55 protein-coding genes and 2 tRNA genes (2 of these 57 only partly in view) are annotated in these 54824 nt (G+C 68.4%); 31 read left to right on the top strand and 26 right to left on the bottom strand.

Going from position 1 to position 54824, the window contains the following annotated elements:
• The 3 genes from E5A74_RS04185 to E5A74_RS04175 all read right to left on the bottom strand — a co-directional run.
• On the bottom strand, positions 1 to 516 hold the 5' portion of the coding sequence (locus E5A74_RS04185) for a LytR/AlgR family response regulator transcription factor (protein ID WP_135982969.1). Its footprint begins 249 nt before the window's first position; 516 of the gene's 765 nt are visible here — the first part of the coding sequence; the start codon lies at positions 514 to 516; its stop codon lies off the left edge, out of view.
• Positions 513 to 1619, bottom strand: a complete 1107-nt coding sequence (locus E5A74_RS04180; RefSeq protein WP_166745591.1) for a sensor histidine kinase — start codon at positions 1617 to 1619, stop codon at positions 513 to 515. Before E5A74_RS04180 ends, E5A74_RS04185 begins: the two co-directional genes overlap by 4 nt.
• Positions 1620 to 1757: 138 nt before the next feature.
• Positions 1758 to 3146, bottom strand: a complete 1389-nt coding sequence (locus tag E5A74_RS04175; protein ID WP_135982967.1) for an alpha/beta fold hydrolase — start codon at positions 3144 to 3146, stop codon at positions 1758 to 1760.
• A gap of 311 nt (positions 3147 to 3457) precedes the next feature.
• Here E5A74_RS04175 and E5A74_RS04170 point away from each other — a divergent pair, with 311 nt between their 5' ends.
• The gene (locus tag E5A74_RS04170) at positions 3458 to 5140 is read left to right on the top strand and encodes a histidine kinase (RefSeq protein WP_135982966.1); all 1683 of its coding nucleotides are present in this window, start codon (positions 3458 to 3460) and stop codon (positions 5138 to 5140) included.
• Complete coding sequence (locus E5A74_RS04165; RefSeq protein ID WP_135982965.1) at positions 5137 to 5847, top strand: LytR/AlgR family response regulator transcription factor; 711 nt, start codon at positions 5137 to 5139, stop codon at positions 5845 to 5847. Before E5A74_RS04170 ends, E5A74_RS04165 begins: the two co-directional genes overlap by 4 nt.
• Positions 5848 to 5904: 57 nt before the next feature.
• Here E5A74_RS04165 and E5A74_RS04160 read toward each other — a convergent pair.
• The 4 genes from E5A74_RS04160 to E5A74_RS04145 form a co-directional block, all read right to left on the bottom strand.
• Positions 5905 to 5980: transfer RNA gene (locus E5A74_RS04160), tRNA-Thr, on the bottom strand.
• A gap of 17 nt (positions 5981 to 5997) precedes the next feature.
• Entirely contained in the window at positions 5998 to 6912 is a 915-nt protein-coding gene (locus tag E5A74_RS04155; RefSeq protein ID WP_240699633.1) for a hypothetical protein, read from the bottom strand.
• The gene (locus tag E5A74_RS04150; RefSeq protein WP_135982964.1) at positions 6855 to 7202 is read right to left on the bottom strand and encodes a hypothetical protein; all 348 of its coding nucleotides are present in this window, start codon (positions 7200 to 7202) and stop codon (positions 6855 to 6857) included. Before E5A74_RS04150 ends, E5A74_RS04155 begins: the two co-directional genes overlap by 58 nt.
• On the bottom strand, positions 7195 to 8514 hold the full coding sequence (locus E5A74_RS04145) for a replication-associated recombination protein A (protein ID WP_135982963.1): 1320 nt from the start codon (positions 8512 to 8514) through the stop codon (positions 7195 to 7197). Before E5A74_RS04145 ends, E5A74_RS04150 begins: the two co-directional genes overlap by 8 nt.
• A 160-nt stretch (positions 8515 to 8674) precedes the next feature.
• Here E5A74_RS04145 and E5A74_RS04140 point away from each other — a divergent pair, with 160 nt between their 5' ends.
• From E5A74_RS04140 to E5A74_RS04125, 4 genes are all read left to right on the top strand, one after another.
• Complete coding sequence (locus tag E5A74_RS04140) at positions 8675 to 9280, top strand: PadR family transcriptional regulator (protein WP_135982962.1); 606 nt, start codon at positions 8675 to 8677, stop codon at positions 9278 to 9280.
• 76 nt (positions 9281 to 9356) lie between these two features.
• The gene (locus tag E5A74_RS04135; RefSeq protein WP_135982961.1) at positions 9357 to 9680 is read left to right on the top strand and encodes a DUF2218 domain-containing protein; all 324 of its coding nucleotides are present in this window, start codon (positions 9357 to 9359) and stop codon (positions 9678 to 9680) included.
• Positions 9681 to 9755: 75 nt separating this feature from the next.
• Complete coding sequence (locus E5A74_RS04130; protein WP_135982960.1) at positions 9756 to 11288, top strand: tryptophan halogenase family protein; 1533 nt, start codon at positions 9756 to 9758, stop codon at positions 11286 to 11288.
• Positions 11278 to 12714 carry a hypothetical protein gene (locus tag E5A74_RS04125; RefSeq protein ID WP_135982959.1) on the top strand — a complete coding sequence of 479 codons (1437 nt, stop codon included), beginning with the start codon at positions 11278 to 11280 and terminating at the stop codon, positions 12712 to 12714. The genes E5A74_RS04130 and E5A74_RS04125 overlap by 11 nt, the downstream gene beginning before the upstream one ends.
• A gap of 48 nt (positions 12715 to 12762) precedes the next feature.
• Here the strand turns inward: E5A74_RS04125 and E5A74_RS04120 are convergent, their stop codons facing one another.
• A complete protein-coding gene (locus E5A74_RS04120) occupies positions 12763 to 14127 on the bottom strand; it encodes a cation:proton antiporter (protein WP_135982958.1) in 1365 nt (454 codons plus the stop codon).
• 204 nt (positions 14128 to 14331) lie between these two features.
• Between E5A74_RS04120 and E5A74_RS04115 the strand changes: the two genes are divergently transcribed.
• The 3 genes from E5A74_RS04115 to E5A74_RS04105 are packed head-to-tail and all read left to right on the top strand — an operon-like array spanning position 14332 to position 15468.
• A complete protein-coding gene (locus tag E5A74_RS04115; RefSeq protein WP_135982957.1) occupies positions 14332 to 14571 on the top strand; it encodes a type II toxin-antitoxin system Phd/YefM family antitoxin in 240 nt (79 codons plus the stop codon).
• Positions 14571 to 15068, top strand: coding sequence for a PIN domain-containing protein (locus tag E5A74_RS04110; RefSeq protein ID WP_135982956.1), 498 nt, complete (start codon positions 14571 to 14573; stop codon positions 15066 to 15068). The genes E5A74_RS04115 and E5A74_RS04110 overlap by 1 nt, the downstream gene beginning before the upstream one ends.
• A gap of 52 nt (positions 15069 to 15120) precedes the next feature.
• Positions 15121 to 15468, top strand: coding sequence for a PilZ domain-containing protein (locus E5A74_RS04105; RefSeq protein ID WP_166745590.1), 348 nt, complete (start codon positions 15121 to 15123; stop codon positions 15466 to 15468).
• Here the strand turns inward: E5A74_RS04105 and E5A74_RS04100 are convergent.
• The 3 genes from E5A74_RS04100 to E5A74_RS04090 all read right to left on the bottom strand — a co-directional run bounded on the left by E5A74_RS04100 (position 15465) and on the right by E5A74_RS04090 (position 18887).
• A complete protein-coding gene (locus tag E5A74_RS04100) occupies positions 15465 to 16319 on the bottom strand; it encodes a hypothetical protein (protein WP_135982954.1) in 855 nt (284 codons plus the stop codon). The two genes, E5A74_RS04105 and E5A74_RS04100, sit on opposite strands and share 4 nt — an antisense overlap.
• Positions 16320 to 16391: 72 nt before the next feature.
• Complete coding sequence (locus tag E5A74_RS04095) at positions 16392 to 17543, bottom strand: glycosyltransferase family 4 protein (RefSeq protein ID WP_135982953.1); 1152 nt, start codon at positions 17541 to 17543, stop codon at positions 16392 to 16394.
• 54 nt (positions 17544 to 17597) lie between these two features.
• Positions 17598 to 18887, bottom strand: a complete 1290-nt coding sequence (locus E5A74_RS04090; RefSeq protein ID WP_240699632.1) for an acetamidase/formamidase family protein — start codon at positions 18885 to 18887, stop codon at positions 17598 to 17600.
• A 111-nt stretch (positions 18888 to 18998) separates the two neighbouring features.
• On the opposite strand from E5A74_RS04090, the gene radA reads away from it, so the two are divergent.
• The 10 genes from radA to E5A74_RS04040 all read left to right on the top strand — a co-directional run bounded on the left by radA (position 18999) and on the right by E5A74_RS04040 (position 26609).
• A complete protein-coding gene (radA, locus tag E5A74_RS04085) occupies positions 18999 to 20366 on the top strand; it encodes a DNA repair protein RadA (RefSeq protein WP_135982951.1) in 1368 nt (455 codons plus the stop codon).
• Between the two features lie 61 nt (positions 20367 to 20427).
• Positions 20428 to 20802: an endonuclease domain-containing protein gene (locus tag E5A74_RS04080; RefSeq protein WP_135982950.1), complete on the top strand. Its 375-nt coding sequence runs from the start codon at positions 20428 to 20430 to the stop codon at positions 20800 to 20802.
• Between the two features lie 145 nt (positions 20803 to 20947).
• Entirely contained in the window at positions 20948 to 21175 is a 228-nt protein-coding gene (locus tag E5A74_RS04075; protein WP_135982949.1) for a hypothetical protein, read from the top strand.
• Between the two features lie 66 nt (positions 21176 to 21241).
• Positions 21242 to 21805, top strand: a complete 564-nt coding sequence (locus E5A74_RS04070) for a lipocalin family protein (RefSeq protein ID WP_135982948.1) — start codon at positions 21242 to 21244, stop codon at positions 21803 to 21805.
• A 469-nt stretch (positions 21806 to 22274) separates the two neighbouring features.
• Positions 22275 to 22829, top strand: coding sequence for a CvpA family protein (locus tag E5A74_RS04065; protein WP_135982947.1), 555 nt, complete (start codon positions 22275 to 22277; stop codon positions 22827 to 22829).
• A gap of 58 nt (positions 22830 to 22887) precedes the next feature.
• Complete coding sequence (locus E5A74_RS04060) at positions 22888 to 23313, top strand: iron-sulfur cluster assembly scaffold protein (RefSeq protein WP_135982946.1); 426 nt, start codon at positions 22888 to 22890, stop codon at positions 23311 to 23313.
• Positions 23313 to 25094, top strand: coding sequence for a cation:proton antiporter domain-containing protein (locus E5A74_RS04055; protein ID WP_135982945.1), 1782 nt, complete (start codon positions 23313 to 23315; stop codon positions 25092 to 25094). Before E5A74_RS04060 ends, E5A74_RS04055 begins: the two co-directional genes overlap by 1 nt.
• The gene (locus E5A74_RS04050) at positions 25091 to 25468 is read left to right on the top strand and encodes a diacylglycerol kinase (protein ID WP_135982944.1); all 378 of its coding nucleotides are present in this window, start codon (positions 25091 to 25093) and stop codon (positions 25466 to 25468) included. The genes E5A74_RS04055 and E5A74_RS04050 overlap by 4 nt, the downstream gene beginning before the upstream one ends.
• Positions 25465 to 25803, top strand: a complete 339-nt coding sequence (locus tag E5A74_RS04045; RefSeq protein WP_135982943.1) for a DUF423 domain-containing protein — start codon at positions 25465 to 25467, stop codon at positions 25801 to 25803. Before E5A74_RS04050 ends, E5A74_RS04045 begins: the two co-directional genes overlap by 4 nt.
• Positions 25800 to 26609 (top strand): polysaccharide lyase, encoded by an 810-nt coding sequence (locus tag E5A74_RS04040; protein WP_135982942.1) that lies wholly within the window; start codon positions 25800 to 25802, stop codon positions 26607 to 26609. Before E5A74_RS04045 ends, E5A74_RS04040 begins: the two co-directional genes overlap by 4 nt.
• A 5-nt stretch (positions 26610 to 26614) precedes the next feature.
• Here the strand turns inward: E5A74_RS04040 and E5A74_RS04035 are convergent, their stop codons facing one another.
• The 4 genes from E5A74_RS04035 to E5A74_RS04020 all read right to left on the bottom strand — a co-directional run bounded on the left by E5A74_RS04035 (position 26615) and on the right by E5A74_RS04020 (position 32121).
• On the bottom strand, positions 26615 to 28210 hold the full coding sequence (locus E5A74_RS04035) for a serine hydrolase (protein ID WP_135982941.1): 1596 nt from the start codon (positions 28208 to 28210) through the stop codon (positions 26615 to 26617).
• 204 nt (positions 28211 to 28414) lie between these two features.
• A complete protein-coding gene (locus E5A74_RS04030) occupies positions 28415 to 30289 on the bottom strand; it encodes a M1 family metallopeptidase (protein ID WP_135982940.1) in 1875 nt (624 codons plus the stop codon).
• A gap of 195 nt (positions 30290 to 30484) precedes the next feature.
• The gene (gene aroB / locus E5A74_RS04025) at positions 30485 to 31585 is read right to left on the bottom strand and encodes a 3-dehydroquinate synthase (protein WP_135982939.1); all 1101 of its coding nucleotides are present in this window, start codon (positions 31583 to 31585) and stop codon (positions 30485 to 30487) included.
• Positions 31582 to 32121, bottom strand: a complete 540-nt coding sequence (locus E5A74_RS04020; RefSeq protein ID WP_135982938.1) for a shikimate kinase — start codon at positions 32119 to 32121, stop codon at positions 31582 to 31584. Before E5A74_RS04020 ends, aroB begins: the two co-directional genes overlap by 4 nt.
• Before the next feature lie 191 nt (positions 32122 to 32312).
• Here E5A74_RS04020 and E5A74_RS04015 point away from each other — a divergent pair, with 191 nt between their 5' ends.
• From E5A74_RS04015 to E5A74_RS04005, 3 genes are all read left to right on the top strand, one after another.
• Positions 32313 to 34103 (top strand): hypothetical protein, encoded by a 1791-nt coding sequence (locus E5A74_RS04015; protein WP_240699631.1) that lies wholly within the window; start codon positions 32313 to 32315, stop codon positions 34101 to 34103.
• Positions 34100 to 35008, top strand: a complete 909-nt coding sequence (locus E5A74_RS04010; RefSeq protein WP_276469513.1) for a tyrosine-type recombinase/integrase — start codon at positions 34100 to 34102, stop codon at positions 35006 to 35008. The genes E5A74_RS04015 and E5A74_RS04010 overlap by 4 nt, the downstream gene beginning before the upstream one ends.
• A 63-nt stretch (positions 35009 to 35071) precedes the next feature.
• Positions 35072 to 36019, top strand: a complete 948-nt coding sequence (locus E5A74_RS04005; protein WP_135982937.1) for an acetyl-CoA carboxylase carboxyltransferase subunit alpha — start codon at positions 35072 to 35074, stop codon at positions 36017 to 36019.
• A 79-nt stretch (positions 36020 to 36098) separates the two neighbouring features.
• Here E5A74_RS04005 and E5A74_RS04000 read toward each other — a convergent pair whose 3' ends face one another.
• The 3 genes from E5A74_RS04000 to E5A74_RS03990 form a co-directional block, all read right to left on the bottom strand.
• Complete coding sequence (locus E5A74_RS04000; protein WP_135982936.1) at positions 36099 to 36260, bottom strand: Flp family type IVb pilin; 162 nt, start codon at positions 36258 to 36260, stop codon at positions 36099 to 36101.
• Between the two features lie 180 nt (positions 36261 to 36440).
• Positions 36441 to 36608 carry a Flp family type IVb pilin gene (locus E5A74_RS03995; protein ID WP_135982935.1) on the bottom strand — a complete coding sequence of 56 codons (168 nt, stop codon included), beginning with the start codon at positions 36606 to 36608 and terminating at the stop codon, positions 36441 to 36443.
• A gap of 132 nt (positions 36609 to 36740) precedes the next feature.
• On the bottom strand, positions 36741 to 36923 hold the full coding sequence (locus E5A74_RS03990) for a Flp family type IVb pilin (protein WP_135982934.1): 183 nt from the start codon (positions 36921 to 36923) through the stop codon (positions 36741 to 36743).
• 47 nt (positions 36924 to 36970) lie between these two features.
• Here E5A74_RS03990 and E5A74_RS03985 point away from each other — a divergent pair, with 47 nt between their 5' ends.
• Positions 36971 to 37411, top strand: coding sequence for a (deoxy)nucleoside triphosphate pyrophosphohydrolase (locus E5A74_RS03985; RefSeq protein ID WP_420822482.1), 441 nt, complete (start codon positions 36971 to 36973; stop codon positions 37409 to 37411).
• Here the strand turns inward: E5A74_RS03985 and E5A74_RS03980 are convergent.
• Positions 37389 to 38285 carry a class I SAM-dependent methyltransferase gene (locus tag E5A74_RS03980; RefSeq protein ID WP_135982933.1) on the bottom strand — a complete coding sequence of 299 codons (897 nt, stop codon included), beginning with the start codon at positions 38283 to 38285 and terminating at the stop codon, positions 37389 to 37391. The two genes, E5A74_RS03985 and E5A74_RS03980, sit on opposite strands and share 23 nt — an antisense overlap.
• On the opposite strand from E5A74_RS03980, the gene E5A74_RS03975 reads away from it, so the two are divergent.
• Genes E5A74_RS03975 through E5A74_RS03960 form a run of 4 tightly spaced genes read left to right on the top strand, consistent with a single transcriptional unit; the run spans position 38284 to position 40580 of the window.
• Positions 38284 to 39015 (top strand): ComF family protein, encoded by a 732-nt coding sequence (locus tag E5A74_RS03975; RefSeq protein WP_135982932.1) that lies wholly within the window; start codon positions 38284 to 38286, stop codon positions 39013 to 39015. The two genes, E5A74_RS03980 and E5A74_RS03975, sit on opposite strands and share 2 nt — an antisense overlap.
• A 34-nt stretch (positions 39016 to 39049) precedes the next feature.
• Positions 39050 to 39307 carry a glutaredoxin 3 gene (gene grxC / locus E5A74_RS03970; protein ID WP_135982931.1) on the top strand — a complete coding sequence of 86 codons (258 nt, stop codon included), beginning with the start codon at positions 39050 to 39052 and terminating at the stop codon, positions 39305 to 39307.
• Positions 39304 to 40125 (top strand): carbon-nitrogen hydrolase family protein, encoded by an 822-nt coding sequence (locus E5A74_RS03965; protein ID WP_135982930.1) that lies wholly within the window; start codon positions 39304 to 39306, stop codon positions 40123 to 40125. Before grxC ends, E5A74_RS03965 begins: the two co-directional genes overlap by 4 nt.
• A complete protein-coding gene (locus E5A74_RS03960) occupies positions 40122 to 40580 on the top strand; it encodes a DUF1178 family protein (protein WP_135982929.1) in 459 nt (152 codons plus the stop codon). The genes E5A74_RS03965 and E5A74_RS03960 overlap by 4 nt, the downstream gene beginning before the upstream one ends.
• A gap of 16 nt (positions 40581 to 40596) precedes the next feature.
• Here E5A74_RS03960 and E5A74_RS03955 read toward each other — a convergent pair whose 3' ends face one another.
• Positions 40597 to 41700 (bottom strand): hypothetical protein, encoded by a 1104-nt coding sequence (locus tag E5A74_RS03955; RefSeq protein WP_135982928.1) that lies wholly within the window; start codon positions 41698 to 41700, stop codon positions 40597 to 40599.
• A 104-nt stretch (positions 41701 to 41804) separates the two neighbouring features.
• Between E5A74_RS03955 and E5A74_RS03950 the strand changes: the two genes are divergently transcribed.
• Positions 41805 to 41881: transfer RNA gene (locus tag E5A74_RS03950), tRNA-Arg, on the top strand.
• Positions 41882 to 41899: 18 nt separating this feature from the next.
• Here E5A74_RS03950 and E5A74_RS03945 read toward each other — a convergent pair.
• Genes E5A74_RS03945 through E5A74_RS03935 form a run of 3 tightly spaced genes read right to left on the bottom strand, consistent with a single transcriptional unit; the run spans position 41900 to position 42808 of the window.
• The gene (locus tag E5A74_RS03945) at positions 41900 to 42160 is read right to left on the bottom strand and encodes a DUF5985 family protein (protein ID WP_135982927.1); all 261 of its coding nucleotides are present in this window, start codon (positions 42158 to 42160) and stop codon (positions 41900 to 41902) included.
• Positions 42157 to 42435: a DUF5985 family protein gene (locus E5A74_RS03940; RefSeq protein WP_135982926.1), complete on the bottom strand. Its 279-nt coding sequence runs from the start codon at positions 42433 to 42435 to the stop codon at positions 42157 to 42159. Before E5A74_RS03940 ends, E5A74_RS03945 begins: the two co-directional genes overlap by 4 nt.
• Position 42436: 1 nt before the next feature.
• Entirely contained in the window at positions 42437 to 42808 is a 372-nt protein-coding gene (locus E5A74_RS03935) for a hypothetical protein (protein WP_135982925.1), read from the bottom strand.
• A gap of 201 nt (positions 42809 to 43009) precedes the next feature.
• On the opposite strand from E5A74_RS03935, the gene E5A74_RS03930 reads away from it, so the two are divergent.
• Together E5A74_RS03930 and E5A74_RS03925 are read left to right on the top strand one after the other, a co-directional pair.
• The gene (locus E5A74_RS03930) at positions 43010 to 48397 is read left to right on the top strand and encodes a HAMP domain-containing protein (RefSeq protein ID WP_135982924.1); all 5388 of its coding nucleotides are present in this window, start codon (positions 43010 to 43012) and stop codon (positions 48395 to 48397) included.
• Between the two features lie 61 nt (positions 48398 to 48458).
• A complete protein-coding gene (locus E5A74_RS03925; protein ID WP_206365755.1) occupies positions 48459 to 50483 on the top strand; it encodes a response regulator in 2025 nt (674 codons plus the stop codon).
• On the opposite strand, the gene nagA is transcribed toward E5A74_RS03925, so the two are convergent.
• From nagA to E5A74_RS03910, 3 genes are read right to left on the bottom strand one after another with little or no spacing between them, the layout of a single operon-like run.
• Positions 50480 to 51622, bottom strand: coding sequence for an N-acetylglucosamine-6-phosphate deacetylase (gene nagA / locus E5A74_RS03920; protein WP_135982923.1), 1143 nt, complete (start codon positions 51620 to 51622; stop codon positions 50480 to 50482). The genes E5A74_RS03925 and nagA overlap by 4 nt on opposite strands.
• The gene (locus tag E5A74_RS03915) at positions 51622 to 52692 is read right to left on the bottom strand and encodes an SIS domain-containing protein (RefSeq protein ID WP_206365754.1); all 1071 of its coding nucleotides are present in this window, start codon (positions 52690 to 52692) and stop codon (positions 51622 to 51624) included. Before E5A74_RS03915 ends, nagA begins: the two co-directional genes overlap by 1 nt.
• Complete coding sequence (locus tag E5A74_RS03910) at positions 52658 to 53401, bottom strand: GntR family transcriptional regulator (protein ID WP_135982921.1); 744 nt, start codon at positions 53399 to 53401, stop codon at positions 52658 to 52660. Before E5A74_RS03910 ends, E5A74_RS03915 begins: the two co-directional genes overlap by 35 nt.
• A gap of 204 nt (positions 53402 to 53605) precedes the next feature.
• Between E5A74_RS03910 and E5A74_RS03905 the strand changes: the two genes are divergently transcribed.
• A protein-coding gene (locus E5A74_RS03905; RefSeq protein WP_135982920.1) for a TonB-dependent receptor crosses the window boundary here: on the top strand, positions 53606 to 54824 show its 5' end (the start). Its footprint extends 1496 nt past the window's final position; only the first 1219 of its 2715 coding nucleotides appear in the window; the start codon lies at positions 53606 to 53608; the stop codon falls past the right edge of the window.

Genomic DNA, 54824 nt, shown 5'->3' with positions numbered 1-54824 from the left:
CATCACATAGTCTTTCGCCGCCTCGATCCATTCGATCTGGTCGACCGGCAGGCGGATCTGCCCGGTCGGAACCTGTATCCAGATCGCTTCCCCGCGCGCCGGAGCATCGCTCTGCGGCATCGCCGCCAGCCTGTCGACGGCGTCGCGCTGCTCGCGGCGGCGCCGCGCGCGCTCGACGGCCTGACGCAGGCGATCGAACCGCACCGGCTTCAACAGATAATCGGCCGCCTCGACTTCGAAAGCGTCCGGGGCATATTGCTCGAAGGCCGTCACGAAAACGATCTCCGGCCTTTCCCCGCTCCCGAGATCCGAGGCGACGCGCAGCCCGCTCTTTTGCGGCATCGAGATGTCGAGCATGACAAGGTCGGGGCAGAGCGCCTCGATGCGCTCCTCGGCCTCGCGACCCGTGGTCGCCGTGCCGACCACCTCGGTGTCGTCGATATCCGCGAACAGCGTCGCCAGCCTGCGCAGCGCCAGCGGCTCGTCGTCGACCAGCAGCACGCGGAGCCGGTTCATGCCGCTTGCTCCGGCCTGTGGGCGGCGCGGCGGGTGAGCGGGAAGCGCAGGATCGAGACGAAGCCCTGTTCACGCTTCGTGGTCTCGATCGTGCCGCGGCTGCCATAGAGCGTGTGCAGCCGCTGACGTATGTTGGGAATGCCGACGCCGGTTCCGGACCTCGCAGGCGCGTCGCCACTCGCGCCGTCGTCTTCGACGAATATCACGAGATCGTCGCCGTCGCGGGTCGCTTCGACTCGTACCGCGACGGGATCGGCCGAGGGCGCGACGGCATATTTGATCGCGTTCTCGACCAGCGGCTGGAGCACGAAGCTCGGCACCAGAGCATCATTGAGGTCGGACGGGCAGACAAAGGCAACTTCGAGCCTCTCGCCGAAACGCGCGCTCTCGATCTCGAGATAATGCTGCAACGTCGCCAGCTCGTCCTCGAGCAGGATGAGGGCATCGGGATTGGCGGCGAGCGTCGCGCGCAGGAATTCCGATAATTTGCCCAGCATCGCATCTGCGGGGCCATAGTCGCGCGTGACGATGAGCGAGGAGATGGCGTTGAGCGTATTGAAGAGGAAATGCGGGTTGAGCTGGTAGCGGAGCGCCGCCAGCCGCGCGGCGCTCGCTGCCGCCTCGGCGCGCGTGGCATTCTCCCGCGCGAGCGCAAGTTCGCGCTCGCGCTCGCGGGCGAGGTTGTTGGCATCGAGAAGCGAGAAGGCGGTGCCGAGGAGAGCGAACTCCCAGATCAGCGCCGCGAACGCATTGGTGGCACGGAAGGCGAAGGGGGCGGGGCGTGCCCCCTCGGGAAAATAGGCGTCGAGAATCTCGGAGATCAGCGCTTCCGACATCGATAGCGCCGCGGCTGCAAGGACTACCGCGACGCTCGTCGCTGCGAACCGCACGTACCGGCTGCGCCGCCGCGCGGCGCGCACCGCCAGATAGACCCCGAAGGAAAGCAGCGAGCCGACGGTTAGTAGATGCAGGAGCGAAATTAGCAGGTTCAGCCCCGCGCCGCCCCGAAACAGATGGAAGGGGATCGTCAGGAAGATCGCCGTCAGGATCCAGGTCGCAGCGATCAGCGTCGCGGCCTGCCGGATGTCGGTATTGGGCTTCATCGCAGGTTCCATATCCTGACCGGGTCTGCGTAGCTATTGCTTCAACGCGCCTGACGGGCGCGCTCCGGCGATTCCACCGGCTTTAGGGGACCACGGCCGCGACCGCTGGTGACCGTGCAGAACATTCGCCCGGCCGATCTAGCGAGAAGCATGCTTGGGCAGATCGAACCGGATGGGCGCCAATTCGGCTTCGGCGGGAAGATCCGCCATCGTGCCGTCGCTCAGGAACTGCATGGCGGAACGCCACAGGTCCGGGCGGTCGAGGAGCAACTGCCGCGTGCCGACATGCTGGCCGCGATGCACGATGATGGTGCGGGCCTTGGGATAATAGGGCAGGATTCCGAACAGATTCTCGATCGGCGTATTGGTGTCCCAGTCTCCCTGGACGAACAGGATCGGCGTGTCGTCCCTTGCAGGCAGCCTGAAATCGTCGCCGAGATCTCTGGTCGGCCAGGTTTCCGCCGAGGCCAGATAGGTCGCGAAATTCCACGGCCCGATGATGTCGAGCGCGGGGTCGGCACGGAGCTGACGCTCGCGCTCTGCGCTGATCCCGGTGGCGGTATCGATCAGCGGCGAGATCAGATCGGTGTCACGCGCCTTGCGGCTCTCGATCACTTCGCGCGCCCAGCGATCGAAGCGTCCCTGGTGGAGATCGATGACGAAGGCGGGCCAGCCCGAAGCGGTGGCGGCATGCCCGACGAGCGATTGCTGAAAATCGCCGAGACCGAGCGTAACGGCAACCGGCGTGCCGCCGTCCTCCCCTCGAACGGTCACGACGATCGGGCCCGCCGCCAGCCGGTCGCGAACCGCGCGGGCGGCCGCCATCAATCCGCCGGCCGGGATGTAAGGCTGCAGCGCCTTGTCGCGTTCGGCCTCGAACGCGATCCGCTGCATGGCGGCGTAGATCTGCGAGGGCATGTCGTAGCCGTTGTTGAGCGGCTCGACCGCCGAGATGAGCGCGCGTGCGACGGTGCCGGGATGACGCTTCATCACCGCGAAGCTCCACTGCGAGCCGAAGCTGGCGCCCAGCAGCGAGATGCGCGGATAGCCGAGTGCCCGCCGTACCGCGTCGACGTCGTCGGCGCACTCGGCGATCGTATAGCCGGCCAGGTCGCGCCCCGGGTTCCCGGCGCTGGCCGCTTTCGCGAGCGCCATGGTCACCGCGATGTCGTCGGCGACGGTGGTCGGACGATCCAGCGGCATCGCCGGATAGCTGAGCCTGAGCATGTCGCCGCGTGGCGTGAACCCGCGCTGCTCGACGATGACGAGGTCCGCCCCCGCGCTATAGTCCAGCCAGTAGCGCAGCCGGCGCCGCGCGGACGCGCTCTTGTCGCCGATCGTGTCGAGCATGGTGAGGCCGGGACCGCCGACCAGCAGGAAGATCGGCGGTGCCTTGGTCGCCACCCGAGCCTTCACGCGGAGCACGCCGACGCCAATCTTGCGGCTGTCGGGTTTCGAGCGGTTTTCCGGAACGCGGATCGTGCCGATCTCGTAAGGGACGGGCGTGCCGTCCGAGGCGGTTTCCATGCCCGGTGTGAGGAGCAATTCGGAGGATCTGTCTGCTGCTGCGGATAGTGGCTGCGCGCTCAACGGGCTTGCCGCGAGAAGCCAGAGAGCAAGGGATCGAGTGAGGTTGCGCATTCGTCGCCCTTCCTGTCGTTGATCCTGGCCCTGGCCGGATCGGAAGTCCCTGGGGACCGTATCGCCCCGCAACAATCGGCGGGGCAGGGCCGAACTCTAGCGATTACGCTCTGCGTATCGGCGTCCGATCGGCGAACGGCGGGATCGGCCCGGCGAGCGGCAAGACCATGGCGGAATTCGCTCTATAAGGCGGGGTCATGATCCGGCTCGCAGCGATCCTTCTCGCCTTCCTCCTCGCGGCGCCCGTTCGGGCAGACGATCTCGACGTGCGCGACGTCATCCTGTGCCCCGGCCCCGCCGGGACTGCGCCGGAATTCACCGGGCCGGCGTGCCGCAGGACGACGTTGGACGCGATCGACAGCCAGGACGGGCCGGTCTGGATCAGGGCAACCTTTCGCCTCCCGCGGACCGATCGACTGCCCGGTCTCAGGATCGCCGCGATGGCCGCGAGCGAGGTCTGGTGGAACGGCACGCGGCTCGGCGCGAACGGCAGGCCGGGCGCCGATGCATCCACCGAGATACCGGGCACGTTCGACGCGGTCTGGCCGCTTGCGCCGCCTGTTCTCCGGCCGGGCGACAATCTCATGGTCGCGCACCTCTCCTCGTGGCACCAGCCCTGGCGCGTCGGACACTCCGTCGTGCAGATCGACATCGAGGAATATACCGGGCCGCAGGCGCCGCTCCTGCGCTATTATCTCCCCGCCCTGGCGACCGCCGGCATCTTCGCCATCGCCGCGATCTTCTTCGGCGGCGCGTGGTTCACCGATCGCCGCAACATGGGCTCGCTCGCGCTTGCTGCCCTGTCGGCCGCAACGCTGGCGCAATTGGCGGTCGAGGTGTCCCGCGGGGTCCTGCCCCTGCCATATCCCTGGCAGGGGCCGCGTCTGCTCGTCATCATGATCTGCGCGAGCGGGGTCGGCATGGCGATGCTCGCCTATGCGGCATGGCATTATCGGCGCGATGGCCTGGCCGCGTGGATGGCGGGCGGGGCGGTGGCCATGGTCAGCGTGTGGCTGTTGCCGATCGCCGAGGACAAGCGATCGATGCTGGTCCTCGCGCTTGGTGCGTCGGGCGCGATCGCCGCCGTCTCCACTGCCGCCCTCCGGCACGGCGAAAAGGGGCCACGCGCCAAGCTTCTGCTGGCCGCGCTGGCGGCGTTCATCACCCTGCTGGCGCTCCAGCCGGACTTCCTCGACGGGGCGCTATATCTCACGCTCGGAGGGCTGGCCGTTATTCTGTTCGCCGACCAGATCCTTGTGCTGAGGAAGGCCCAGCGCGAGGCGGCGATCGCGGCGATGCGCGCGGCGGGCCTGGAGACCGCGCTGCTGCGGCAAAGCATCGCGCCGCATTTCCTGCTCAATACGCTCAACAGCCTGGTCGAATGGGTCGAGAGTGATCCGAAAGCCGGGGTCGAGATGATCGAACTGCTCGGCGACGAGTTCCGCACCCTCGCGCGGATCGCCAGCCAGCCGCTGATCGCGCTCGACGAGGAGATCGAGCTTTGCCGTGCCCATCTGAGATTGATGGCGTTCCGCACCGACGTCCGGCTCGGCCTCGATGTTGATGGAGACACCGCCAACCTCCAGATTCCGCCCGGCGTCCTTCTCACGCTGGTCGAGAACGCGCTGGTGCACGGCCGGTACGCCGACGGCGCGAGCTTCTCGTTGAAGATCGTGCGCGCCCGGACCGTGCTCGGCTCGCTCGAGCTGACGACACCCGCCAGCCTGCGCGGCGGTGACGGATCGCTGAGCACGGGCACGGGGCTCGCCTATATCGGTGCCCAGATCGCTGCGGCGTTCGGCGCCGCGGCCACGGTCGATGCGCGGGCCGTGCGCGGCAATATCTGGCGCACCACCATCGTCACCGGCGCCCTGCCATGAGGCTGCTGCTGGTCGAGGACGAAGCGTCCGCGATGCGCCGGCTGGTCCGGCTGGTCCGCGATCACCTTGGGGACCGCGCTTCATTGTGCTGCGTCGACGATGTCGCGGCCGCGATCGAACAGCTCGAAGCCGCCGCCTTTGACGGCGTCCTGCTCGATCTCAATCTCGGCGGCAGCAACGGGTTCGAGGTGATGCGCGCGGTCGGGCGGACGCCCTGCGTGGTGGTCTCGGCATATGCCGATCGCTCGCTCGAGGCCTTCGACCATGCGGTGCTCGATTTCGTGGCCAAGCCGATCGTCCCCGCGCGGCTCGCCCGGGCACTCGACCGGCTCGCCGCGGCGGGCGCAGGGCCGCGGCGTGCCACGATCGTCGTGCGGAGCATCGGCCGCGCCGAGATCGTCTATTGCGACGATCTGGTCCGTATCGAGGCCGCGGACGATTATGCCGAGCTGGTGACCGTTGATGGCAGGCACTTGCTCCACGACGGCAGCCTCGCCCTGCTCGAACGGCGCCTCCCGTCGAATTTCGTTCGCGTCCACCGCTCGCACATCGTCAACGTCGCGCATGCTTCCGCGATCGTCCGTGAGGATGCGGGCATCGCGGTCAGGATGGCAGGCGGCCAGACGGTACCCGTCAGCCGACGTCGGCTCCGGGCGGTCGGGCACCGTTTGCTGGACGAGCAATCCTTTCCCGGCGACCGGAGGTGAATCCCCGCCGGCACAAGGTCACGAAGACAGGCATGCGCCGAATCACGGGGATTCGCGTGGTGCCGAGTGCAGGGATCGAACCCGCGACCTTCGGTTTACAAAACCGCTGCTCTACCAGCTGAGCTAACCCGGCGCGGTGCTTCCCATGCGTCAGGGAACGCCGAAGGTCCAGCCCTCCGTGCGTGCCAGATCGGGCGTCAGCCGCGCGGGCGACCATAGTTCGGCCTGCGTCGCGGCGACGCGCAGCCACGCGGCCGAGAGGATCGCATCGGTGGCGTGGTCGTCATGGCGCGGCAGCGGGCGGTGCGGCGCCGAGCCGAACGCCGCGAGCAGCGCGTCGAGCGTCTCGCCGTCGCGGATCTTGGACACCCCCTTGCGCATGCCGGCAAGCCGCGCCGCCAGCGCGGTGTAGATCTCGACGAGCACCGGCCCGCTTTCGGGCAGCGGATCGAACGGCCATAGCCCGATCGTGCCGCGCAGCCGGTGGAGCACGCGCATGCCCGTGAGGCTCGATTTGCCGACCTGCGAGGCGCCGACAAGGTTGAAGCAGCTATAGGGGGAGAGGCGCATCGCCTCCTGGCCATGCTCGCACACCCGGAAGCGGCCGCGCCCGGGCGGGAACAGGTCGCCGCAATCGCCGCGCTGGCGGAAGTGGCGCCGCGCGTCGGGGTGGTTGACGAAGCGGGTCGCGGCGAGATGCGGATCGTCGGCGCTGAGCGTGTCGACCAGCTTCCACAGCGCAGGGCCGTCGGGCGGCGAGGCGGCCCAGCCGGGGAAATAGGCGCCCGCGTCGCAAAAGGGGAAGGCGGGCGAGAGATCGAGGCCGATCAGCGCCCGGGTGCCGCGCGCGGCGAGTTCGGCGAGCCATTCGAGAAGGTCCTGCCGCGACCAGCGCCGGTCGATCAGTTCGGGCGCGGCGCTGCCCGCCCGGGCTTGCGCGACCGCGAGCCCTCTCGGTCGCTCGACTGCCTGTCCCGACCAGTCGATCGCGATGAAGTCGGTGAAGCTCAGGGCCGCTCCGCCATCCCCGCGGCGATCCGCTGCGGCTTCTTCGCGCGGTCCCACCAGGCGCGCTGGATGTAGAGTTCGATCCGCTCGCGGCTGTCGGTGCCGTAGCGGACCAGCAGCATCGGGTAGTTGGCGTAGTGCGCAGTCTGCCAGAAAGTCCCGGGATCGGTCTCGAACAGCAGCTCCTTTTCGGGGCCGGTGACCATCAGCGCGAAGCTGCCCTCGATCCGCGCGCGCGACATCAGGCCCTTGCCGTTGATCTTGGGGCAGGGCGTTCCCCACCAGCTCTCCATCACCACCTCGGGGAGGGCGCAGGCATAGGCGCAGGCGTCTTCCCAGTCATCCATCGCGCTTCTTCTCCCGCATTGCGTTCCACCACGCCATGCGCTCGGCGATGCGCTTCTCGTGGCCGCGGTCGGTCGGCTCGTAAAAGGTCTGCGGCGGCATCTCCTCGGGCCAGTAATTGTCGCCCGAGAAGCCGTCCTCGGCGTCATGGTCATAGCTATAGCCCTTGCCATAGCCGATCTGCTTCATGAGTTTGGTCGGCGCGTTGAGGATGTTCTGCGGCGGCATCAGCGAGCCGGTTTCCCTGGCCGAGCGCCACGCCGCCTTCTGCGCCGCATAGGCCGCGTTCGATTTGGGCGCGGTGGCGAGATAGAGGCAGGCCTGCGCGATCGCCAGCTCGCCCTCGGGTGAGCCGAGAAAGTCGTAGCTATCCTTGGCGGCGATGCACTGGGCGAGCGCATTCGGATCGGCGAGCCCGATATCCTCGACCGCGGCGCGGGTGAGCCGGCGCAGCACATAGAGCGGCTCCTCGCCGGCGGTGAGCATCCGGGCGAGATAATAGAGCGCCGCCTGCGGATCGCTGCCGCGGATCGATTTGTGCAGCGCCGAGATCAGATTGTAATGGCCCTCGCGGTCCTTGTCGTAGACCGCGACGCGGCGCTGGAGGAAATCGCCGAGCGCCGCCGGGTCGAGCGGCGCCTCGAACTGCACCGAGAACAGCGTCTCGGCCTGGTTGAGCAGGAAGCGCCCGTCGCCGTCCGCCGAGGCGACCAGCGCATCGCGCGCCGCCGGGGTCAGCGGCAGCGGGCGGCCCTCGAGCGCCTCGCCGCGGTCGAGCAGCTTGCACAGCGCCTGGTGGTCGAGCCGCTGGAGGATGAGCACCTGCGCCCGGCTGAGCAAAGCGGCGTTGAGCTCGAAGCTGGGGTTCTCGGTGGTCGCGCCGACCAGCGTGACCGTGCCGTCCTCGACATAGGGCAGGAAGCCATCCTGCTGGGCGCGATTGAAGCGGTGGATCTCGTCGACGAAGAGCAGGGTCTTGCGGCCGAGCCGGGCATATTCGCGCGCCTCGGCGAACACTTTCTTGAGGTCGGCGACTCCCGAGAACACCGCCGAGATCGCGACGAAGCGCAAGCCCACGGCGTCGGCGAGCAGCCGCGCGATCGTGGTCTTGCCGGTGCCCGGCGGCCCCCACAGGATGATCGAGCTCAGCTTCCCCGCGACGACCATCCGGCCGATCGCGCCCTCGGGGCCGGTGAGATGCTCCTGCCCGACCACCTGGTCGAGCTGTTGCGGGCGCAGCCGATCGGCGAGCGGCCCGGTGGTGGGCGCCGCGCCGGGCTGCTGCTGTTCTTCGGTAGCGAAAAGATCGGGCATCTCGCGGAAAGATAGGCGTTCGCGCCGCCTTCGTCATCCCGGCGAACGCTGCGATTCCGGGCCGCCGGCGAACGCCGCGGGGGGCGGCGCGAAGGGGCTTGCGTAAATCCATTCAAGATATATCTTAGACGCATCGCGACTCGCTATAAAAGGATTTACGATGCGATTTGGATTTCACGGCGGCCGCCCTGCGCGCGGCCATGATTGCGGCGGCCGGCACGGCGGACCGCGCGGCTGGGGCCGCGGCGGGCCCTGGGGCATGGGCGGCTGGGGCGGCATGCACGAAGGCGGCCGCGGCGGCGGGCGCGGCCGGCGCATGTTCGACGGCAGCGAGCTCCGCCTGCTCCTGCTCAAGCTGATCGAGGAGCAGCCGCGCCACGGCTATGATCTGATCCGCGAGATCGAGGAGCGCTCGGGCGGCGCCTATGCGCCGAGCCCCGGCGTGATCTACCCGACGCTGACCATGCTCGACGATATGGGGCTGGTCGAGGCGAAGGCCGAGGGCGCGCGCAAGGCGTTCGCGATCACCGACGCCGGCACCGCCGAGCTGAAGGCGAAAGCGGACGAGGTCGCGGCGCTGTTCGCGCGGCTCGCGGCGCTCGGCGAGCACCAGGCCCGCACCAGCGGCGGCCCGATTCGCCGTGCGATGGGCAATTTGCGCGCCGTGCTGCAGGAGCGACTGGGCGGTTCGGAGGTTGATGCCGAGACGCTGCATGCCGTCGCCGACATTCTCGACGAGGCCGCGCGGAAGATCGAGCGGCTCTGAAATGCCGCGACTGGAGATGCTGCGGCGCCGGCTCGGGCTCGGGCCCGGATCGGCGCCGCCGGGAAAGGAACGAGACATGACGATCACCACCGCGAGCGCGACGGCCTTGGTGCCGACCGGTCATGCGAGCAAATATCTCCAGCAGCTGTGCAAGCATTGGGAGCATAATCTGCAGGTCGAGTTCACCCCCGAGAACGGCACGGTGATCTTCCCCCGCGATGCCCGCGGCGCCAGCCATCCGGGCGACGCCGTGGTGACCTTCAACGTCGCCGAGACCGGGCTCGAGGTGCGGATCGACGCGTCGAGCGGCGAGCAGCTCGACGGGCTCAAGGGCGCCGTCGCGCGCCATCTCGATCGCTTCGCCTTCCGCGAGGCGCCCCTCGCCTTCGACTGGCAATAGCTTCTCACAATCCTTCCTCGCGACGGGGGGAGGATTGCAGTTCACCGCGCGTCTTCCCTGCGCTAGCAAGGGCCGATGCCGGAGAAGCGGGGGATTCTTGTTGTCGGAGGAGGCACGGCGGGCTGGCTGACCGCCGCCTATCTCGCGCGCTTCTTCGAGGGGCGGATCGCGATCACGCTGCTCGAATCGCCCGAGATCGGGATCATCGGCGTGGGCGAGGGCGCCTTCCCGACGATCCGCTCGACGCTCAAATTCCTCGGCATCGACGAGAGCCATTTCATCCGCGCCGCCTCGGCGACGTTCAAGCAGGGCATCCGCTTCAACGACTGGCTCCACGCCCCCGGGCCGGGCGGGCGCCGGCACCATTATCTCCACCCGTTCGAGGCACCCTTCTACACCGAGGGCGCCAGCCTTGTGCCCTATTGGCTGCTCCAGGATCCGGCGACGCGGCCGCCCTTCGCCGAGGCGGTGACCATCCAGAACCGCGTCGCCGAGGCGCAGCGCGCGCCCAAGCGGCCGGGCGAGGGCGATTATGCCGGGCCGCTCAACTATGCCTATCATTTCGACGCGCGCCGGCTCGCCGAGCTGCTCGAGGCGCGCGCGGTGGATCTCGGCGTGCGGCATTTGCGCGGGCTGCTCACCGATGTCGAGCTGGACGCGGACGGCAGCATCGCCGCGATCCGCACCGCCGGGCATGGCCGGCTCGAAGCGGATCTCTATATCGATTGCTCGGGCTTCCGTGCCGAGCTGATCGGCAAGGCGCTCGGCGCGCGCTTCCAGTCGGTCCGGCACCAGCTGTTCACCGATCGCGCGCTCGCCTGCAAGATCCCCTATGACCGGCCCGACGCGCCGATCGAGAGCTTCACCGTCGCCACCGCGCACGCGGCCGGCTGGACATGGGACATCGGGCTCGAGGGCGCGCGCGGCATCGGCTGCGTCTATTCCTCGGCGCACATGGCCGACGACGAAGCCGCCGCGGTGCTGCGCGATTATGTCGGCCATGATCGCTATTCGGCGCGGATCATCCCGTTCGAGCCCGGCTATCGCGCGGCGCAATGGGTCGGGAATTGCGTCTCGGTCGGGCTGTCGGGCGGCTTTCTCGAACCGCTCGAATCGACCGGGGTGGTGCTGATCGAGGCGGCGGTCGGGATGATCGCCGAGCTCTTCCCGCACAACGGCCCCGCCGAGGCGCCCGCGGCGCGGTTCAACGCGCTGATGGCGGCGCGCTATGCGAACATCATCAACTTCCTCAAGCTCCATTATTGCCTCAGCCGGCGCCCCGAGCCCTTCTGGCGCGACAATGCCGATCCGGCGTCGATCCCCGCGGCGCTGCAGGAGCTGCTCGCGCAATGGCGCTGGCGGCCGCCGAGCCGCTTCGATTTCACGCTCGATCTCGAGAGCTTCGCTTTCTTCAACTATCAGTACATCCTCTACGGGATGGAGTTCGGCACCGATCTGGCGCCGGGGCGCGGCGATTTCCCCAATGTCGCCGCGGCCGAGAAGCTGTTCGCGCGGATCCGCGGCTTCAGCGAGCGCGCGACCGAGGATCTGCCGGCGCACCGCGCGCTGATCCGCGAGATCAATGCGGGGCGCTCGCTTGGCGCCTGACGCGCCGGCGCGCGGCCTGTCGGCGGAGGCCCGCTGCGCGCTCGCCTCGGCGCTGCTCTGCGGGCTCGTGCTCGGCTTTTTCTGGCCGGGCGTCGCGCATTACGACAGCGTCGCGCAATATCAGCAGGTCGTCTCCGGCGCCTTTTACGATTGGCACCCGCCGGCGATGGCGCGGCTCTGGTCGCTCTTCCACGCGCTGGGCTGGCAGGGGCAGGGGCCGATGTTCCTGCTCCAGACCGCCCTGTACTGGACCGGTCTCGGCCTGCTCGCCGCGGCGCTCGCGGGGCGCGGGGCGCGGATCGCCGCGATCGCCGTGCTCGCGCTCGGGCTATGGCCGCCGGCGCTGGGCTGGCAGGTCGTGGTGGTCAAGGACGGGCAGATGGCGGCGGCATTGCTCGCCGCGACCGGGCTGATCGGCTGGCACCGCTTGCGCGAAAAGCCGCTTACGATCGCCGCCACGGCGGTGGCGCTGCTGCTGTTCGGCTATGCGGTGCTCGTCCGCTCCAATGCGATCTTCGCGGTGGCGCCGCTCGCGGCGGGGCTGCTCGCGCCGTGGCGCTGGCGCGATTGGCCGAGGCGCTTCGCGCTGATCGCCGCCGTGACGCTGGCGGTGCTGGCGCTCTCGCCCGCGATCAACCGCGGGCTGCTCGGTGCCGCGCCGAGCGGTGCCGAGGGCAGCCAGGCGATCTTCGACATGGCCGGCATCGCCCATCGCGCGGGTCCCGCCGCGGTGCCGCTGCTCCCGCCCGCGACGTGGCGCCGGCTCGAGGCGGAGCATTGCCACTCCTCGATCCTGTGGGACAAATTCTCGATCGGCAAACGCTGCGACTATATCCAGCAGGGCCTTGCCGGGCGGCCGCGTCAGGAGATTTTCGCGGCGTGGACCGGCGCGATCCGGGCGCATCCCGGCGCATGGGCGGCGCATCGGCTCGCGCACTGGAACGCGACGATGCGCTGGTTCGTGCCCTGGCATTTCCCGCAAGCGGTGCCGCTGGCGCGGTCCGAGCCCAATCCGTTCGGGCTGGCCTCACCCGCGCCGCGCGTAGCGGCATTCGATCGCTTCGCCGGCGGGCTGGCGAACAGCCCGCTCGGCGCGCCTATCCTCGCGCTGGCGGCCGCGCTCGCGGTGCTGGCGCTGGCGCGGCCCGGGCAGAGCATCGCGCACAGCCTCGCAGTCCCGCTCGCGCTGTCCGCGGCGGCGATGGAGCTGAGCTTCCTCGTCGTCAGCATCGCGCCCGATTGGCGCTACCATCTCTGGTCCACGCTCGCCGCGTGGCTGTCGGCGATCCTGCTGCTCACCGCGCCGCTGCCCCGGCGCCGCGCCCGGATCGCGCTCACGGCACTGGCGCTGGTCGCGCTCACCGGCCTCGCCGCGCGGCTGTGGCTGCCGCAGATCGGCGATGATTATCAGGCGCTGATGGGCTGAGAAAAATTGCCCGCCCCGCGATGCGCGCGGGACGGGCACAGGAGGAATTCAGACGGTGGCGAGGCGCGGGTCGATCTGATCGAGCTCGCCGGTCTCCCGGGCCTTCCTGCCATAAACGGCCTCGAACAGCGGCGTCGCCATCACCGTGGTGATGATCGCCATCAGCACCAGCATCGAGAACAGGGTCGGGCCGATGATGCCCTTTTGCAGGCCGATATTGATGATGATCAGCTCCATCAGCCCGCGCGAGTTCATCAGCGCGCCGATGCCCAGCGCCGTGCGGTTGTCCTCGCCCGAAAGCCGCGCCGCGGCCCAGCAGGCACCGAACTTGGCGAGCACCGAGGCGACGAGGATGCCCGCCGCGACGAGCAGCAGCGGTATCGAATTGACCATGTCGATCCGCGTGTTGAGCCCCGAATAGGTGAAGAACATCGGCAGCAGCAGCACCACCGCGAGCGGCTCGACCTTGCGCTTGAGCTCCTCGACGAACAGCCCGCGCGGCATGCACACGCCGATCAGGAAGCCGCCGAAGATCGCGTGGATGCCGATCGCATCCATCAGAAAGGCGGAGAGGCAGAAGAGCAGCATCGTGATCGCGAGCACCTGCGTGCTCATCTCGCCGCGCGCCTCGACCGCGCGGCCCAGCGGCGCGAGCAGCTTGCGCCCGAAGATCAGCATGAAGCCGGCATAGAGCACCGCGCCGCCGATCGCGATCACCGCGACGCCCGGACCCGAGCCGAAGGTGGCGAGCACCAGCGCGAGCACGCACCACGATGCGGCGTCGTCGAACGCGCCCGCGGTCAGCGAGAGCGTGCCGAGCGACGAGTTGGCGAGGCCGTTCTCGTTGATGATCCGCGCCAGCATCGGGAAGGCGGTCAGCGCGATGCACGCCCCCATGAACAGCGTCGCGTTCGCTTGGCTGATCCCGTCGGTGAACAGCCCCGGCACGGTGAGCAGGAACGGCGTGATCAGCGCGGCGAGCAGGAATGGTGCGGCGATGCCGGCCGCCGAGACCGTCGCGGCGCTCTTCGCCTTGGACTGGAAATGATCCAGCCGCAGCGTCAGCCCGACCATGAACATGTAGAGCCCGACGCCCAATTGTGCGCCGACATAGAGGACGTTGCGCGTTTCCTTGGGAAAGATCGCGAGCTGAAGGTCGGGGAAGAACAGCCCGAGCAGCGACGGCCCCAGCACCACGCCCGCGATCATCTCGCCGACGACCTGCGGCTGGCGGAACAGCTTCTGGCCCAGCCAGCCGACGATGCGGCAGGCGAGGATGATCACGGCGAGCTGGAGGAAGAAATGCACGCTGTAGTCCGCCGGCGAATAGCTGGTGGCGGCGTTCACCGCCGGTCCGTGCGGATTGAGCACGTCGGTCAGTGCGAACCAGGCATTTTCCAGTAAGTCGAGCATGAGCCTCCCCCGATTTGGCGCCGCGGGGCAGCTTGCGTGCCTCTCGCGTGCCGCCAGCAAGCGCGGCCGGGGCAGGGGGCGCAACCGGAATTCCTGCCGCGCCGCGCATTTTTCCGGCCACGCCGATGTTTCTGTTGCGCGCCCTCCACACAGTAGTAACGTACCTACATGACAACGCAGACAAAGTAGCGACATAGGCACGATATGAAGGTGATCAGCAGCCGCGAATTCAACCAGGACGTCAGCGCCGCGAAGCGGATGGCGCGACTCGAACCGGTGTTCGTCACCGATCGCGGCCGCCCCACCCATGTGCTGATGAGCATCGAGAATTTCCGTCAGCTGAGCGGCCAGCGCGAGAGCGTGGTCGATCTGCTCGCGATGCCCGCCGCGCCGCAGGCCGAGCTCGGCCCGGCCGAGCGCTGGGACCGGCCCGGGGGCTGGTGATGTATCTGCTCGACACGCCGGTTCTGTTCGACTTGCGCAAGGCGCGCAGCGGCGGCGCCGACGCGGCGTTGACCGCCTGGGCGGGCGGGGTGGCGCGCGAGCGGCTGTTCCTCTCCGCGATCAGCCTCGTCGAGCTCGAGGCGGCGGTGGCGCGCATCGCGCGCGGCGACAAGGCAGCGGGGGCCGCGCTGCGTGGCTGGATCGACGATCAGGTGGTGCCGGCGTTCGAGGGCCATATCCTGCCGCTCGATGCCGCGGTGGCGCGCCGGCGCGGCCAGATCGCGCTGGGCGAAACCCGCGACGCGCTGTTCGCCGCCACCGCGCTCGAGCATGGCCTGCGTCTCGTCACCTATGACGCGGCCGCCTACAAGGGCGCCCGGGTCAAGCTGTTCGATCCGCGCGGCTATCAGGACGATGGGCTCGGGGAGGATGCCGATTGGCGCGCGGCGGCGCGCAACGGCCCGCTCTGGCTGCGCAATCTGTTCGTCCGCGGCTGACCACGGTTTCTTAACTTATGTTGTGTCACCCTCGCGGTGCAGAGGTGACAGCATGTTTCAGGCGGTTGTCGAATTGGTGCCGGGCGCGCGGGGCGTGTCGCTGCCGTCGCGGGGCGATCGGCGCACGAGCGATCGGGCGCCCGTCGAGCTCGCGGCGAACGTCCGCGCGCGCGGCAGTCGTTTGCGGCTCCGTGCCGAGGTCGTCGACATCTCCACCGATGGCTGCCGCATCCTCGCGCAGGAATATGCGCCCGGCGACACCGTGCTGATCGCGCTGGCGCATCTCGCCCCGATCGCCGGACGGGTCTGCTGGGCGCGCGAGGGCGCGATCGGCGTCCAGTTCGAGACCCGGCTCCACCCCGCGATCGTCCGCCACCTCGCCGCGCTGGGCCGCGCCTAGCCCGCGGCTTCCATCCGGCGCACCAGATCGCGCCAGTCGACCATCAGAATAGCGGCGACCATGCGGCCGACCTTGCCGGTCGGCGGGGCGGTGCCGTCCCACAGGCCGCGATGCCAGCTGCCGTAAAACGCACGCGCCGCGACATATTGGACGCGCGTCGGCGGCAGCGCGGCGTCGTAGAAATCCATGTTGTAGATTTGTTTCGACTGTCGGGGCGTGTCGCCGGGCACGATCGGCGTCCGGCCGTTGGCGGTGACATAGACGAACGGCTCGGTCTTCGCGATCGCGACCGGAGTGCCGTTGTAGCTGCCCAGCGTCTCGGGATCCTCGAGATTCCAGTCGAGCAGCGAGTTGATCTTGACCCGGATCTCCGCCGCCGGCTGATCAGGGGTGAAGTAACCGCCCTCGCTTCGGACGGTGGTCGGAAGCGCCAGTCGCAGATCCGTCACGAAGATGCTGACCGATGCGGAGAACCGCCCCGAGCGAAACCGGTCGATGCGGATCCGCGGCCGCAGGCTGAAGCCGCGGATTTCGCGCAGCGAGGGCTGGGCGAGCAGCGCGTCGACCGCCAGCCGCGCCTTACGCGCGAACAGCGCCGCCTGCGCGCGCGGGACGGCGTCGCTCTGATAGTCGATCTCGGCTGGGAAGATCCGCCCGCGCGCCGCCTCGTCGGGCGTCTCGCCGAGCGTCGTGCCCGGCGGCGATGCGCGCCAGAACGTCACGAAATAATGGTAGCGAAACGGCTCGCCATTTGCCCAGCGGCCGGTGGCTCCGGCGTCCTGCGCGCCCGCGGGCAGCGGCACGAGCGCGAGCGCGACGAGGGTGGCGAGGGCGGCAAGGCGGGCGATCATCGCCGCCGGTTCGGCTGCGCCGGTGCGGCGATCAAGCCGCAAGCGACGAAGCCCGGCAATCACCGTACCGGCTCAGCCGCCGCGGCGCGCCATCACCTCGAGATAGGTGTCGATCACTTTCTGGTTGATCGCGTCCCATTGATAGGTCTGCGCCTTGGCATGGCCGGCCGCGGCCTGCGCCTTGTGGAGCGCCGGATCGGCGACGAGCCGGGCGATCGCGTCGGCATAGGCGTCGCAGTCGCGCGGCGGCACGAGGAAGCCGTTGACGCCTTCCTCGATCAGGTCGATCGCGCCGGTCGCGCGCGCCGCGACCACGGGGACCGCGCAGGCCATCGCCTCGAGCGTCACATTGCCGAAGGTCTCGGTGACCGAGGGATTGAACAGCACGTCCATCGAGGCGACCGCGCGCCCGAGATCGTCGCCGCGCTGGAAGCCGGCAAAGGCGGCCTCGGGAACGCGCTCGGCGAACCAGTCGCGCGCCGGGCCGTCGCCGACCACCAGCACGCGGTGCGGCACGTCGCGCTCGCGCAGGATGCGGCAGACATCGGCGAAGATGTCGAGGCCCTTCTCGAGCACCAGCCGGCCGAGAAAGCCGATCGCGAACTCGTCGTCGCCGATGCCGAGGCTGCGGCGCCATTCGAGATCGCGGCGCGACGGGCAGAAGCGCACGTGATCCACCCCGCGCGACCAGATGCGGATCGGCGTGGTCACCCCCCAGGAGCGCAATATGTCGGCGGTCGATTCGCCCGGCGTCACCACCTGATCGACGCGATTGTAGAAGCGGGTGAGCCCCTTGATCATCAGCGGCGCGAGGAAGCCGATGCCGTAATAGGCGGGATAGGTCTCGAAGCGGGTGTGGAGCGAGGCGACCGTCGCGATGCCGTTGTCGCGCGCCCAGCTCACCGCGCGATGGCCGAGCACTTCGGGCGCCGAGACATGGACGAGATTGGGCCGGAAAGCCTCGAGGTCCGCGCGGGTCTCGCGCGGCAGATGCCAGGCGAACTTATATTCGGCGCGCCCGCCCGGCACCGGCAGCGCGGGGACGCTGACCAGATCGCCGACCGGCGGAAACGCGGGGGTATCGGTGGTCGGCGAATAGACCCGCAGCGTCACGCCCTGGCTCAGCAGATGGCCGGCAAGCTTGTTCAGCGCCTGGTTCGCTCCGTCGCGCACATAATTGTAGTTGCCGCTGAACAGGGCGACGCGAAGGTCGGTGGGCTGCATCGCGGCGCGATAGCGGGGGCGGGGGGCGGGGGCAAGTTCAGGGCCCCTGGCCGCCTATCGTGCCGGCAGCAGCGCCCGGTCGATCCGCGCCGCCACGCCGACGCTGCGGCCGGCGAGATTGGGCACGGTGAAGCGGACCGCGCTGCCCATCACCTGCGCCGCCTCGGCGAGGCTCAGGCCGTAATCCTCGCGCAGCCACTGGATCAGCCCGGTGCTCGCCTGTTTGAGCGCGTCGTCGAGCGAGCCGGCCTGGCCGAGCACCATCAGCTCGGTCGGCGATTCGACGCGCGGCATCGGCACCGACTTGCGCTTGACGAGCTCGACGCGGAACGTGACGTCCATCGACGTCTCCAGCGCATATTGCGAGGTTTCGCCGTCGCCCTGCCGGGCATGCCCGTCGCCGAGATAGAGCAGCCCGCCGGGCTGGAGCACCGGCAGCCAGACGCGGTTGCCCTCGATCACTTCGGGAAAGTCCATATTGCCGCCGGCGCGCCCGGTATCGCCGGTCGATAGCGGCGGCGATCCGAAGCCGCTCGCCAGCGCCAGCCCGCCGAGCATCGGGCGGACCGGCACGCGAAGCCCCTTGAGCGCCGCGCCGGCGTTCTCGGGCGTCGCGATCCCGGCGGCGCGATCGATCCGCCAGCGGACCGGCTTGCCGAGCCCCTTCGCCTCGGCGACCAGCTCCGCGCCCAGCGCCCGGCCCACGATCGTGTCGAGGCTGTCGGCCCAGTCGCGGTTGAGCCGCAGCCGCTCGATGTGGACGATCACGCTGTCCCCGGGCGCGGCGCCGGCGATGAAGAACGGCCCGGTCTGGGGATTGCCGAACAGCGCGCGCGTCACGCCCTGCGCATCGACTCCGCCCGAATCGATCGTGACGGTCCGCACCGTGTCGCCCGGCCAGATCGTCAGCACCGGCGCGCGATCGGGCGAGAAGCTGTTCGAATAGTCGGTCGGGCGGAAATCATGCACCCGCGGCCCGCCCGCCGGGCGATCGGGGACGCGCCGCGCGGTGAAGCCGTGCCGCACCCGCGCCGACGGGTTGTTGCCGTCGGGAAAGTCCGCAGTGCCGCGGATCCCGTCGCGGCCGATCGCGCCCTCGAAGCGATAGACGCTCCCGCGTCCGTCGGTCACCGCGAAGGTGAGGCGCCGCGCGCGCACCGCACCGGTGAGCGGATCGCCGTCCCAGTCGCCGGTCAGCGTCTTGCCGTCGGCGACGAGATTGAGCGTCGAATATTCCTTGTTCCCCCAGCGATCGGTGGCGACGATCCATTGGCCGGTCTGGGCCTGCGCGGCGAGCGGGGCGGCCAGCGCCAGCGCGGTCAGCGATACGAGCAGCTTGGTCACCCCGGTTCTCCCTTTGTCGACTACATCTGTAATCATCGACGTGGCGGACTCAAGACCGGCAGCGGGCGAATTGTGTTGTTCCCCTCTTGTTCCTGCGCTAGCCTCGCCGCCATGGCGAAGCCGAAGAAGCGATATGTGTGTCAGGCCTGCGGGTCGGTGTCCTCGCAATGGGCGGGGCAATGCGCCGATTGCGGCGACTGGAACAGCCTGGTCGAGGATGCCGGCGGGGTGGTGACGCCGTTTCAGGCGAAGCACAATCTCCAGTCGGGCGGCCGCGCGATCCAGCTGGTCGGGCTCGATACCGATATCGCGCTGCCCGATCGCACCGGCACCGGCATCGCCGAGCTCGATCGCGCGCTCGGCGGCGGCTTTGTCGAGGGCAGCGCGACGCTGATCGGCGGCGATCCGGGGATCGGCAAGTCGACCTTGCTGCTCCAGGCGGCGGCGCTGATCGCGCGGCGCGGGCTGAGCGTCGCCTATGTCTCAGGCGAGGAGGCGGCCGATCAGGTGCGGCTCCGCGCGCGCCGGCTCGGGCTCGGCGACGCGCCGGTCCGGCTCGCCGCGGCAACCTCGGTGCGCGACATCCTCACTACGCTGGGTGAGGGCGCGCCGCCGGCGTTGCTGGTGATCGATTCGATCCAGACGATGCATTCGGACCTGATCGAAGGCGCGCCGGGCACGGTGAGCCAGGTGCGCGCGAGCGCGCAGGAATTGATCCGCTTCGCCAAGGAGCGCGGCACGGCGCTGGTGCTGGTCGGCCACGTCACCAAGGACGGCAGCATCGCCGGGCCGCGCGTGCTCGAGCACATGGTCGATACCGTGCTGGCGTTCGAAGGCGAGCGCAGCCACCAATATCGCATCCTGCGCGCAGTGAAGAACCGCTTCGGCGGCACAGACGAGATCGGCGTGTTCGCGATGCAGGCCGAGGGGCTGAGCGAGGTAGGCAACCCGTCGTCGCTGTTCCTCACCCATCGCGACGAGAATATGAGCGGCACGATCGTCTTCCCCGCGCTCGAGGGCACGCGCCCGGTGCTGGTCGAGGTGCAGGCGCTCACCGTGCGGCTCGCCTCGGGCGCGACGCCGCGGCGCGCGGTGGTCGGCTGGGATTCGGGCCGGCTGGCGATGATCCTCGCGGTGCTCGAGGCGCGCTGCGGGCTCAGCTTCTCGGCGTGCGAGGTCTATCTCAACGTCTCGGGCGGCTATCGCGTGCAGGATCCCGCGGCCGATCTCGCGGTGGCGGCGGCTTTGGTCTCGGCGCTGGCCGAGCGCCCGGTGCCGGCGGATGCGATCGCGTTCGGCGAGGTCGCGCTGTCGGGCGAGATCCGCCCGGTCGCGCATGGCGCGCTGCGCTGCCGCGAAGCCGCCAAGCTCGGCTTCGCCCGCGCGCTGGCCCCCGCCGCGCAGAGCGAGACCGGCGGGCTGCAGATCGCGGGGTTCAAGTCGCTCGGCGCCTTCGTGGACCATTTGCTGGGTAGATGAATCAAAATCCTCCCCCGCCAGGGGGAGGTGGCGCCGAAGGTGACGGAGGGGGAGGAGAGCGATGCGTCTCGAGTGTTCCGCCGGTGGCCGCCGCAACGCCAAACGCCTGCGCAAGCAGATGACGCCGCCGGAAATTGGCCTATGGCTGGCGCTTCGCCGCAACGATGCAGGATTGCGCTTTCGCAAGCAGCATGGTGCGGGCAGCTACGTCCTCGATTTCTACTGTGCGCGGGCGATGCTTGCTGTCGAGGTTGACGGCGAAGCGCACGGATTCGGCGAACGACCATCGCGTGATGCAGCGCGCGATGAATGGCTCGTTGCACAAGGGGTGCGGGTGTTGCGCTATCCCGCGGGCGAGGTGCTGGCGAATGTCGAGGGCGTGGTGAGCCAAATCATGGCGATTGCAGTCGATCGGCGCGACAGATTCGCGAGTTGAAGGGCGGCCGCCCCCTCCGTCAGGCTGCGCCTGCCACCTCCCCCTGGCGGGGGAGGATTTGGTAGCGGTGCAGTCGACGCCTGCCGATTTTCCCTGTCGCCCAGCGGTCACGGACCGCCAGACGGCACCGACGAAGGGATGATCGATGTCCGTAAAAACCGCGGCGCTGCTGCTGATCATCGGCATCGCCGTCAATATCACCATGGTGGTCACCAGCAGCGTGATGACACTGGCGGCGTGGCAAGGCGCGCTGTCCGGCTGGGAATGGCGGCTGGCGGCGGGCCCCATCCTCACCGCGATCGGGCTCGTCTCGCTGCAAGGGCCGTTGCTGCTGCTCGCGATCGCGCTCTATCGCCGGCGCGACGAGCACTGAGCGCCGCACGGCCGGATATTTGCGCAAGGGCTACCAATTCGCCGCACTGCATTCCAATATGCCCGCATGAAGCAATCGACTGCGCTCAAGATCGCCACCGGCGTCGCCGCCGCCGCCATTGGCGGGTTCTTCGTCTATTCGCGCGCGACGCGGCCGCCGGTGATCAATCCCGCGGTGCCCGAGCCGGCAAAGCCGGTCGAGCTCACCCGTTATCTCGGCAAATGGTTCGAGCTGGCGCGGCACGAGAACCGCTTCCAGAAGGGGCTCGACGCGGTCACGGCGGATTATGCGCTCGAGCCCGATGGCCGGATCCGCATCGCCAATGCCGGCCGCCAGGGCGGCGCGCAGGGCGAGTATAGCTATGCCGAGGGCCATGCGATCGTCGCCGACGAGGCGACCAACGCCAAGCTCAAGGTCTCGTTCTTCGGGCCGCTCTACACCGGCGATTATTGGGTGCTCGATCATGGCGACGACTATGAATGGTCGATCGTCGGCGAGCCGGGCGGACGCTATTGCTGGCTGCTCCACCGCGATCCCAGGCCCGCCCCCGCGGTGGTCGAGGCTTTGCTCAAACGCGTCGAGGCGCTGGGCTATGATCGCTGGGCGCTGCGGATCACCCGGCAGGGCTGAGGCCGTCGCCGAACTTCAGCGCTGGCTGGTCTCTCTTGGTGGCGGCACCCAAGCTCGTCACCCCGGCCTTGTGCCGGGGTCCGCAGAGAGGCAGGCAAGCCACTCTTTTTCAAAGCTTTCCGGTTGCCGCACGGTGGATCCCGGCACGAGGCCGGGATGACGAAATAGTGCGTCGCCGCTTGTAATGTAGGGTTTCGCCTGCTGCCCTGCGCGCCGGCCCGGCGCTGCCGTGCCCGCTCTTTGACGCGGTCGATTTTCCAACAGCCATCGCGCAACAAAATGTCGCGTCCGCGCAACGCGTGAGTCGTTCAATCGCGACTCTTGCGACTCTAGGGCGCGCAAATCCTACTCTCGGGGTCCGCGAATCGGCGTAATTCGCCTACAGGCTGGCCCGCGCCCGGACGTCCGATTTGCCGCCTTCCGCCGTTCGCAACGGCCGGGTATCAGGGATGCGGGAGGGACGCGTTTCATGGCTTTGACCGGGCTCGATATCGCCGTGCTGCTCGCGATCGGCGGGGCGGCGGTGCTGGGATTCATCCGCGGCTTCGTCACCGAAGTGCTCGCGCTGGGCGCGTGGCTCGCGGTGGTCCTCGTGCTCAAGCTGTTCCATGGCCCGCTCGCCGGGGCGATGGCGGGCATGGTCGGCACCGCGCAGGGCGGGGCGGTGCTCGCCTTCGCGCTGCTCTCCGGCGTCACCTATTTTGCCGGCCGGCTGATCGCCAACACGATCGGCTCGCGGATGCGCGACAGTTTCCTCGGCCCGATCGATCGCGCGCTCGGCTTCGGCTTCGGTGCGCTCAAGGGGTTGGTGCTGGTCAGTGTCGGCTTCCTGCTGCTCGTGCTGGTGTTCGACACGGTCGGCGGCGGACCCGGGGGGCGGCCCGACTGGATCACCCATTCGACCACCTATCCGCTGCTCGACAAGTCGAGCGCGACGGTGGCCGATTTCGTCGATCGCCGCCGCAAGGGCGAGCCGGTGTTCGGCGACGAAGACGAGGGCAACGCCGCCAACGCGACGAAGTAGCGATCGGCGCGCTTTGGGGGTCGCATCCTCGGCCCCGGTCCCTTAAGTCGGGAGCGGAATGAACGCGCCGCTCTACAACACGCAGATTCTCCGGCTCGCCGCCGAGATTCCCTTTCACGAGCGGCTGGCCGATCCCGCCGCGAGCGTCGAGAAGCGCTCGCCGGTGTGCGGGAGCCGGGTGACCGTCGATGTCGATGTCGATGGCGAGGGGCGCGTCGCCGCGGTCGGGATGCTGGTGCGCGCCTGCGCGCTCGGCCAGGCCTCGGCCTCGCTGATGGGGGCGCATGTCGTCGGGCGCAGCGCCGACGAGATCGCCGTCGCACGCGACCAGCTCATTGCCTGGCTCGCCGGCGAGCGCGATGCGCCGCCCGATTGGCCGGGGATGGAAATCTTCGCGCCGGCACTGGTCCATCGCGGCCGCCACGCCGCGATCCGCCTCGCCTTCGAAGCGGCCGCCGAGGCCGCAGCCGGAGCGCAGCGCTGATGGAAGCCCATGCCGATGGCTCGCTCCTCCACGATGGCGTGCCGATGCTGGGCTTCGCGCTCGTCTTCGTCCTGATCTTCCGCCGGCTCGGGCTGGGCGCCACGCTGGGCTTCCTCGTCGCCGGCGCGATCGTCGGGCCGCAGGTGCTCGGGCTGGTCGGCGGCGCCGAGACCAAGCTCGGCATCGCCGAGCTCGGCATCGCGCTGCTGCTGTTCCTTGTCGGGCTCGAGCTGAGCCCTTCGCGGCTGTGGCGGATGCGGCGCGACATTTTCGGGCTCGGGCTGATGCAGGTCACGCTGTGCGGGCTGGCGATCGCCGCGATCGTCTGGGTGGTATCGCAATCGACGCTCGCGGCGGCGCTGGCGCTCGGGCTGCCGCTGGCGCTGTCCTCGACCGCGCAGGTGCTGCCGCTGCTCCAGTCGCAGGGCCGGCTGCGCACCCCGCTCGGCGAGCGCGCCTTCGCGATCCTGCTGTTCCAGGACCTGTCGATCGTGCCGCTGATCACGATCGTCGCGGCGATGTCGCGCAACCCCGCCGACATGGGCGGCCCGCCGGGCTGGCTGCTCGGTCTCTACACCGTCGCCGCGATCGTCGGGCTGATCCTTGTCGGACGCTATGTGCTGCGCCCCGCGTTCCGGCTGATCGGCAATCTCGGCGAGCGCGAGATGTTCGTCTTCGCCGGGCTGTTCACCGTGATCGCCAGCGCGGCGATCATGGAGATGCTCGGGCTGTCGGCGGCGCTGGGCGCGTTCATCGCCGGCGTGATGCTCGCCGATTCGCCCTATCGCCACGAGCTCGAGGCCGATGTCGAGCCGTTCCGCGCGATCCTGCTCGGTATGTTCTTCCTCGCCGTCGGCATGACGCTCAACCTCGCGGCGATCGCCGAGCGGCCGTTGTTCGTCGCCGGCATGGCGCTGGCGCTGATCGCCACCAAGACCGTGCTGATCAGCGGGCTGGGGCTGCTCTTCGGCATGCAGAAGCGCCAGGCCTTCGCGCTCGGCGTGCTGCTGAGCCAGGGCGGCGAGTTCGGCTTCGTGCTGTTCGCCCAGGCGCAGTCGGCGATGCTGGTCACCGGCGAGGCGGCGAGCATCTTCGGGGCGATCGTCACGCTGTCGATGGCGACCACGCCGTTCCTGATGATGGCCACCAAGAAGCTGCGCGCCGAGCCCGAGCGCAGCGCCGAAGGACTGGACGGTCCCCGGCACGAAGGCTCGAATGCCGTGGTCGTGGGCTATGGCCGGTTCGGCCAGACGGTCGCGCAGATGCTGATCGGCCAGGGTATTCCGGTCACGCTGGTCGATACCGATGTCGAGATGATCGAGACCGCGGGCACCTTCGGGATGAAGGTCTATTATGGCGACGGCACCCGTGTCGACATCCTCCGCCAGGCCGGCGCCGCCGATGCCGAGCTGCTGCTCTTCTGCCAAGACGGCGACGGGCTCGACACCGAGGCGCTGGAAGGGGTCCACCACGCCTTTCCGAACGCGACGATCTTCGTTCGCGCCTATGATCGGCGCTCGGTGATGAAGATGAAGGGCGCGCCGATCGCCGGGGCGGTGCGCGAGCTGCTCGAGAGCGCGATCGTGATGGCGCGGCGCGCGATGGATGCGGTCGGGGTCGACGGCGCCGAGATCGACAAGACCGAGGCCGAATATCGTCGGCGCGATTTCGAGCGATTGAAGCTCCAGCGCGAGACCGGCGACATCTATGCCGCGCGCGATTCGATGTTCAGCCAGGCCGGCCAGGCCGCGGCGGCCGAGACGGATCTCGAGCCGCGATGAAGAACCGGCCCTTCCGCGAGCGCATGGGTTTCGCGCTGGAGGGCATCCGCACCGGCTGGCGGCGCGAGGCGAGCTTCCGAACGCAGACCATGCTGGCGGGCTGCGCGCTGCTCGCGCTCCTCGTGCTGCGGCCGGCGCCGATCTGGTGGGGGCTGGTGGCGGTAACCTGCGCGCTGGTGCTCGCGCTCGAGCTGCTCAATTCGGCGATGGAAGCGGTGATCGACTTGCTCCATCCCGGCATCCACCCGTCGATCAAGATCGCCAAGGACATGCTGGCGGGGGCGGTGCTGACGATCAGCGCAGCGGCGCTGGTGGTGGGCGTGGCGATGGTGGTGGCGACGGGACCGGCGTTTCTGGCGGAGATCGGCCTATGAAGCTGGTGACGGTGCTCGCCGCGCTCTCGGGCGCGCTCGCAGTGGCGGCGGGCGCGTTCGGCGCGCACGGCGCCACGGGGCAGGCGGCGGAATGGCTGCGGACCGGCGGGCAATATCAGTTGATCCACGCGGTCGCGGCGCTGGTCGCGGTGCGGATGGGCATGCGCCGGTCCCCCTGGTTGTTCGTCGGCGGCGCGGGGCTGTTCGCCGGAACGCTGTATCTGATGGCGCTGGGGCTGCCGCACTGGCTCGGCGCGATCACGCCGATCGGCGGTGCCGCGCTGATCGCCGGGTGGATCTGCCTCGCGGTGGGCGCGGCGCGGGCGAAGCCATGAAACGCCCGGCGGCCGCGGTGCTGGCCCTCGGAGTGCTGACAGCGTCGGCGGGTGGCTCGCATGCCCCGTCGAAGCCGGTGCTCGCCGAGGATTTCGAATCCGATCGCGGCGCGGTCTATCGGATACTCACGCGCGATCCGCGGCTCATCGTGGTCGCGGGCGCGGGCGTCGGCGGCGGGCGCGCATTGCGGACGACCTATGCCGGCGGGCCGACCGGCAGCGACGGAACCGCGCATGAGATCCCGCTTGGCGAAGCCGGCGGCGAGTATACGCTCAACTACGACGTCCGGTTCGACCGCGATTTCCAGTTCGTGCGCGGCGGCAAGATGCACGGTCTGGGCCCGGCGGAGCCGGTCACCGGCGGCAATGGGGTGCGGCCCGATGGCTGGAGCGCGCGCGTGATGTGGCGTGAGCTAGGGCGTCCGGTAACCTATACCTATCATCAGGACCAACGCGGGACCTATGGCGATGACGGACCCGAGGCACGGCCCTTCGCTTTCGCGCTGGATCGCTATTATGCGATCTCGCTGCATGTGCGGCTGAACGACGCGGCCGATCGACGCGAGGGTTCCGTCCGGCTCTATGTCGACGGTGTGCTGGTGTCGGCGCAGGAGAAGATTCGCCTGCGCGGAGGATCCGGCGAGGCAGGACTGATCAGCACCTTTCTGTTCCACACCTTCCACGGCGGGCATGACCCGAGCTGGGCACCGCGCAACGCGGCGGGCGACTATGCCGAGGTCCATGCGTGGTTCGACAATATCGCGGTCTATCGCGGAGAGCGTATCCGCCCGCGTCCCGGCGCCTGATATGCTCAGCCTACCGGCACGAAGGCGAGGTGCTGGAAGTCGTAGCTGAAATCGGCCAGCGGCGAGAGCGGCTTCATCGTGACGCCGGTGACCTTGCTGTCGGCGACGACGAAGGTGACCGTCGCGTCCTCGCCCGCGCCCTTGGGGAAGCGCGTGCGAAAGGTGTCCTTGCCCCACGGCTCGAGCATGCTCTTGAAAACCGGGGTGGGCAGGAAATCGATATGGAGGCCCTTGCCGCGGGTGGTGACGAGGATGTCGCCATACCAGGGATCGCGGTAGCGCCCCGCATAGGCCGATAGCGGCAGGCTGGGCGCGCCGGCGGGAGCCGTGTCGACGCCGCCGCTGCCGAGTTCGGCAAGGCCATCGGCCTCCTGCTTCTTCACCCGCGCACGCACCGCGGCGACCCAGTCGAAGGCCGGGGCGCCGATGATCTGGTCGAGCAGCGCGTTGCGGATCCCACCGGAGACCGCGTCCTCGGTGTTCGAAAGCACGACCACCGCCGCCTTGCGGCCGGGGAGCATCGCGGTCTGGGTGACCTGCCCCGAGAGCCCGCCCGAATGGTGGATCAGCCGCTCGCCGCGGAAATCCTGGATGAACCAGCCGAGCGCATAGGTCTGGGTGACGCCGCGCGCGGGCCACGCCTCGGTCGGGCCGTCCGAGGAGGCGACGATCGTCTGCGGCTTCCACAGCTCCGCCTGCTGCGCCGCGCTCCACAGCGCGCGGCCGTCCGGCAGCTTGCCCCCGGCGAGCTGGAGCTGAAGCCATTTGGCGACGTCACTGACGCTGGCGTTGATGCCGCCGGCGGCGTCGGTCATGATTCCCTCGTCGGGCGCGATCACTTCCATCGGGCCCATGCCGCGCACCGGCGGGCCGAGCCGGGCATGGCGGCCGGCGACGTCCTGCGTATTCAGGAAGCGCAGCGCCGGGACCGCATCGGTCATTCCGATCGGCTTGAGCAGGCGTTCGGAGACGAAAACGTGCCACGGCTTGCCCGAGAGCTTCTCGATCAGCAGCCCGGCGACGACGTAGAGGATATTGTCATAGGCATAGCCGGTGCGGAAGCCGCGCTCGGCGGCGAGGAAGGGTAGCGCCTTGATCGCATCGCTTGCGGGGCGTTCGGTGGCGGGAAACTGCATCAGATCGCCGGCGCCGAGCGCGAGGCCGCTATTGTGGACGAGCAGGTCGCGGACGGTCAGCAATTCGGTAACGCGCGGATCGTGCATGCGGAAATCGGGGAGATAGTCCTTGACCGGCTTGTCCCACGCGACCTTGCCTTCCTCGACCAGCATCGCGAGCGAAGCGGCGGTGAATGCCTTGGAGTTCGACGCGATGCCGAAGCGGGTATGGATCCCGACCGGCGCGGGCTTGCCGAGCGTGCGGACGCCATAACCCTTGAGATAGACCGGACGGCCGGGGCGGATCACCGCGACGGCAATGCCGGGCGTCTCGAACGCCGCCATGAAGCGCTGGACGACGCCGTCGATCGCCGGATCGGCCTGGGCAGCATCCTGCGCGAAGGCGAGGCCGGGCAGCGCGGCGGTGCCGAGCCCGGCGAGCGACCAGGCGAGCGCCTCGCGGCGATTGAGTTGCAGGCCGGTCATGCTGGTCCCCCCGAGATTGATGGGGAGCTTAGGGGGAAATACGCCCCAGACAACTCCCCTCCCTGCAAGGGAGGGGCCGGGGGAGGGTGCGAGCGCAAGCGAGCCCACCGAACTGCCTGGAACGAAGAAAAGGCCGGGCATCGAGCCCGACCTTTTCTCACCCACCCCTAACCCCTCCCTTGCAGGGAGGGGAACAACCGGGGCTTATTTCGAGACGATCTTCGCGATCTGCGCGGCGGTGACCGGGTGATAGGTCGGGCGCGCGTCCTCGAAGAAGCGCTTTGCGATCGGCTTGCCCCAATCACCTTGCGCCATCAGCCCCTCGAAGATCGGGCGGATCAGCAGGCCGCGGCCGACGCTCTTCACGAACGCCTGGATCGAAGGGAGTGCGGGCTCGTAGCGATTGGCGATCGCCAGCTCGGCCCAGGCCGAGCGGACATAGGCGTTGGTCGAAGCCGAGAGACCGAGCGTCTCGTCAAGCTCCTTGAGCCGCGCGGGTGTTTGCTCGCGCGGCAAGCCGTTGAGGAAGCGCAGCCATTGCTGGGTCGCCCAGCCCTTGGGCGTGACCGCGGAGACCGGGCCGCCCGCCTTGACTGCAGCGAGCTGGGCATCGACCTCCGCCAGCGTCGCCGACTTCACATGCACGGCGTTTTCCGGAAGCCCGGCCTGATAGGCCCAGCGATCGAGCTGGAGCTTGGCCTCGAGCGCCTTGTCGCCCTTGATCAGGTTCTTGCGGATATCGGCGAGGAAGCCCGCGGTGGTCTGCGGCTGGAAGGCGTGGCGGTCGAAATAGGAGCGCAGATAGGCGTCGAAGCGGTCGCGGCCCACGGCCTGCTCGATCGTGCGGAGGAAGGTGGAGCCCTTGAAATAGTCGAGCTGCCCCGCGGTCGCGCCGGGATCGCCGTGCAGGCGCGTGCTCGGATCGGCATCGCCGCCGGCGTCCTTGATGTCCTTGACGAGGCCGTCCCAGTCGAGATCGGCGTACATCGCGGCGCGCTCCTTGCCGTAGACCGCCTCCATGATGCGGTTCTCGAAATAGGTGGTGAAGCCCTCGTTGAGCCACGAATCGGACCAGGTCGCGTTCGTGACGAGATTGCCCGACCAGCTGTGCGCGAGCTCGTGCGCGACGACATCGGTGTTCGAGCGGTCGCCGGTGATGATCGTCGGCGTGAGGAAGGTGAGGGTGGGGTTCTCCATCCCGCCGAACGGGAAGCTCGGCGGCAGCACGAGCATGTCGTAGCGGCCCCAGCGATAGGGGCCGTAGAGCGCCTCGGCGGCGTCGATCATCTTCTCGACATCGGCGACTTCGTGCGCGGCGGCATCGAGCTGGCTCGGTTCGGCCCACACGCCCGAGCGCGGACCGGTCGCCTTGAAGGCGAGATCGCCGACCGCCAGCGCGATCAGATAGGGCGGGACCGGCTTGTCCATCCGGAAGCGGAAACGCCGCTGGTAATGGGGGACGAGTTCGCCCTTGCCGCCATCGAGCCGCTCGCCGCTCATCACCGCGACGAAGCCATCGGGCACGGTGATCGTGGCCGACCAGGTCTGGCGGATGCCGGGGCTGTCCTGCGTGGGGATCCAGCTGCGATTGTTGATCGGCTGGCCCTGGCTGAACAGATAGGGCTGCTTCTTGCCGGCGGTTAGCTCGGGCGCCAGCCATTGCAGCGCCGACGCGCCGGGTTTGGTGCTGTAGCGGATCGCGATCTGGCGGGTGCCGGCGGGGAGTTCGATGGTGAGCGCCGAGCCGAGCTCCTTATCCCGCGGACCGACCGTGTAGCGCAGCGGCCTGCGCTCGGCGTTGGTGACTTCGAAGATCTCGAGATCGTCGACATCGAGCACGATCTGCTTCGCGTGCGGGGACGCAAGGACATCGAGCAATGCGCGGCCCGAGACGGTCTTGCTCTCGAAGCTCACGTCGAGGTCGAGATCCACATGCGTGACACGCGCGGCCTGCGGCTCGGCGTGCGTCCAGACATCCCTGGCCTCGGGGGTGGTGAGGATCGGTGCGGGCTGTGCCTGCTGCGCGGCGGCGGGGGCGGCAATCACGAAAGCGGCGAGCGCGGGAAGGAGGATTTGCATGGCGGCTTGCTATGCCGATCGACGATGAACGGCAACTGAGTGGAGCGCTTCAAATCCTCCCTCGCGCAGCGGGGGAGGTGGCGCCGAAGGCGACGGAGGGGGGCATCTCCTCGGGCGAGGTCGCTCGCGGCGAGACCCCCTCCGTCATGCTGCGCATGCCACCTCCCCCGCTAAAGCGAGGGAGGATCTTGAAGGTCAGCGAGGCTGTTCGTCGAGGAAGGCGGCGACATCGGTGAGGTCGACGGTCTTGTCGAGGAAGGTCTGGCCGATGCCGCGAGCGAGCAGGAAAGGCAGGGTGCCCGCCGCCATCTTCTTGTCGTGGAGCATATGCTCGACCAGCCGCGCGCCCGAGGCAGTGACGCCGGCCGCGGCGAGCCCGTTGGGCAGGCCGATCGCGGCGAGATGCGCGGCGACGCGCGCGGCGTCCTGCGCTGTGCACAGGCCGCGGCGTGCCGAATAGCCGAAGGCCAGCGCCATGCCCGCGGCGACGCCCTCGCCGTGGAGCAGCTTGTCCGAGAAGCCGGTCTCGGCCTCGAGCGCGTGGCCGAACGTGTGTCCCAGGTTGAGCAGCGCGCGCTTGCCGGTCGTCTCGCGCTCGTCCTCGGCGACGATGCGCGCCTTGGCGGCGACCGAGTGCGCGATCGCGGTCTCGCGTGCCCGCGGATCCCCCGCGAGCAGCGCGGCGGCGTTGGCCTCGCACCATTCGAAAAAGGCGAAATCATCGATCAGGCCGTATTTGACGACCTCGGCATAGCCGGCGCGTTGCTCGCGCTGCGGCAGGGTATCGAGCACCTGCGGATCGATCAGCACGACCGCGGGCTGGTGGAAGGCGCCGACCAGGTTCTTGCCGGCGCGGCTGTTGATCGCAGTCTTGCCGCCGACCGAGCTGTCGACCTGCGCGAGCAGGGTCGTCGGGATCTGGACGAAATTGCAGCCGCGCTTGAGGATCGAGGTCGCGAAGCCGACGAGATCGCCGATCACGCCGCCGCCCAGCGCGATGACATGGTCGCTGCGCTCGACGCCCAGCGCGAGCAGGCGATCGGTCAACGCTTCGAGTTGCGCCCAGCTCTTGGTCGATTCGCCGGGCGGCAGCACGATCGCCTCGCTGGCGACGCCGGCAGCGGCGAGGCTCGCCTGCAGCGTGGCGAGATGCGGCAGGACATGTTCGTCGGTGACGATCGGCATCGTGCGGCCGCGCGCGAGCGGCGCGAGCACCGCGCCGGCGCGGGCGAGCAGTCCGGCCTCGATGCGGACGTCGTAGCTGCGGTCGCCCAATGCGACGGGAACGATGGTCAAGCGCGGATCGCCTTCAGAATTTCGTCGACGGTGGTGTCGTGCGGTGCCGCGATGCTCTGCACGCGGATCGGCGCGAGCGCATAGAAAGGATTTCTTACCGCCGCCAATTCGGTGAGGATATCTTCGGGATCGCGGCCGCGCAGCAGCGGACGCGTGTCGCGGCGGCGCACGCGATCGGCGAGCACCGCGGGCTCGGCGTCGAGCCATACCGCGATCGCCTGATCGAGGATCAGCGCGCGCGTCTCGGCATTGAGGAAAGCGCCGCCGCCGGTGGCGATCACCTTGGGGGTGCCGTCGATCAGCCTGGCGATCACCCGGCGCTCCCCGTCGCGAAAATAGGGCTCGCCGAACTTCTCGAAGATGTCGGAGATCGTCATTCCCGCCGCGGCCTCGATCTCGTGGTCGGCATCGACGAAGGGCAGGCGCAGCCGCTGGGCGAGACGCCGGCCGACCGTGGTCTTGCCGGCACCCATCAGCCCGATCAGGACGAGCGGCTTGCCCTTCCAGGGCCAGTCTTGAGCATGCGCTTGCAACATTGTCGGGGGGCTATACAGCGAGGGCGGGTCTCGGGCAAAAGGCCCGCGCGTTTCTCAATTTACGGACCTTTCCATGTCCCGTTCGCTGCTGGCTCTCATCGTCGTCCTCCTCGTGCTGGTGGGGGGAATCTTCTACCTCTCGACGCGAAGCTCCGAGAAGGAGCCGGTCCGTATGGAGAAGGTGGTCCCGCTTGATAACCTCACGAAGTAAGGCGTCGCGGATCGGGCTGGCGGCGCTGCTGCTGGCCGGCGTGGGCGTGCCCGCGCTGGGGCAGGACACGCCCGAATCGCTGCTGCCGCCCGGCTTCGACGATCCGGCGCCCACGCCTGCACCGGCGCCCGCGCCCGGCGCGACCAGCGCGCCCGCGCGCCCGATCGAGCAGCCGCTCCCGGTCGATCCGGGGGCGTTGCCGCTCGACAACACGCTCGGCAATTTCGCCGCGCAGGCCGACGCGCAGGCCGCCGCGGTCGATCTTTCCCGATATGAGCTGCCGGAATTCGCCCGGCGCTCGCTCGATCGCGTCGGCATCGTCGCGGCGGGCAATGCGCCGTTTCCCGCTGATTCGTTCGGGCATGCCGATGGACGCTTCCTCCGGACCCTGATGCGACGGATGGACGCGCCGATCGCGTCGCGCTGGGTCTCGATCGCGCTGCGCCGCGCGTTGATGTCGCCGCTCGATACGCCGGCGAACGCCAATGGCGCCGATTTCGCCGCCGATCGCGCTTGGGCGCTGCTGCGCATGGGCGAGGCCAATGCCGCGCGCGCGGTGATCGAGGATGTCGACACCGACAATTACACGACCTGGCTCTATCAGGTGGCGATGCAGTCGGCGCTCGCCTCGGGCGATCCGGCCGCCTTGTGCCCGATCGCGGACAAGGGCGCCGAAGCGATCGCGCAGCGCGGCTGGGCATTGGCGCAGGCGATGTGCCTCGGGCTTGCCGGCAAGCCCAACGAGGCGGGCAAGCAGTTCGAGCGCGCGCGCTCGGGGACGAGCCCGTCGGACATCGACAATCTGCTCGCCGAGAAGGTGCTCGGCACCGGCGCGCAGGGCCGTCGCGCCGTGACGATCGAATGGAACCCGGTGAGCCAGCTCACCGCGTGGCGCTGGGGCCTCGCGACGGCGACCGGAGTCGAGGTTCCCGCGGAGCTCTACCAGACCGCCGCGCCGCAGGTGCGCTATTGGCAGGCGCTCGCGCCCAATATCGATCCGGTGGCCCGGGCGACGGCGGCCGAACTGGCAGCGACGGCGGGGGTTTTCTCCAATGCCGGACTGGTCGATCTCTATTCCGAAATAGAGCAGGGCGGCGATTCCGGGGCGGCGCAGACCGTCGCTCGCGATCTGCGCACCGCCTATACCGACGGCGATGTCGGCACGCGCATCAAGGCGCTCGAGACGCTGTGGGATGCCGCCACCACGCCGCGCACCCGCTATGCCCGGCTGATCCTCACCGCACGCGCCGCTTCGTGGATTCCGGCACGCGACAAGGTCGAGGAGACCGACCGGTTGATCGCCTCGATGCTGTCGTCGGGCTACGATGCGGCGGCGCTCGAATGGCGGGGCGTGGCGCCGCGCGGGAGCGAGGGCTGGGCGCTGCTCGCGCTCGCCGATCCCGGCAGATCGGGCGTGGCGGCAGGCGACGTCACCGGCTTCGCCGATGGCGCATCGCGTCGCAAGGCGCAGATGCTGCTCGCCGGGCTGGCCGGGCTGAACCGGATGAGCGCAGGCGACGCGCAGAGCGCGGCCGCCGCGCTCGACGTGCAGATCGGCGGGGTCAATGGCTGGACGCAGGCGATCGACGCCGCGGGCCAGCGCGGCGACGCGGCGACGGTGGCGCTGCTCGCCGGCGTGGGCATGCAATCGCCGACCTGGGACTATGTCGCCCCCGAGGCGCTGTTCCACATCGTCGCGGCGATGCGCGCGGCGGGAATGGTCAATTACGCGCGGATGATCGCCGTGGAGGCGGTTACGCGGGCGGCTTGAGCCAGCTCGAGGATCGCGCGCTGATCGAGCGCTTTCTCGAGATGATGCAGGCCGAGGCCGGCGCGGCGGGCAACACCATCGCCGCCTATGGCACCGATTTGCGGCTCGCCTCCGAGGCGCTCGGCGGAGGCCTTGGAGACGCCGGACCGGAGGAGATCGCGCGGCTGGCCGGCGAATGGCAGGCGCTGGCGCGATCGACGGTCGCGCGTAAGGCCGCGGCACTGCGGCGCTTCTTCGCCTTCCTCGCCGACGAAGGCCTCCGCGAGGACGATCCGAGCGGCGCGCTGCCGCGGCCGGGGACGGCGCGTTCGCTTCCCAAGGTGCTGAGCATCGGCGACGTCGACGCGATGTTCGCGGTGATCGCCGCCCGTCAGGCGCGGGTGCCGGCCGATCCGCTCGATCTGCGGCTCGCGGCGCTGGTCGAGCTGCTCTACGGATCGGGACTGCGCGCGACCGAGCTCGTTTCGCTGCCGCGCAACGCCGTGGCGCCCGACCGGCCCTATCTGATCCTCAAGGGCAAGGGCGGGCGCGAGCGGCTGGTGCCGATCTCGGACCGCGCGCGGGCGGCGGTGGCCGAATGGCGCGCGCATGTCGACAGCGCACGGGCATGGCTGTTTCCCTCGGGCAAGAGCCATCTGTCGCGCGTGCGGCTCTATCAATTGATCCGCGCGCTCGCGGCCGAGGCGGGGATTCCGCCCGAGCGCGTCAGCCCGCACGTGCTGCGCCACGCCTTCGCGACGCATCTGCTCGAAGGCGGCGCGGATCTGCGCGCGCTGCAGGCGATGCTGGGCCATGCCGACATCGCCACCACCGAAATCTACACCCATGTCGACAGCCGACGGCTGGTCGCGCTGGTCAACGAGCGGCATCCGCTGGCCGAAGCGCTCGGGCGCAAGGGACGGTGACAGGGATATTTGGATCGTGGCCGTCGTTGACGTAACGAACCGGCAGGACTAGCCCGCGCAGCGATGACCACTTTCCTCGACTTCGAGAAACCGATCGCCGAGCTGCAGAGCCGGATCGACGAGCTTCGCCGCACTGCCGAAGGTGGCGCGGTCGACATCGACGCGGAGATCGCGCCGCTTCAGGCCAAGGCCGAAAAGCTGCTCCACGACACCTATGCCAGGCTCACGCCGTGGCAGAAGACGCAAGTCGCGCGGCACCCGGAGCGGCCGCACTTCAAACATTATGTCGCGGGGCTGATCGAGGATTTCACGCCGCTGGGCGGCGATCGCGCCTTTGCCGACGACAATGCGATCCTCGGCGGGCTCGGGCGTTTCCGCGGCCGCCGGGTGATGGTGATCGGCCATGAGAAGGGCGACGATACCGCCAGCCGGCTCAAGCATAATTTCGGCATGGGCAAGCCCGAAGGCTATCGCAAGGCGATCCGGCTGATGGCGCTGGCCGACAAGTTCAAACTGCCGGTGATCACCCTGGTCGACACTTCGGGCGCGTTTCCCGGGGTGCAAGCCGAGGAGCGCGGCCAGGCTGAAGCGATCGCGCGCTCGACCGAAGCCTGCCTCAATCTCGGCGTGCCGCTGGTCGCGACGATCCTTGGCGAAGGCGGCTCGGGCGGCGCGGTGGCGCTCGCCGCGGGCAACAAGGTGCTGATGATGGAGCACGCGGTCTATTCGGTGATCTCGCCCGAAGGCTGTGCCTCGATCCTGTGGCGCACCGCCGACAAGGCGGCGGATGCCGCGGAGGCGATGAAGGTGACCGCGCAGCACCTCAAGGAGCTCAAGGTGATCGACGGCATCATCGGCGAGCCGCTGGGCGGTGCGCATCGCGACCCCGGTGCCGCGGTGCAGGCGCTCGGCGATGCCGTCGAGGCGGCGCTCGGCGGGCTGGAGGGGCTGTCGCCCGAAGCCCTGCGCCACGCGCGCCGCAGCAAGTTCCTCGCGATGGGCCGGATCTAGGCCCGCAGCGACCCTCAAAAACGAAAAGGGCGGCGGAACCCGGTTCCGCCGCCCTTCGCGTTGGTTCGTCGAACGCGGCCTAGGTGGCCTTCATGTTCGATTCGACGTTGCCGAAAGTCTTGTTGAGCTGGTTGCCCAGGCCCTGCATCGCGGCAATGGCGGCGACGGCGATGAGCGCGGCGATAAGGCCGTATTCGATCGCGGTGGCGCCCTTCGAGTTCTTCAGAAACTTGCGGATCATCGGTTCACTCCCACAGAAACCACAGCCGCGCGCGGGGCGCCGGCCTCGTTCCGTATGCGGAACAAAAGTCAATGAAAGATGAAGAAGAGTGAAGGTGTCTGCCGTGCGAGGCGCGCAACGAAAAAGGGCGGCGGAACCGAAGTTCCGCCGCCCTCTCTTTTCGGTTCAGTCGAAAGAGGCTTACGAAGCCTTCATGTTCGACGTGACGTTGCCGAAGGTCTTGTTGAGCTGGTTGCCCAGACCCTGCATCGCGGCAATCGCGGCGACGGCGATGAGAGCGGCGATCAGGCCGTACTCGATCGCGGTGGCGCCCTTGGAATTCTTAACGAAGTTGCGAATCTTCTGCATAACCGGTCTCCAACGTTCTAGAACTACTTCATTCACCCGGCCGGCCCGGAGATCCGGTACGGCATGAATCACCCTAGAGAAGAGTTGTAAAAAAACGCCTAAATCAGTGTGTTACCGACCTGTTAGGCATCTTTAGCTGGCGGTCTGGACCTTGGTGCTGACATTGTTCCACATGTCGCTGGTCACCGTTCCGAGCGCCAGCAGCGCCGCCATGATGGCAAGCACGATCAGCGCACAAATCAGGCCGTATTCGACTGCGGTGGCCGCCCTGGTATCACGGGCCACGCGATGGATCGTCTTCACAAGGGCTCGCATATCGCCCGCTTCTCCTCCAGAGGATGCGACGCAAATAGCGAAAGAGAATTAACGAAGTGTCGAACCCGGTTTCCGGACTATTGCTGGTGGTCGCCGTGGCGCTGGTGGACGCGGAGGGGCGCGTGCTCGTGCAGCAACGTCCGCCGGGCAAGCCGATGGCGGGGCTGTGGGAATTTCCCGGCGGCAAGGTCGAGCCGGGCGAAGTGCCCGAAGCGGCGCTGGTGCGCGAGCTAGCCGAGGAACTCGGCATCGAAGCCGAACCCGGCGCGCTGACCCCCATCGCCTTCGCCAGCGAGACGCTGGGCGCGCGTCATCTGCTCCTGTTGCTGTACCGCGCCGATGCCTGGCAAGGCACGCCTGAGCCGCGGCATGCGAGCGCGCTGCGCTGGGTGCATCCCGCGGCGATGCGGGCGCTGGCAATGCCGCCGGCAGACGTGCCGTTGGTCGACGCGCTCGAGCGGCTGCTCAGTTCGTCGGTTTCGGCCTGAGCGCGTCCGCCAGCGAAGCGGTCGCGCTGCCGGGACGCGCGGCCCTGGGCTGCGAGGGATCGGGTGCCCAGCCGGTCAGATAGACGATCTCGAACCGCTCGGGGGTGCGGCCATCCTCCTCGGCGCGATCGGCGAAGGCGGCCGAAGTGCGGACGAGGGTCTCGCGGGTGAGCGGCGCGGGGTTCGGCAGCAAATTGGTCGCCGCCATGCCGCGCAGGTCGCGCAGCAGATTGGGCAGCCCGGCATAGCGGACCAGCAAGGTCTCGAGATCGGAAACCGGGAGCGCGAACCCGGCGCGCGCGAGCAGATCGCCAGCCGCGCGCACATCGATCTGGGGATGGAAGCGTGCAGCGGGCTGCTCGGCCTCCGCCTCGCGCAGGCAGGCGCGCAGCGTGGCCAGCGTGCCGGCGCCGGCAAAGGCGCCGAGGAAGAGGCCGTCGGGGCGAAGCACGCGTCGCGCCAGCGCCAGCGCGCCCGGCACATCGTTGACTTGGTCGAGCACTCCGGCCGAGATGACCAGATCGAAACTGGCATCGGCGAAGGGGAGGCGGTCTTCATCGGCCTGCACGCCGCCGGCGGCGCGGGCGAAAGCGAAACCGGCGTCGAGCCGGGCGATGCGCGCGCCCGGTATCTGCAAATCGCCGGCGAAGCTCCCGAGATCGAGCACATCGCGGAACTCGCGCTTCACCGCGTCGAGCCGCTCGAGCAGCCCCTCGAGCATATGCTCGCGCAGAAAGGCGAAGCCGACATAGCCGGGCGCAGCGCGATCACGCCGCCGCCGACGGGCCGCGCGCGAAAAGATTTCGGAGGGGTTTGCAGAATCGGACACGCCCGGCTTGTGCAGCGTGCCAGCGCTCGCGACAAGCAGGTCCATGGCTGCGCTCGCTTCCCTTGCCCGGCTTGCCGATCTTGCGCTGCCGCCGCGCTGCCCGGGTTGCGGGGAAGTGACCGCCGCGGATCACCGCTTCTGCGCGGCGTGCTGGGGCGCGTTGCGCTTTCTCGGGCCGCCTTGGTGCGCGACGTGCCAAATGCCGTTCGCGTTCGATCGCGGCGATGGCGCGTGCTGCGTCGAATGCCTCGCCGATCCGCCGGTCCATGACGGGGTGCGCGCCGCGGTGGCCTATGGCGACATCGCGCGCGAGGTGGCGCTCAAGCTCAAATATTCGGGAAGGCTCGCCTGCGCGGGCACGATGGCGCGGGCGATGGCGCGATTGATGCCCGAAGGCGCGGATCTGCTGGTGCCGGTGCCGCTGCATCGCTGGCGGATCTGGTCGCGCGGGTTCAACCAGGCCGCGCTGATCGCCGGGATACTCGCGCGCAGCTCGGGGATCGCCTGCGACAGCGCGCTTCTCAGGCGGGCGAAGGCAACGCCGATCCTGCGCGGGCTCGGCGCGCGCGGGCGGGCCAAGGCGGTGGCCGGGGCGTTCGCGCTCGCTGTGGACGCGAAGGCGAAGCTCGCCGGCAAGACCGTGGTGCTCGTCGACGATGTCTATACCAGCGGGGCGACCGGCACCGCGTGCGCGCGCCTGCTCAAGCGCGGGGGGGCCGACAAAGTGATCCTTCTTTGCTGGGCGCGCGTTCTCGACGCGGAAGCGCTGGATTGACAAGCGCGCGGACGCACCACAGGTCGGAGAGATCATGGCGAAGGTCGAAATCTACACCAAGGCATTCTGCCCCTATTGCTATCGCGCCAAGGCGCTCCTCGACTCCAAGGGAGTCGAATATGAGGAGATCGACATCACGATGGGCGGCCCGCGCCGCCCCGAGATGATCCAGCGCGCCAATGGCCGCACCACCGTCCCGCAGATCTTCATCGACGGCAAGCATGTCGGTGGCTCGGACGATCTTGCCGAGCTCGATCGGCAGGGTGGCCTGGACCCGCTGCTCGCCGCATGAAGGCGGCGCTTCTCCAGATGACCAGCGGGATCGATCCCGCGGCCAATGCGCGCACGCTGGTCGAAGGCGTCGCGCAGGCGGCAGCCGGCGGCGCGGCGATGCTGTTCACCCCGGAAATGTCGGGGCTGCTCGACCGTGATCGCGATCGCGCGGCGGGGGCGCTGGCAAGCGAGGACGATGATCGCGTGCTCGCCGCAGTGCGCGAGGCGGCCGCGAAGCATGGGATCTGGGTGCATCTCGGCAGCATCGCGGTGCTGCGTGGCGACGGCAGGCTCGCCAATCGCGGCTTCGTGATCGACGATGGCGGCGCGGTACGGGCGCGCTACGACAAGATGCATCTGTTCGATGTCGATCTGCCGACCGGCGAGAGCTGGCGCGAATCGAACAGCTATGCGCCGGGCGAGCGCGCGGTGACGGTGGCCACGCCCCTCGGGGTGCTCGGTCTCGCAATCTGCTACGATTTGCGTTTTCCGGACTTGTTTCGCGCGTTGAGCGATGCCGGCGCGACCCTGCTCGCGGTGCCGGCGGCATTCACGCGCCCGACCGGCGCCGCGCATTGGCAGGTGCTGCTGCGCGCCCGCGCGATCGAGGCGGCGGCGTTCGTGATCGCCGCGGCGCAGACCGGCCTGCACGAGGACGGCCGCGCCACTTATGGCCATTCGCTCGTCGCCGATCCCTGGGGCGAGCTGCTGCTCGACATGGGCGAGCCGGCGGGGATCGGATTTGCCGAGATCGATCCGGCGCGGATCGAGGCGGCGCGGGGACGCGTGCCGGTGCTCCGCCATCGCCGCGCGATTCCGCCGGTCGAAGCGCTTTGATCGTCTTCGACCTCAAATGCGCGGCAGGCCATGTCTTCGAGGCGTGGTTCGGTTCGAGCGCGGCGTGGGACGCGCAACGCGCGGCCGGGCTGATCGCCTGCCCGATCTGCGGCGATGGCGACGTCGCCAAGGCAGTGATGGCGCCCAATGTCGCGGCCAAGGGCAATCGACGCACCACCGCGCCCGCGCCGGTGCTGCCAAGGGAGACGCCGCCACCCGAGGTGGTGAAAGCGGCGATGGAGATGATCGCGGCGGCGCAGACGAAGATGCTCGAGACCTCGCAATGGGTCGGCGCCGCCTTCACCGAGAAGGCGCGGGCGATGCATCTCGGCGAAGCGCCGGCCGCCCCGATCCACGGCCGGGCCACCGCCGAGCAGGCCCAGGAACTGATCGAGGAGGGCGTAGCCGTGGCGCCGCTGCTCGTGCCGGTGGTCCCGCCCGAGCAGCGCAACTAGCGCCCGCGCTACTGCCTTACCGGAGCATCGTCACCAGCAGCGTGAACAACGGCACGAAAGGAAGCAGCACGCTCAGCGCGCTGACGAACAGACTTCGATAGGATCCGCCCGCGGCGAGCGACGCGTGGAGCGCGCGAAGCTCTGCGACCTGCTTGAGATCATCGGTGGTGAGCGTGTCGATGCGTGCGATGCGCGCCCCGGCCTCGGCGTCGATCCTTTCCAGCGCGCGGAGCTGCAAGGTCTGCGCGGCGCGGCGAAGCGCGGATTCGGCGGCGAGAAAGATCAGCACGCCGACGCCGATCGAGAAGAAGCCGGTGAGGGGAACCTCGACCGTGACGAACCATTTCGTCGTCGGGTCGAGCAGCAGCGCCTGCGGACGCGTCCAGTCGATCCCGGCGGGGAGGATGAGCGCGATCGAAAAGGCGATTCCCACCCAGAACAGCAGGATGATGCGCCCGATCCGCGCGATGGCTTCGACCAGTTCGGAGCGGGCGGGGTCGAGCCACAGGCGCGTGCCGAGCGCGTCGACGAGCCATGGCGGAAACAGGCGGTAGAAGGTCGCGGTGGCGACGACCTTGGCGGCGGTGGCGAACAATATCGCCCAGCCGCAGCACCACCAGACCAGCTCCGGCAAGGGCAGGTCCGGGCGCCGGACGAGCAGTCCGGCGAGGCCGGCCGCGGCGATGGCGATGATCCACGATTGAAGGCGCAGCGCGCCGGGCCGGTAGCGCAGCCGCAGCTCCTCGCGGATCGCGGCACAGGCGGTCTCGGAGAGACGGGGCAGCACGTCGCGGCGCAGAATCCGCAACACCGCGTCCGAGGCCAGGGTCGCCGTGATCGTCGACCAGCCGGCCCAGAACGCGCCGTAGATTTGAAGGGCCAAGAGCGGCCGCGACGGCACGAAGCCCGGGAGTAACAGACCGGCCAGCCACGGCACGGCGCAGAAGAACACCAGATAGCCCGCGAAAATCTGGCCTCCGCGCCAGATCGCGCTGGTGCGGACCGCATCAGGGCGAAGCGCTTCCCACCGCGCGAGGACGACGCGCGGAAATACCGCCAGCCCTAGTCCGCCGTCGAGAATCGACGCCAGTTCATCGTCCAGTTGCTGTCGCGCATCCATGCTCCGCCCCCTCCGGTTCCCCAGAGGATGCTATGCGCAGCCGGGCCATTGCGCCAGCGACGGCGATTGACCCTGTTTGCCCCGCTGGGTACGGACCGGCGCGTGGCCCGGTAGCTCAGCAGGATAGAGCAAGCGATTCCTAATCGAGAGGTCGGAGGTTCGAATCCTCTCCGGGTCACCACCACCGTATTCGGCAGGCTCAGCGCGCCCGGTTCTTGCGCAGGATCGCGAAGATGATCGTCAGGAACGCCACCAGCCGGACCAGATAGACCCAGCTGCGCTGCTCGTCGGGGATTCCGACGAGCGCGAGGCTTGCCTGGGCGATGCCGAGCAGCAGGAAAGCGATCGCGAAGGCGAGGAAGAGCTCGTCATGCGTGTCGCGCCAGAAGCGCAGAAAGAACAATGCGGCCGCGGCGAACCCGAGCGTCACCGCGCCGGAGAGGAAGACGATCAGGGTCATGCGCCTTCCTCCATGTCCCAGATGAAGCCGAAGAGCAGCACCGCCACCGCGGCGAGCGACAGCAGCAGCCGGACCAGGCCGAAATCCACATCGCGGATCAGCACGAGATCGACGATGACGAACAGATTGTTCGCGGCGAGCAGGCCGAAGCACAGGGCGCTCCACAGCAGCAGTCGCATCCCGCTGCGCCGATAGCTGCGGCCGAGCAGCAACGCGCAGGCGCCGCTCGTCGCGAAGCAGAGCAGATAGACGATCGAGGGGAACCACGCGCTCATATCAGTCGCGCCACAGCTTGAATGCATCGGCGAAGCTGGTCAGGCCCGAGGGCGTGGGCGCGACGATCATTCGCCGCACCGCATCCGGCCGGCTGGCATAGAGCGTTTGCGCCGCATCCGCGAGATCGTCGACTGCCTCCGAAGTCGGCTGGTAGCGCACCAATTGCCCGGGCTCGATCACCACCAGCCCCGCGGCGAGCAACGATTCGATGCTCTGCGAAACCACCAGATCGCTGCCGCGAAGCGCCGCGACGAGGTCGCGCTGCGGCCACGCGCGGTCGCGATGCTTCCTGAGGAAGCAGAGCAGCTCGAGCGCCCACACCGACCGGAAGGTCGAGCGGATGAAGCTGGAAAGCTCTTGTCTGGCCGGCATTCTCCACGCCGTTTTCCATCTGAGTGTTTCCCCCGAGTTTCACGGCCTTGCGCGATGCAGCTGCGGATTGTCGCAATTCGCTGCAAATCCGCGTACGCGTTCACTTTTCCTACATCCCGGCTGTTGCTATGCAGGTGTCCGGCCGGGGGGCCAGTCAGCATTCTTACGGGGTGGGGGGAAGAATCTTGACAGGAGTGCCAGGTGAACGCCGAACCAGCTCGCGACACGCTCGACCGCCGTCAACTCGTCGCCGCGCTCCGCAGCTTCCGGCGCGGTGACTTCAGCGTCCGGCTGCCCGATGACCTTGCGGGCACCGATGGCGAGATAGCCGCGCTGTTCAACGAAGTCGTCGCCATGGAAGAGGCGATGACCGCCGAATATGAGCGCCTTTCGCGCGTCGTCGGCAAGGAAGGCAAGATCACCCAGCGCGGCCATGTCCGCGGCGCCACCGGCGGCTGGGAGGCCAAGCTCCGCTCGGTCAACGAACTCATCGAGGACATGGTGCAGCCGACTGCCGAAGTCGCGCGCGTCATCGGCGCGGTGGCCAAGGGCGACCTCTCGCAATCGATGACGGTCGAGATCGACGGCCGGCCGCTGCGCGGTGAATTCCTGCGCATCGGCAAGGTGGTGAACACCATGGTCGAGCAGCTTGCCTCGTTCGCCTCGGAAGTGACGCGCGTTGCGCGCGAGGTGGGCACCGAGGGCAAGCTGGGCGGGCAGGCCAAGGTGAAGGGCGTCGCCGGCACGTGGAAGGATCTCACCGACAACGTCAACGCGATGGCGACCAACCTGACCGGCCAGGTGCGCAACATCGCCGAGGTGACCACCGCGGTGGCATCGGGCGACCTTTCGAAGAAGATCACCGTCGAGGTGAAGGGCGAGATCCTCGAGCTCAAGAACACCATCAACACCATGGTGGACCAGCTCAACTCGTTCGCTTCGGAAGTGACCCGCGTGGCGCGCGAAGTTGGCACCGAGGGCAAGCTGGGCGGGCAGGCACGCGTGGAAGGCGTCGCCGGCACGTGGAAGGACCTCACCGACAACGTCAACCTGATGGCCGACAATCTCACCGGTCAGGTGCGCAACATCGCCGAGGTGACCACCGCAGTGGCATCGGGCGACTTGTCCAAGAAGATCACCGTCGACGTGAAGGGCGAGATCCTCGAGCTGAAGAACACGATCAACGTGATGGTCGACCAGCTCAACGGCTTCGCCTCGGAAGTGACGCGCGTGGCGCGCGAAGTGGGCACGGAGGGCAAATTGGGCGGTCAGGCGCAGGTGCCTGGGGTTGCCGGCACGTGGAAGGACCTCACCGACAACGTCAACCTGATGGCCGACAATCTGACGGGCCAGGTGCGCAACATCGCCGAGGTGACCACCGCGGTGGCATCGGGTGACCTTTCCAAGAAGATCACGGTCGACGTGAAGGGCGAGATCCTCGAGCTCAAGAACACGATCAACGTCATGGTCGACCAGCTCAACGGCTTCGCCTCGGAAGTGACCCGCGTGGCGCGAGAGGTGGGCACCGAGGGCAAGCTGGGCGGGCAGGCGCAGGTGCCGGGCGTCGCCGGCACGTGGAAGGACCTCACCGACAACGTCAACCTGATGGCGGCGAATCTCACCGGCCAGGTGCGCAACATCGCCGACGTGACCACCGCGGTGGCCAAGGGCGATCTTTCGAAAAAGATCACCGTCGAGGTGCGCGGCGAGATCCTCGAGCTCAAGAACACGATCAACGTGATGGTGGACCAGCTCAACGGCTTCGCGAGCGAAGTGACCCGCGTGGCGCGTGAGGTGGGCTCGGAAGGCAAGCTGGGCGGGCAGGCGCAGGTCGAAGGCGTCGGCGGCACGTGGAAGGACCTTACCGACAACGTCAATCTGATGGCGGGCAATCTCACCGGCCAGGTGCGCAACATCGCCGAGGTGACCACCGCAGTGGCGCGCGGCGACTTGTCGAAGAAGATCACCGTGGACGTGAAGGGCGAGATCCTCGAGCTCAAGAATACCATCAACACCATGGTCGACCAGCTCAACGGCTTCGCCTCCGAAGTGACGCGCGTGGCGCGCGAAGTGGGCTCGGAAGGCAAGCTCGGCGGGCAGGCGCAGGTGCCCGGGGTCGGCGGCACGTGGAAGGACCTCACCGACAATGTGAACGCGATGGCGGCGAACCTGACCGGCCAGGTGCGCAACATCGCCGACGTGACCACCGCGGTGGCGCTGGGCGACTTGTCGAAGAAGATCACGGTCGACGTGAAGGGCGAGATCCTCGAGCTCAAGAACACCATCAACACCATGGTCGACCAGCTCAACTCGTTCGCGTCGGAAGTGACCCGCGTGGCGCGCGAGGTGGGCACCGAGGGCAAGCTGGGCGGGCAGGCGCAGGTGCGCGGCGTCGCGGGCACTTGGGCGGATCTCACCGACAATGTGAACCTGATGGCGGCGAACCTGACCGGTCAGGTGCGCAACATCGCCGACGTGACCACCGCCGTCGCGCGCGGCGATCTTTCCAAGAAGATCACGGTCGACGTGAAGGGCGAGATCCTCGAGCTCAAGAACACCATAAACACGATGGTGGACCAGCTCAACGGCTTCGCCTCGGAAGTTACCCGCGTGGCGCGCGAGGTGGGCACCGAGGGCAAGCTGGGCGGACAGGCGCAGGTGCCCGGGGTCGCCGGCACGTGGAAGGATCTAACCGATAACGTGAATCAGATGGCGGGTAATCTTACCAGTCAGGTTCGCGGTATCGCCGACGTCGTCACCGCGGTGGCGCAGGGCAATTTGAAGCGCAAGCTCACCGTGGACGCCAAGGGCGAGATCGCGGCGCTCGCCGAGACGATCAACTTCATGATCGAGACGCTCGCCACCTTCGCCGATCAGGTGACCAACATGGCGCGCGAAGTGGGCATCGAGGGCAAGCTCGGCGGGCAGGCGCGCGTGCCCGGCGCCGCCGGCCTGTGGCGCGACCTTACCGACAACGTGAACCAGCTCGCGGCGAACCTGACCAACCAGGTGCGCTCGATCGCCGACGTGGCGACCGCGGTGACCAAGGGCGATCTGACCCGCTCGATCGCGGTGGAAGCGTCGGGCGAGATGGCCGCGCTCAAGGACAACATCAACGAGATGATCCGCAACCTCAAGGACCAGACCTTGAAGAATGCGGAGCAGGATTGGCTCAAGACCAACCTCGCGCGGTTCAGCCGCATGCTGCAGGGCGAGCGCGATCTCACCACGGTCTCGAACCTGATCATGTCCGAGCTCGCGCCGCTGGTGAACGCGCAATATGGCGTGTTCTACGTGACGACGCGCGATGGCGACGACACCGTGCTCGAGCTCGCGGCGAGCTACGGCGCCGAGAGCAAGGAAGCGCTCAAGGCCAAGTTCGAGCTGCGCGAGGGGCTGGTCGGCCAGGCCGCCGCGGACAAGCGCGCGATCGTGCTCGAGAACGTCCCCGGCGACTTCCTCCGCATCGGCTCGGGCCTTGGCCATTCCACCCCGGCCAATGTCGCGATCCTGCCGGCGCTCTTCGAGGACGACGTCAAGGCGGTGATCGAGCTCGCCTCGTTCGGCGAGTTCAACGAGACGCACCAGAGCTTCCTCGACCAGCTGATGGAATCGGTCGGCATCGTGCTCAACACGATCGCCGCGACGATGCGCACCGAGGGGCTGCTCAAGCAGTCGCAGCTGCTGACGCAGGAGCTGCAGGCCCGCCAGACCGAGCTGACCACCAAGCAGGAAGAGCTGCACAACACCAACGAGGAGCTGCAGGAAAAGGCCCAGCTGCTCGAGAACGAGAAGAAGCAGGTCGAGGCGAAGAATCTCGAGATCGAAATGGCGCGCCGCGCGCTCGAGGAGAAGGCCGAGCAGCTCGCGCTCACCTCGAAGTACAAGTCCGAGTTCCTCGCCAACATGTCGCACGAGCTGCGCACGCCGCTCAATTCGCTGCTGATCCTCTCGAAGCTGCTTTCGGACAATCCGCAGGGCAATCTCAACGAGAAGCAGGTCGAGTTCGCGCGGACGATCAACGGCGCGGGCTCGGATCTGCTCAACCTGATCAACGACATTCTCGATCTGTCGAAGATCGAATCGGGCACCGTCTCGATCGAGGTCGGCGAGATGCCGCTGGCCGGGCTCAAGCAGCATATGGAGCGCACCTTCCGCCAGCTCGCCGCGGACAAGAGCCTCGCCTTCAACGTCGAGTTCGACGCGGCGCTGCCGGCGACGATCCGCACCGACGAGAAGCGGCTCCAGCAGGTCGTACTCAACCTGCTCTCCAACGCGTTCAAGTTCACCGCGCAGGGCGGGGTCACGCTGGCGGTGCGCGCCGCCACCAAGGGCTGGAGCACCAACCATCCGATGCTGCGCGGCGTCGACACCGCGGTGGAGATCGCCGTCACCGACACCGGCATCGGCATCCCGCAGGACAAGCAGAAGCTGATCTTCGAGGCGTTCCAGCAGGCCGACGGCACCACCAGCCGCAAATATGGCGGCACCGGCCTCGGCCTGTCGATCAGCCGCGAGATCGCGCGGTTGCTGGGCGGCGAGCTGCAGGTGCGCTCGAAGCCGGGCGAAGGCTCGACCTTCACGCTGTTTATCCCGCTCCAGGCGGCCGCCGCGCCGGCACAGGTTGGACCGTCGGGGACCACCGCGCGCTACGACAATAGCGGCGCGATGGTGCCCAGCGCGCTGCCCGGCTCGCTCGACCTGACCGACGACCGCGACAGCTTGTCGGGCGATCCGTTCGTGCTGATCGTCGAGGACGATCCCACCTTCGCGTCGATCCTGCTCGACATCGCGCGCGGCGTGGGTCTCAAGGGCGTCGTGTCCGGCGCCGGCGCGGGGACGCTGGCGATGGTGCGGAAGCTCCAGCCGCACGCGATCACGCTCGATCTCGGCCTGTCGGACATCGACGGCTTCGTGTTGCTCGATCTGCTCAAGCACGATCCGCAGACCCGCCATGTGCCGATCCACGTCATCTCGGGCGCTGACAAGGTGGCCAAGGCGATCGATCTCGGCGCGTTCGGCGTGACCGAGAAGCCGGCTGGCAAGGAGGCGCTGGTGGCCGTGTTCAGCGACCTCGCCGAGCGCATCGATGCGTCCCCCAAGGTGATCGAGCTCGTTCCCGAGCAGGCCGATCAGCTCATCCAGGCGGAGCGCGGCGTGCCCGAGCTGGCCGACGCCAAGATCCTCATCGTCGACGACGACATCCGCAACATCTACTCGCTGACCAGCGTGCTCGAGAGCTATGGCGTCGAGGTGCAGCATGCCGAGCGCGGCCGCGACGGCATCCTTATCCTCGAGCAGACGCCGGGGATCGACATCGCGCTGATCGACATCATGATGCCCGAGATGGACGGCTATGAGACGATGCAGCAGATCCGCCAGCGCCCCGAGCTGGCCGATCTGCCGCTGATCGCGGTGACCGCCAAGGCGATGAAGGGCGACCGGCAAAAATGTCTCGACGCGGGCGCATCGGACTATATCGCCAAGCCGGTGGACATCGATTTGCTGCTCGCGCTGCTGCGCGTGTGGATCGCGCGCTCGCGCGATGCCGCGCGCGCGAACGGCGCGGTCGTGGCAGAGCGGAACTGAGGTGCGGATGGGCTCGAGACTCCCTGCCACCCGAGACGCCACGATCGCCGAGGCCCCGCTTGTGAAAGACGCCGACGTCATGGAAGATCGCGCCAGGGTCCTCGTCGTCGACGATGACGAGCGCAACCTGCTCGCGATCCGCACCGTGCTCGAGGACGTGGCCGAAGTCGTCGTCGCCAATTCGGGCGAGGAGGCGCTGCGCCAGCTCCTCAAGGGCGAGTTCGCGGTGATCCTGCTCGACGTCTACATGCCCGGCATCGACGGCTATGAGACCGCGCAGATCATCCGCTCGCGCGAGCAGACCAAGCGCGTGCCGATCGTCTTCCTCTCCGCGGTCAACAAGGAGAGCGAGCATCTGCTGCGCGGCTATTCGATGGGCGCAGTGGACTATGTGTTCAAGCCGGTCGATCCGATCGTGCTGCAGTCCAAGGTCGCGGTGTTCGTCGATCTGTTCACGATGACGAAGGAGATCCAGCGCAAGGCCCGGCAGGAGCAGGCGCTGCTCGACGCCAATCTGCGCGCCAATGCCGAGCGGCTTCGCGTCGAGCAGGAACTGCGCCTCGCCGAGCAGCGCCAGGCGGCGATCATCCAGTCGCTGCCGATCATCCTCTATCTCGAGGAGATCGACGCGGCGCCGCGCATCCCCAAATTCGTCAGCGGCAACTTTCAGGCGCTCACCGGCTATGCCTTCGAGGACCTCCAGCGCTCGCCGACGCTCTGGGTGGACCGGTTGCATGGCGACGACCGTGGTCGCGTGGTCGAGGCGATGGGCGGACGCCGCACCGGTCAGTCGCTCGCGATCGAGTATCGCTGGCAATGCGCCGATGGCCAGTACAGGCATTTCCTCGATCAGGCGGTGCTGGTGCGCGATTCCTTCGGCAATCCGGTCGAGTTCGCCGGCACCCTGCTCGACGTCACCGACCGCAAGGAGCTCGAGAGCCAGCTCACCCAGGCGCGCAAGATGGATGCGATCGGTCAGCTGACCGGCGGTATCGCGCATGATTTCAACAATCTGCTCGCCGCGGTGCTCGGCGGGCTGGGCATGATCGAGCGCCGTGTGTCGCTGAGCGACGATCAGGCGAAGATCGTCGGCATGACCAGACACGCGGCCGAGCAGGGCGCCGAATTGGTCAAGCATCTGCTGGCCTTCGCCCGCCGCCAGAAGCTCGAACCCGCCTCGGTCCAGATCCCGCGGCTCGCCCAGTCAGTGACCAACCTGCTCACCCACACGCTGGGCGGGATGGTCGAGCTCGAGTGGAAGCTCGCCGATCACGTGTCGCCGGTCTATGCCGACACCTCGCAGCTCGAGCTGGCGCTGATGAATCTGATCATCAACGCGCGCGACGCGATGCCCGAAGGTGGTGTCGTCACCGTGGCGGCCGAAGATCGCGAGATCACCGAGCAGGTTGGGCGGACCGGCCTCAAGCCGGGCCTTTATGTCGTGATCGGCGTGGGCGATACCGGCTGCGGCATCGCGCCCGAGATGATCGAGCAGGTGCTCGAGCCCTTCTTCACCACCAAGCCGGTGGGCAAGGGCACCGGGCTGGGGCTCAGCATGGTCTATGGCTTCGCGCAGCAATCGGGCGGCGAGGTGCGCGTCGACAGCGAGCTCGGCCGCGGCACCTGCGTCGAGATATGGCTGCCGCGCGCACCCGAGAGCGATGGCCAGACCGGGATCGAAGTCGAGGTCGCGGAAGTGCTCGACGGTGTTTCGATCACGATGAACATCCTGCTGGTCGACGACCATGACGGTGTCCGCGCCACCACCGCCGCGCTGCTCGAGGACCTCGGCCACAGCGTGACGCACGTCACCGAAGGCGCGCACGCGCTCGAACTGTTCCGCAAGGATCCGGCGGCGTTCGACCTGCTGATCACCGACTATGCGATGCCGCGCATGTCGGGTGCCGAACTGGTCCGGCAGGTCCGTGTCGAGCGCGCGGATTTCCCGGCGCTGGTGATCACCGGCTATGCCGAATCCGACATGGGCGTCGCCGAGGCGATCAATGTCCGGATCCTCGACAAGCCGTTCACGCCCGATCAGCTCAAATCGGCGTTGCGCGAACGTCGCGCGGCGGCGTTGGGCTAGGCTTCGATCCCGGCGCCGCCGATCCACGTGCCGGTGACGTGGAACGCATCGTCGAGCGCGACGAGATCCGCGCGGTATCCGGGCGCGATCTGGCCGAGGCTGTCGGCGAGGCCGAGGAACGCAGCGGGCGCGTGGGCGGCCATGCAGGCCGCGGCTTCGATCGGCGCGCCGAGCAGCCGCATCGTATTGGCGAGCGCAGTGGCCATGTCGAGATGCGAACCCGCGATGGTGCCGTCGACGTCGCGGCAGACCCCGTCGAGGACGCGGATATGGCGGCCCTGCAACAGGAATTCGTCGCTGTCGCTGCCGACCGAGGGCATCGCGTCGGTGACCAGCATCAGCTGCTCGGGCGGTTTGCAGCGCAACGCGATCTTGAGCGTCGTCGGGCTGACATGATGGCCATCGACGATGATCCCGCAGATCAGCTCGGGGCGTTCGAGCGAGGCGCCGGTGAGCCCCGGCGCGCGCGAGGTGAGCGGCGACATCGCGTTGAACAAATGGGTGATGCCGGTGGTGCCGGCCTCGACCGCGGCGATCGACTGTTCGTAGGTCGCGTTGCTGTGTCCCGCTGCGACGATCACGCCCGCATCGGTCAGTCGACGGATCGTGGCGGGCGTGGTCCGCTCCGGCGCGAGCGTCACCAAGGTGCGGCCGCGCTTGAGCGAAGTCAGGATCGCGAGGCCTTCCTCGTCGAGCTCCCGGATTTTGTCGGCGCGGTGGATGCCGCGGCGTTCGACGTTGAGGAAGGGGCCCTCGATATGGATGCCGAGCACGCCCGGCACGCCTTCGGTGATCGCGGCATCCACCGCGGCGACGGCGTGGCGGATCACCTCGAGATCGTCGCTGATCAGGGTCGGCAGGAAACCGGTGGTGCCGAAGCGGCGGTGCGCCGCGCCGATCGCGGCGATCCCCTCGACGCTGGTCGAATCGTTGAACAGCACGCCGCCGCCGCCATTGACCTGCGTGTCGATGAAGCCGGGGAGCAGCATCGCGCCCTGAAGATCGTGCCGTGCCGCGTCCGCGGGAACCTCGGCCAGAGGCACGATCGCGGCAATGCGTTCGCCGTCGAGAAGCACGGCCTCACCGTCGCGAAGGGCGCCCGCGCGAAGCACGCGGCCATGGACCAGAGCAGTGACCATCAGACGGTTTCGGTGACCTTGGCGAGCAGGGGAGGGCGATCGGGATCGAAGCCCCGGCGCAGCGAGAGCGCGTTGGCCGCGCGGTAGAAAGCCTGGATCTGCAGCATCGGCTCGATCGCGGGATGCGCGGCCGGATGCGGCAACTGGATAGCGCCGGGCACGTCGCCGCCGCTGACCAGCACCTGACCGCCGCGCGCGAGCACCTCGGCGACGAGCTCGTCGACGCCGTCGGCGGTCTCGTCGGCCTGGCGGAAGACGAGCAGCGGGAAGTCCGGGCCGACCAGCGCCATCGGGCCGTGACGGACCTCGGCGGCGCTGAACGCCTCGGCGTGGAGCCCGCACGTCTCCTTGAACTTGAGCGCCGCTTCCTGCGCGACGCCGAAACCGAGCCCGCGCCCGATGACGTAGAGCCCGCGCGCGTCGGCAAGCTTGTCGACCATCGGCGACCAATCGGCCGCCCAGGCGCGTTCGAGCAGCGCCGGCGCCTCGTGGAGCGCCTCGAGCAATTCACCGTCGCCCGCCCATTCGCCGACGAGGTGGAGCAGCGCGGCGAGGCTGGCGATATAGGATTTGGTCGCGGCTACGCTGATCTCGGCGCCGGCGTGAAGCGGGAGGAAGGTATCGACTTCCGCGGCCAGCGGCGACCCGGCGGTATTGACCAGCGCCGCGGTGCGCGCGCCGCCCTGTTTCGCCGCGCGCATTGCCGCGAGAATGTCGGGGCTCTTGCCCGATTGCGAGATGCCGATCGCCAGCATGCCGGCGAGGTTCGCCGCGGCACCATAGACCGACGAGATCGAAGGGGCCGCCGAGGTGGTGAGCACGCCGGCGCGGGTCTCGATCAGATATTTGCCGAAGGTCGCGGCATGATCCGAGCTGCCGCGCGCGCAGGTGAGCACGCCACGTGGTGGCGCGGCACGAAGCTCGGCGGCGAGCGCGCTCACCGCGACCTGATTGGCGGCGAGCTGGCGGCGCACCACCGCTGCGGCCTCACCGGCCTCGCTGAACATCCGGGTGTTTTCTGGAACCGTCACTGCATCAGCCTCGCGTGTCGAGCTCGGCGACGAAGTCATAGGCGTCGCCGCGATACCAGCTCTGCGTCGCCTCGATCACCCGGCCGTCCGCCAAAAATCCGCGGCGTTCGATATAAAGCCCCGGCGCACCCGCTTCGATCCCCAGCAACTGCGCCTGCTCGGCGTCGAACAGGACCGCGCGAAGGCGCTGGAGCGCGCGCGCAGGCCGATTGCCGGTCGCTTCGAGCGCGGCGTAGAGCGACGCGCCGACATCCTCCTCGCTCGCCAGCCCGAAGCCGGGGATCGTCGAATATTCGATCGCCATGGGCGTATCGTCGGCATAGCGGATGCGGTTGAAGCGATAGACCGGCGTGCCGGGGCTCAAGCCAAGCTTGAGCGATTCGTCGGGAGTAACTGCGCCCGAGGCGCGCACCAGCCATTCGCTGCGCACAATGCGCCCGCGCGCCGCCATGTCTTCCGAAAAGGACGAGAGTTTCGCGAATTGCTTCTCGACGCGCCCGGCGACGAAGGTGCCCGCGCCCTGGCGGCGGATGAGCAAGCCTTCGCCCACCAGCGTATCGAGCGCCTTGCGCAGTGTGATGCGCGATACCGAGAGATCGGCGGCGAGATCGCGTTCGGCGGGCAGCGCCTCGTTGGGCTTGAGCACCTGATCGCGCAACGCGTCGCGCAACGCATCCTCCAGCCGCCGGTAGAGCGGTCCGCTCCCGGTTCCATCAAGTGGTCGTATCTTTTCGGCCAGAAGCGGCATTTCGGTTCCTACCATTGGACGTAGGTGCGTGATACGCAATACTAATACCAATAAGAGACCACACGCTACCCACAAAATGCATCGCGTCGTCACATTAGTGAAAGAATCCCTCTTGACGGCCTCAAAGGTCTGACGGATGGTCCGCTCAATGGTATGCAACTGGTATAAAAAAGGCATGCCACTGGGATCATAAGGGGAAGAGACATGCGGATTCGGGCCTTTCTGATTGGCACCGCCAGCGCGATGGCGCTGTTTTCCGGTGCCGCATACGCACAGACCGCTGACGAGACGCCGGCCGCGGCCGAGGCCCAGGACGGCGAGGAAGTCGTCGTCACCGGCTACCGCGCCTCGCTGGCGGCGGCGATCGAAGTCAAGCGCAACGCCAATTCGATCGTCGATTCGATCTCGGCCGAGGATGTCGGCAAATTCCCCAACACCAATGTCGCCGAGGCGCTGACGCTGGTACCGGGCGTGACCGTCGACCGCCAGTTCGGCCAGGGCGAGAAGGTCTCGATCCTCGGCACCGATCCGGCGCTCAACCGCACCTTGCTCAACGGCCAGACCGTCGCGTCGGCCGACTGGTTCATCCTCGACTCCCCGGGTCGCACCTTCAACTACGCGCTGCTCGCGCCGCAGCTCGTCAGCCGGGTAGATGTGCACAAGTCGCCCGAGGCGCGGATCGACGAAGGCTCGATCGGCGGCACGGTCAACGTGATCACCCGTCGGCCGCTCGATCTCAAACCGTTCACCGTCGCCGGGTCGCTCGGCTATCTCTACAATGATCGCTCGGAAAAGGGCGACGTGCAGGGTTCGGCGCTGGTCAGCTGGCACAACGAGGCCGGCACGATCGGCCTGCTCGCCTCGTTCCAGCGCGCCAAGGATCGCCTGCGCCGCGACGGCCTCGAGGCCTATGGCACGATCACCGCGGACTTCTGGTCGGGCCGCAACGACGCCGGCACCGATTCGCGATTGCCGACCTTCAACCAGGACGGCAGCGTCGCCACCCCGGCCGATTGCACCGGCGCCTGCGCAACGACGCTCACCGCCAATCCCAAGGCGGTGTTCCCCAACGCGTTCGGCACGTCCTATTTCGAGCAGGGTCGCGAGCGCCTGACCTATTCGGCGGCAGCGCAGTGGCGGCCGGTGCCCGAGCTGACGGTCGGCGTGGATTATCTCCGCATCGACGCGACCTATGACAACCTCAACCAGTCGATGTACGCCTTCCCGGGCAATGTCTGGAACAGCGCCGGCCAGCTCAATGCGCTGCAGGTGCAGGACGGCATCGTCACCCAGGCATCGTTCACCAACGCGCTCTCGGTGCTCGACGCGCAATATCGCACCGCCGAGATGCATTCCGAGACGTGGCACGGCCAGGTCGGCTGGGAAGGCGTCAACTGGAACCTCAACGTCGAAGGTGGCATGT

It is taken from the genome of Sphingomonas naasensis, assembly GCF_004792695.1.
GTDB lineage: Bacteria > Pseudomonadota > Alphaproteobacteria > Sphingomonadales > Sphingomonadaceae > Sphingomonas > Sphingomonas naasensis.
The sequence above is the reverse complement of the archived record's forward strand: the minus strand, read 5'-3'. Positions and strand labels throughout refer to the sequence as shown.

Excerpts from the sequence above, each read along its gene's own strand:
- E5A74_RS04180 (WP_166745591.1), bottom strand. The coding sequence starts at position 1,619 with ATGAAGCCCAATACCGACATCCGGCAGGCCGCGACGCTGATCGCTGCG.
- E5A74_RS04175 (WP_135982967.1), bottom strand. The coding sequence starts at position 3,146 with ATGGAAACCGCCTCGGACGGCACGCCCGTCCCTTACGAGATCGGCACG.
- E5A74_RS04170 (WP_135982966.1), top strand. The coding sequence starts at position 3,458 with ATGATCCGGCTCGCAGCGATCCTTCTCGCCTTCCTCCTCGCGGCGCCC.
- E5A74_RS04165 (WP_135982965.1), top strand. The coding sequence starts at position 5,137 with ATGAGGCTGCTGCTGGTCGAGGACGAAGCGTCCGCGATGCGCCGGCTG.
- E5A74_RS04150 (WP_135982964.1), bottom strand. The coding sequence starts at position 7,202 with ATGGATGACTGGGAAGACGCCTGCGCCTATGCCTGCGCCCTCCCCGAG.
- E5A74_RS04145 (WP_135982963.1), bottom strand. The coding sequence starts at position 8,514 with ATGCCCGATCTTTTCGCTACCGAAGAACAGCAGCAGCCCGGCGCGGCG.
- E5A74_RS04140 (WP_135982962.1), top strand. The coding sequence starts at position 8,675 with ATGCGATTTGGATTTCACGGCGGCCGCCCTGCGCGCGGCCATGATTGC.
- E5A74_RS04135 (WP_135982961.1), top strand. The coding sequence starts at position 9,357 with ATGACGATCACCACCGCGAGCGCGACGGCCTTGGTGCCGACCGGTCAT.
- E5A74_RS04130 (WP_135982960.1), top strand. The coding sequence starts at position 9,756 with ATGCCGGAGAAGCGGGGGATTCTTGTTGTCGGAGGAGGCACGGCGGGC.
- E5A74_RS04120 (WP_135982958.1), bottom strand. The coding sequence starts at position 14,127 with ATGCTCGACTTACTGGAAAATGCCTGGTTCGCACTGACCGACGTGCTC.
- E5A74_RS04115 (WP_135982957.1), top strand. The coding sequence starts at position 14,332 with ATGAAGGTGATCAGCAGCCGCGAATTCAACCAGGACGTCAGCGCCGCG.
- E5A74_RS04110 (WP_135982956.1), top strand. The coding sequence starts at position 14,571 with ATGTATCTGCTCGACACGCCGGTTCTGTTCGACTTGCGCAAGGCGCGC.
- E5A74_RS04105 (WP_166745590.1), top strand. The coding sequence starts at position 15,121 with ATGTTTCAGGCGGTTGTCGAATTGGTGCCGGGCGCGCGGGGCGTGTCG.
- E5A74_RS04100 (WP_135982954.1), bottom strand. The coding sequence starts at position 16,319 with ATGATCGCCCGCCTTGCCGCCCTCGCCACCCTCGTCGCGCTCGCGCTC.
- E5A74_RS04095 (WP_135982953.1), bottom strand. The coding sequence starts at position 17,543 with ATGCAGCCCACCGACCTTCGCGTCGCCCTGTTCAGCGGCAACTACAAT.
- radA (WP_135982951.1), top strand. The coding sequence starts at position 18,999 with ATGGCGAAGCCGAAGAAGCGATATGTGTGTCAGGCCTGCGGGTCGGTG.
- E5A74_RS04080 (WP_135982950.1), top strand. The coding sequence starts at position 20,428 with ATGCGTCTCGAGTGTTCCGCCGGTGGCCGCCGCAACGCCAAACGCCTG.
- E5A74_RS04075 (WP_135982949.1), top strand. The coding sequence starts at position 20,948 with ATGTCCGTAAAAACCGCGGCGCTGCTGCTGATCATCGGCATCGCCGTC.
- E5A74_RS04070 (WP_135982948.1), top strand. The coding sequence starts at position 21,242 with ATGAAGCAATCGACTGCGCTCAAGATCGCCACCGGCGTCGCCGCCGCC.
- E5A74_RS04065 (WP_135982947.1), top strand. The coding sequence starts at position 22,275 with ATGGCTTTGACCGGGCTCGATATCGCCGTGCTGCTCGCGATCGGCGGG.
- E5A74_RS04060 (WP_135982946.1), top strand. The coding sequence starts at position 22,888 with ATGAACGCGCCGCTCTACAACACGCAGATTCTCCGGCTCGCCGCCGAG.
- E5A74_RS04055 (WP_135982945.1), top strand. The coding sequence starts at position 23,313 with ATGGAAGCCCATGCCGATGGCTCGCTCCTCCACGATGGCGTGCCGATG.
- E5A74_RS04050 (WP_135982944.1), top strand. The coding sequence starts at position 25,091 with ATGAAGAACCGGCCCTTCCGCGAGCGCATGGGTTTCGCGCTGGAGGGC.
- E5A74_RS04045 (WP_135982943.1), top strand. The coding sequence starts at position 25,465 with ATGAAGCTGGTGACGGTGCTCGCCGCGCTCTCGGGCGCGCTCGCAGTG.
- E5A74_RS04040 (WP_135982942.1), top strand. The coding sequence starts at position 25,800 with ATGAAACGCCCGGCGGCCGCGGTGCTGGCCCTCGGAGTGCTGACAGCG.
- E5A74_RS04035 (WP_135982941.1), bottom strand. The coding sequence starts at position 28,210 with ATGACCGGCCTGCAACTCAATCGCCGCGAGGCGCTCGCCTGGTCGCTC.
- E5A74_RS04030 (WP_135982940.1), bottom strand. The coding sequence starts at position 30,289 with ATGCAAATCCTCCTTCCCGCGCTCGCCGCTTTCGTGATTGCCGCCCCC.
- E5A74_RS04020 (WP_135982938.1), bottom strand. The coding sequence starts at position 32,121 with ATGTTGCAAGCGCATGCTCAAGACTGGCCCTGGAAGGGCAAGCCGCTC.
- E5A74_RS04005 (WP_135982937.1), top strand. The coding sequence starts at position 35,072 with ATGACCACTTTCCTCGACTTCGAGAAACCGATCGCCGAGCTGCAGAGC.
- E5A74_RS04000 (WP_135982936.1), bottom strand. The coding sequence starts at position 36,260 with ATGATCCGCAAGTTTCTGAAGAACTCGAAGGGCGCCACCGCGATCGAA.
- E5A74_RS03995 (WP_135982935.1), bottom strand. The coding sequence starts at position 36,608 with ATGCAGAAGATTCGCAACTTCGTTAAGAATTCCAAGGGCGCCACCGCG.
- E5A74_RS03990 (WP_135982934.1), bottom strand. The coding sequence starts at position 36,923 with ATGCGAGCCCTTGTGAAGACGATCCATCGCGTGGCCCGTGATACCAGG.
- E5A74_RS03975 (WP_135982932.1), top strand. The coding sequence starts at position 38,284 with ATGGCTGCGCTCGCTTCCCTTGCCCGGCTTGCCGATCTTGCGCTGCCG.
- E5A74_RS03980 (WP_135982933.1), bottom strand. The coding sequence starts at position 38,285 with ATGGACCTGCTTGTCGCGAGCGCTGGCACGCTGCACAAGCCGGGCGTG.
- grxC (WP_135982931.1), top strand. The coding sequence starts at position 39,050 with ATGGCGAAGGTCGAAATCTACACCAAGGCATTCTGCCCCTATTGCTAT.
- E5A74_RS03965 (WP_135982930.1), top strand. The coding sequence starts at position 39,304 with ATGAAGGCGGCGCTTCTCCAGATGACCAGCGGGATCGATCCCGCGGCC.
- E5A74_RS03955 (WP_135982928.1), bottom strand. The coding sequence starts at position 41,700 with ATGGATGCGCGACAGCAACTGGACGATGAACTGGCGTCGATTCTCGAC.
- E5A74_RS03945 (WP_135982927.1), bottom strand. The coding sequence starts at position 42,160 with ATGACCCTGATCGTCTTCCTCTCCGGCGCGGTGACGCTCGGGTTCGCC.
- E5A74_RS03940 (WP_135982926.1), bottom strand. The coding sequence starts at position 42,435 with ATGAGCGCGTGGTTCCCCTCGATCGTCTATCTGCTCTGCTTCGCGACG.
- E5A74_RS03935 (WP_135982925.1), bottom strand. The coding sequence starts at position 42,808 with ATGCCGGCCAGACAAGAGCTTTCCAGCTTCATCCGCTCGACCTTCCGG.
- nagA (WP_135982923.1), bottom strand. The coding sequence starts at position 51,622 with ATGGTCACTGCTCTGGTCCATGGCCGCGTGCTTCGCGCGGGCGCCCTT.
- E5A74_RS03915 (WP_206365754.1), bottom strand. The coding sequence starts at position 52,692 with ATGACTTCGTCGCCGAGCTCGACACGCGAGGCTGATGCAGTGACGGTT.
- E5A74_RS03910 (WP_135982921.1), bottom strand. The coding sequence starts at position 53,401 with ATGCCGCTTCTGGCCGAAAAGATACGACCACTTGATGGAACCGGGAGC.